Genomic DNA, 57,671 nt, shown 5'->3' with positions numbered 1-57,671 from the left:
CGCCAGCTGGGACGGATTGCCGACGCCGACCTCGAGGCGTTCCCCGCCCACCCGCCGCTTCAACTGCTCGGCGGTTCCCTCGGCGATGACCCGGCCGTCCGCGATGACGGCGATGCGATCGGCCAGCTCGTCCGCTTCCTCGAGGTACTGGGTGGTCAGCAGCACGGTGATGCCACCGGCGACGAGTTCCCGCACGATCGCCCAGAGACCGATCCGGCTGGCCGGATCGAGCCCGGTCGTCGGCTCGTCGAGAAACAGGACGGAGGGTTCGCCGACCAGGCAGGCGGCCAGGTCCAGGCGGCGGCGCATACCGCCCGAGTACGTGCGCGCCGGTCGGTCCGCCGCGTCGCTCAGGTTGAAGCGTTCCAGCAGTTCGGCGGCGCGGTCGCGGGCCCCGCGCCGGCCCAGGTGCAACAGGGTCCCGATCAGAACGAGGTTCTCGCGCCCGGTCAGTTGCTCGTCCACCGCGGCGTACTGGCCGGTGAGGCCGATCCGCCGGCGCGCCTGCCGGGCTTCGCGCACCACGTCGAAGCCGGCCACGGTCGCCGATCCCCCGTCGGGAGTCAGCAACGTCGACAGGATTCGGACGGTGGTGGTCTTACCGGCGCCGTTCGGGCCGAGCAGTCCGAGTACGGTGCCCTGGGGGACGCTCAAGTCGATGCCGCGAAGGGCCTCGTGATCGCGGTACCTCTTGCGAAGCCCCTTGACCTCGATCGCCGTCTCGTCTCGGATGCTCATGTGGTGGGCAGGCCCTGTCCGGCGATGCTGCGCGGCCGAAGGTCCGTCCAGTTGGCGTCGACGTACGCCGTTGCCGTCGACCGATCGGCTCCTTCGAGCCGCACCGACCAGCCGGCCGGCACCGCCGCGAAGCTCGGCCACAGGCTGTGCTGGCCCTCACCGTTGGCGAGGACGTGGAAGGTGCCGTCCGGGTCGTCGAAAGGGTTGGTCACGAAAGACTCCCTGGCTGTGATTTGCGGGTGCCGACGGTGAAAGTCTGAGCGGGCGGGCTGACCTGCGGCTGACGAAACACTGATCCATCAAGTGACACAGGTCCATCAGGTGGCACGGGCCGGCAGCACCGGCCCGTGCCACCCTTGGGTCACACGGTGACCAGAGCGGGGGACTCCGGGCCCGGTGACAGCGGATCGGCTTGCGGCGGGTCCTGCCGTCGCCGCAGGCCCGGCCACCAGTTCGACTTGCCGAGCAGCGACATCATGGCGGGCAGCACCACGATCCGAATGATCGTGGCGTCCAACACGATGGCGGCCGCCAGGCCGACACCGATCTGCTTGAGTTCGATGAAGCTGAGCGTGCCGAAGATGGAGAAGACCGCGACCATGACCACCGCGGCGCTCGTCACCACCCCGGCGGTGCGGGCGATCCCGGAGGCCACCGCGTTGCGGGTCGTCATTCCGGACATCGCCTCCTCGCGAATGCGGGTGACGACGAAGACGTGATAGTCGAGCGACAGCCCGGAGAGGACGACGAACAACAGCATCGGGACCCACGACACCACGTGCCCGGTCGACTTGAAGGACAGGATGTCCTCGGCCCAGGTGCCCTCGAACACCAGGCACAGCAGGCCGAACGAGGCAGCGCTGGACAGCAGGTTGAGCAGCACCGTGGTGAGGCCGATGACGACCGATCGGAACGCGATCAGCATCACCAGGAAGGTCAGCGCGAGAACCGCGCCGACGACCAGGGGCAGCTTGTCCTTCAGGTTGGCGGTGTAGTCCATATCGGAGGAAGCCTCGCCACCCACGGCGTACGAGGCGCCCGAGATGGTGCCCACCGTCGCCGGCACCAGGTCGTCGCGGAGTCGATGCACCGCCTGACGCGCCTGCTCGGAGTCCGACTCGTACGGGGTGCTGAGCACCAGAACCCCGGTCGTGTCGTCGGCGGAGAAGCGGGTCTCGGGATCGATGTCGCCGGCGAACAACGGGTCCTGCCTGGCGCGGTCGGCCAGTGCCGTCAGCTGTGATCGCAGCGCCCGCGTCTCTCCGCCCGGGACCTCGGTTGCCACCAGCACGGTGTTGCCGGAGGACGGGAAGTGCTCGTGCACCCGGTCGTAGCTCTGCATCGTCGTCAGCGACCGGGGGAAGTCGTCGATCTGCGTCGACTTGAGATCCATGCTCAGCGCCGGGTACGCCAGGGCCAGCAAAGCACCGACAGAGAGAATCAGCGAGATCACCGGGTGACGCAGGACGGGCCGCAGCATGGCGTTCCACAGTCGCGGGCTCGCGTTGGGGCGCTTCTTGCGCTTCAGGCGGCGCATGAAGCGCGAACCGGGACGGTCCAGGCGCGGCCCGATCTTGGCGAGGAGTGCCGGCAGAACCGTCACGGATGCCAGCACCGCGACGGCGACGACCAGGATCGCGCCGGTGCCGAGCGACCGGAAGACGATGTCGTCGGCCAGGTACAGCGCCGCCAGGGACAGGACCGCCGCGATACCGGACACGACGACCGCGTGGCCGGAGGTGGCCGCGGCGATCTCGACAGCGTCCACGTTGTCCCTGCCCGCCTGCTTTTCCTCTCGGTAGCGACGCAGGTAGAACAGCGAATAGTCGACGCCGACGGCCATGCCCATCAGGACGATGATGTCCGGAACCATGCCGGGATCCGGGACCAGGTGGGACACCAGCGTCCAGAGACCGAGAACCGAGCCGACCGCCGACAGAGCCAGGAGCACCGGCACGCCGGCCATCACGAACGAGCCGAAGGCGAGCACCAGGATGGCCAACGTCACCGGCACACTGATCGTGGTGGCCTTGGCGATGTCCTTGCCGATCCATTCCTGGAACTCGTTGGTGATGGAGGCCGAACCGGCCTGATCGAAGCGCAGGCCGGGGTGGGACCGTCGCGCCTCGGCGGTCACCGTCTCGATGGCCTCGACCCGAGTGTTGGCGGTGTCCGCGTCGCCCTTCATCCGTACCCGGAGCAGGAGAGCCTTGCCGTCGGCGGCCGGCAACGGCTCCGCCACCGTTTCGACCTCCGAGAGCGCGCCGAGGCGACTCTTCAGGTCGGTCACGGCCTTGGCCGCCGGCTCCTTCGCCAGCGCGCCGCCACCGGGCATCGTGATGAGGATGTTCTCGACGGCCGGATCCCGCAGCGAGCCCTCCTCGATGATCCGGGCCGCCGCGGCGGATTCGCCGACCAGCAGCTCCGCCTCCGTCGCCTGACGCTTCTGGGTGCCGGATCCGGCGGCGATCGTGACCGCCACGAAAAGCAACCACAAAAGCGTCGCCTTCCACGGATGTGCCGCACTCCATCCGGCGAGTCGCGCGGTCAGAGACACTTTCTTTTTCGGCATGACAAACCTTTCGCAGCGCAGCATCGACCCACCACGGATCCATGAATGCGGAAGATTGATTTCCGACCGCGGTCGGAAGAATAAGTCAGAGGAAACGAGAGGCGGCGTTCTCAGCCGACCTGTGCGGGTTCACACGGAACCTCGACGGAGATGGACGTCGGCCCGCCGATCGGGCTCAGGACCGTGATATATCCGTCGAAGGGCAGCAGCCGCCGTTCGACACCGCGAATTCCCGTTCCCTTGTCGGGATCCACGCCGCCGACGCCGTCGTCGTGAACGGTCACCCGCAGCCATCCGTCGGAATGCGCCATCGTGACGCTGATGGTCTGCGCCCCGGCGTATTTCACGGCGTTGTTCAGCAGCTCCGACACGACGAAGTAGACGGCCGACTCGACCGGCGGCGGGAGCCGTCGTGCCAGGGAGGCCTCGACCTCGGTCCGTACCGGAAGGTCCAGGGCAAGCGCCTTGACCGCGTCCGCGAGACCGCGGTCGGCCAGTACCGGCGGGTGGATGCCCCGCACCAGGTCGCGAATCTCGCGCAGTGCCGTCGCCGAGCTGTTCTTCGCCTCGGTGACCAGGGCCCGAGCCGCCTCCGGATTGCGGTCCAGCAGCGCCTCGGCCGCGGACAACGTCATGCCCATCGCGACCAGCCGGGACTGGGCGCCGTCATGCAGGTCACGCTCGATGCGGCTCAGCTCCACGGCACGCTGCTCGACCGCGTCCGACCGGGACGACGTGAGGCTCTCGACCCGGTACGTCAGCGCGGACCGCGACAACCCGCCCAGCATGCGGCGGACCCACCGACCGTGCACCCGCAGCAGCGCCCGGCCCAGAAGCAGGCCGATGACGATCTCGATGGCGCCGACGACGGCGGCCAGCCACGCGGTGCCCTGACTGACCAGCGGGATGAAGGTGAACCAGCTGTTCTCCCAGCCCCAGGTCTCGGTGACCGTACGCCACATGAACGGCATGAGCAGGCCCCAGACGCCCTCGACGATCGCCACCGCCGGCAGGAAGCCCAGCACCGGCCCCACGAACGGGTTGACGAGCAGCCAGCGCAGGTCCCGCCAGGTCTCGGGGTCACCGAGCATCCGGTACGAACGCCGGACCATGCCCGACGCGCCGGTGGTCCCCGACAGTGCCCGGTACTGTGCCGGTTCGACCCGGACCCCGGACCACCGCAGGGCCAGACGACGCTGCACGGCGGTCAGCCCACGGGCCCCCGCGAGCGCTCCCGGCAGCAGGAAGAGACCCAGACCGATCGGGGCCAGCACCACACACAAGCTCACCCACAGCACCAACAGCGCCTCGGTCAGCGCAAGTCCGGTCAGGGCGACTCCCCGAAGCACGCAGACGCCGGCGCTACCGGTCCTACCGTGTGTGTCTTCTCGACCCAAGCGCTCGTCCACTGCCTGCCCACTTTCTGTCGGAACCTTCGACCTGAATAAGTATGGTCAGGGGTGGATGCGCGCAGCAGTAGTCCTACTACCACAACTGCCACCCCCGGCCGTTCAGGAAGCCGAGCGGCGGAATCGGCGCAGGCTCGCCCACACAGCGGCGACGAGAAGAGTGCCGACAGCCACGAGAGCGACCAGTCCCGGATGCTGGGGGACGAAACCCTCACCGGACGGTTCGGACAGACCCCACAGCTGGCGGCACCAGGTCGCGGTGGCGCTCGTCGGATTCCATTCCACGAACGGCTGGATCCATTGCGGCATGGCCTGCGCCGGGAACACCGCGTTCGACAGGAACGAGAAGACCACGAGCACGAGCGCGCCGATGGAATCGATGGACTCCAGATTGCGGACGGTCTGCCCGAGGAGAATGCCGACCCAGACCATCGCGTGCACGAACACGATGACCGTCAGGAAACCGAGACCGATCTCCCAGGGGTCACCGTGGGGCCGCCAACCCAGGGCGAGTCCCACGAGGCTGACCAGCACCACCCCGACGATCCCGGTGACGGTGTCGCTGAGTGAGTGGCCGACCGTCACCGCCGCCCTAGAGATCGGCAGCGAGCGGAACCTGTCCATCATGCCGAGCTTGAGGTCCATGGCGACGCTGATCGCGGTGGGCCCGATGCTCGCGAGTCCCACCTGGAGGAGCACTCCGGCCATCAGATAGTCGATGTACCTGCCGGAGGAGGGCGTGGCGATGGCGTTCTCGAAGAGGTAGCCGACCGCCAGCAGCAGGACGAGCGGGTTCATCACCACCCCGACGAGCCGCCCCGGCGTCCGCCTCAGGTGGCTCAGCCGTCGCCTCGCCAGCGCGAAGGTCTCGACGAAGAACGCGCTCTGTTCGGCGGCCGCCACCGGACGGGTCTGGGTCTGTGTGCTCATCGATCCATGTCCTTCTGGCGGAGCTGGTCCAGCTCCGCGGCTAGTAGAGCACCGATCCGGGCCTGCGGGCCCGGGTGCATCATCGCCTCATGGGTGCAGGCGATGTCGAAGCGGCGGACCACGCCGTGCACATGTGGCTCCCACCGCTTCACTTTGGCCGAGACGTTCTCCGGCTCGTCGTCTCCGGTGGCCGCGAAGAGGTGCATCGTACCGACGAACTTCCGCGGCTCGAATGACGCGACCGTTCTGGCATGCGCGCTCATCAGTTCGACCAGTCGCGATGCCTGCTCGGCGCCGAGTTCGGCGAGCGGATTGGCGTCCTCGGCGAGCCGCCGCACCACCCGCGCCACGGTCACCTCGCCACCGGAAAACTCCGAACGCGCGTAACCGAGGTATTCGCCCATGCGGCCGGTCAACTCGACCTCGTCCGGCACCGGCCCGTCGACCTCGGCGTCATGGGGATAGCTGTCGAGGTTGGCCAGGAAACCGACCTGCTCGTCGTCCTGTTGCAGCCGGACCGCGATCTGGTGCGCGAGCAACCCGCCATAGGACCAACCCATCAGGTGGTACGGCCCCCTCGGCTGGATCCGCCGGATGTGGGCCAGGTATTCGTCCGCGAGGTCCGCCAGACTCTCCGGCAGCCCGGCCCCCGGAAGCTGGTAGGGCGACTGCAGGCCGTAGAGCGGCCGGTCCGGTCCGAGATGCGCGGCGAGCCCCAGGTAGGGCAGGCTCAATCCCATGCCGCCGTGCAGGCAGAACAGGGGTGCGAGCGTGCCCTGCGTCCGGATCGGCAGCAGCACCGCGAACGGGTCGGTGAGACGTCGCGTCGAAAGATCCTCGGCGATCCAGGTGGCCGGGCTCTGCGCGGACCGCTGGTCGGAGCCGACACTCTCGGCCAACTTCGCAGCGGTACGCGCGGTGAAGACATCCGCCACGGTGAAGCGCAGACCAGCTCGGCCGGCGCTCGCGACAAGCTGCACCGACCTGATGCTGTTGCCGCCGATGTCGAAGAAGTCATCCTCGGCGCCGACCGTCGGCACTCCCAGGACCTCCGCGAACACCTCGCACAGCACCTCTTCGTGGGGTGTGGCCGGCGGCCTGCTCCCGACGGCCGCGATCCGACGCGGAGCGGGCAGGGCGGCCTTGTCCACCTTCCCGTTGATGGTCATCGGCAGGGCCGCGAGGGTCACGAAGTCGTCGGGGACCATGTAGTCCGGCACGGACTGCCGCAACCGCCGGCGCAGCTCGGTCACGTCGGGATCGTCGTCGCCCGCCGCCACCAGGTATGCGACGAGTCGCTTGACGCCGGCCTCGTCCTCGCGGACGACCACCACCGCCGAGGAGAGCCCGGTCGCCGCCCGCACCGCGCTCTCGATCTCGCCCGGCTCGATCCGGTAGCCGCGGATCTTCACCTGATCGTCCGACCGGCCGAGGTAGTCGAGGCTGCCGTCCGGCAGCCAGCGCACCACATCGCCCGTGCGGTACATCCGCGATCCGGGCGGGCCGGCGGGATCCGCGACGAATCGTTGCGCGGTCAGCCCCGTGCGGTTGAGGTAGCCGTGGGCCAGGCCGCTGCCGCCCACGTAGAGCTCGCCCGGGACGCCGACCGGCACGGGCATGAGCATCTCGTCGAGCACCCGCACGTGGTGGCCGGCGACCGGGCGACCGATCGGCGGGCGGCCGTCACCGTGCAGCGGGTCGCTCACCGTCACGCAGACGGTCGCCTCCGTCGGCCCGTACGCGTTGACCATGCGGTGTTGTGCGGACCATCGCGCGACGACCTCGCCGGGGCAGGCCTCGCCGGCCACCGCCAGCACGAAGTCCTCCGGCAGCCGCACGCCCTCGGGCATGGCGGCGAGGACCGCGGGCGGCAGCACGGCGAGATTGACCCGGTGCCGGTGGATGAAGTCCGCCAGCGCCTCGCCCACCCTGCAGTCACTCGGCGCCAGCACCATCGTGCCGCCGCTGAACAGCGAGACGCACATCTCCCAGAAGGACGCGTCGAATCCGAACGAGGCGAACTGCAACGCCCGCGTCTGTGCGCCGACCTGGAACCGGGCCCGGTGGTCGGCGGCCAGCTCGACACCGCTGGCATGCGCGACGACGACGCCCTTCGGCCGTCCGGTGGAACCGGAGGTGTAGATGACATAGGCCGGATCGTCGGGCCGCAGCGGCCTCTGCCGCTCGTCGTCACCCAGGTCGACATCCGGATGCGCGGCGATGGCGGCCGCCACGGTCGCATCGTCGAGCAGCAGGATCGGCGGCAGATTCGGAGACCGGGGCATCGTCTCGTTCGTGGCGATCACCATCATCGGCCGGGCGTCGGCGAAGAGGAAGGCGATGCGCTCGTCGGGGTTGGCCGCGTCCACCGGCAGGTACGCCGCGCCGGCCTTCAGGACGGCCAGGCTCGCCACCACCACGTCCGCGGTGCGCGGCAACGCCAGCGCGATCAGCTGGTCGGGTCCGGCGCCCCGAGCGATCAGTTCCCGGGCGAGCCGGTTGGCCCGGCGATCCAGCTCGGCATAGCTGAGCCGCTCGTCGCCGGCGATCAGAGCGGGCAGCGCCTCGTGATCGTCGACCTGCCGGCGGAACAACGCGACCAGGTCCGGGGCCGGCGGCGAGGGACGTTCGGCGGCGGAGCTCCAGTCCCGGACGAGCCGGACTCTTTCGGCCGGCTCGAGAACCTCGAGGTCCGCGACCCGGGCCGCCGGGTTCGCGACCATGGCCTGCAGCACGCGTACGAACCGTTGGGCAAGCTGCTGAACGGAGGCGGGCCGCCACAGGTCCCGGCTGAACTCCACCACGCCGTCCATGCCGGCGGCCCCCGGCTGGTCCAGCCGTTCGTGCAGTTCGAAGGAGAGATCGAACTTCGCCGACGAGCTCTCCACGGCGTCGAGGTCGACCCGGACATCCGGGATCCGCACCGTGGGCCGGCGCATGTTCTGCAGGATCAGCATCACCTGACAGAGCGGCGCCCTGGACAGCGAGCGCACCGGTTTGACGGCTTCCACCACGCTTTCGAAGGGCACGTCGGCATGCGCGAACGCCGCGAGGTCGGTTTCCCGGACCCGGTGCAGAAGCTCGCGGACGGTCGGGTTTCCGCCGGTGTCCGTCCGAAGGACCAGGGTGTTGACGAAGAAGCCGACCAGTCCCTCCAGGGCCTGGTCATGCCGCCCGGCGACCGCGGTGCCCAGCGGGATGTCGCTGCCCGCGCCCAGCTTGCTCAGGGTCGTCGCGAGTGCGGCCTGCGTCAGCATGAACACCGTGACGCCGCACTCGCGAGCCACGGCGACCATGGCGGCGTGCAGCTCCGCCGGCACCTCGAAATGGACCTGACCGCCCGCGTACGTGGTGACGGCGGGCCGGGTCAGGTCTGTCGGCAGCTCCAGTTCCTCCGGCAGGCCCGCCAGGGTCCGCGTCCAGTAGGCCAACTGGGCGGCGGCGATGCTGTCCGGTGCGTCGGCGCGTCCGAGCAAGGTGTGTTGCCAGAGCGCGTAGTCGGCGTACTGCACCGGCAGTGGCGTGAACTCCGGGGACCGGTCGTCAAGGCGCGCCTCGTACGCCGCCGCGAGGTCGGCCATGAGCGGACCGACGGACCACCCGTCGCAGGCGATGTGGTGAAGGACCAGCGTCAGGACGTACCGATCCGCGTCCCGTACGTACAACCGGGCCCGGAAAGGCACTTCCGTGACGAGATCGAACCCTCGCTGGGCCTCGGCCGCGATGAGAGCCTCGCCGCGCTCGTCATCCGCGACCTCGATCACCTGTAGTGCCGGGCCGTCGCGCAGAATGCGCTGGAACGGCTCAGGTTCCGCTTCGGGGAAGAGCGTGCGGAGAATCTCGTGGCGTTCCGTCACGTCGGCGACAGCGGCGGTGAGTGCGGCTACGTCGAGCGCGCCTCGCAGTCGCACGACCATGGGCATGTTGTAGGTGCCGCCGGCGGGGTCCAGCCGATTCAGGAACCACAACCGTCGTTGCGCGGGAGACAACGGCACCGGGTCCGGACGGGATGCCGGGGCCAGTGACGGGCGGGCCGGGCCGTTGCCGCGCAGCTGGACGGCGAGCTGGCGGGCGGTCGGTTGCTCGAACAGCGCCCGCATCGGCAGCTCGACGCCGAAGGCGGAGCGGACCAGGCTGACCAGCCGGACCGCCGCCAGGGAGTGTCCGCCGATCGCGAAGAAGTCGTCGTCGACGCCCACCTCGTCGAGTTCCAGCACCTCCGCGACGAGCTGACAGACGATCTCCTCGGCCGGCGACCCCGGTGGACGTTCCTCGCTCGAGGTGACCACGGGGTCCGGTAGCACCTTGTAGTCGATCTTCCCGCTGGGAGTCAGCGAGAACGTGGGCACCGTCATGATCACCGTTGGCTGCATGTACTCCGGCAGCGCGGCCGCCAGCTGCGTCCGCAGCTCCCCCACGATCGATTCCTCGGCGGCGCCGGACGCCACCTCCACATAGGCCGCGAGCCACACATCGGTGGCCGCCCGGGTGCGTGCGACGACCGCCGCCCTCACCACGGCCGGGTGCTGGGTCAGCGCCGACTCGATCTCGCCCAGCTCGATCCGGTGGCCACGAATCTTCAGCTGGCGGTCCACCCGCCCGAGGCATTGCAGTTGGCCGTCGGCCGCCCAGTAGGCCAGGTCGCCGGTGCGGTACATCCTGCTGCCGGCGGGGCCGAACGGATTCGCGACGAAACGTTCGGCCGTCAGCCCGGGCCGCCTGACATAGCCGCGGGCCAGACCCGCACCGGCGAGGTAGAGCTCGCCGGCGATGCCGGGTGGTTGCGGGCGCAGCGATCCGTCCAGGACGTAGACCTGGGTGTTGGCGATCGGGACACCGATGGGCGGCTGGCCGGGACGGGCCGGGTCCAGCCGACCCACGGTGGAGTAGATGGTGGTCTCGGTGGGTCCGTAGAGGTTGACCACGTCGACGGCGCTGGCGGCGAGCTCGGCGCCCAGCGTGGCGCTCAGCGGCTCACCTCCCGACAACGCCCGCACACCGTTCAGGGCGGAGCTGTGCGTGGACACGATGCTCTGCCAGTGGCTCGGCGTCGCCTCCATCATGGTGGCCCCGCTGGCCACCAGCGCGTCGGTCAACGCGTCCGGATCCCTGGTCGTCGCCGAGCCGGCCAGCACGAGCGTCGCACCCGCGATGAGCGGCACGAAGATCTCCATCAACGCGATGTCGAACCCGAACGTCGTCACCGAGAACATCCGGTCCTCGGGTGTGACGTCCAGCCGGCGCCGGATGTCGAGCACGAAGTTGGTGACGGCGCCGTAGGTCACGACCACGCCCTTCGGCCTGCCGGTCGATCCGGAGGTGAAGATGACGTAGGCCGGACGGTCGGCGGCGTACGGGTCCGGTGGCAGCTCCGGCTCGGTGGCCGGCATTGTCTCCAGCGCCTGTGCGCACTCGGGTGTGTCCACCAGGATTCGCGGCGCTTCGGTCGTCGGCAGCCTCGCGGACACGTCGCCGGTCGTGACGAGGACGCTGATGTCGGCGTCTTCGAACATGACGTTCAGCCGCTCCGCCGGATGTCCGGGATCGAGCGCCACGAACGCCGCGCCGGCCTTGAGCACCGCCATCGCGGCGATGATGAGCTCCGAGCGGCGCGGAAGGGCGATCGCCACCATGGACTCCGGTCCGGCACCGTAGCCGCGCAGCAGGTGGCTGAAGCGGTTGACCCGCGCGTGCAGCTCCCGGCCGGTCAGCACCGCGTCGTCGCAGATCAGCGCCACGTCGTCGGGCCTGCCCAACGCCGCGACGGTCAACAGCCGGGGCAACAGTTCCTTCGGCCACGCCACCTCTGTGGCGTTCGCCTCGACCACGACGGCGTCGAACTCGCCGGGTAGGAGCAGGTCCAGCGCGGCGAGCGGCCGATCGGCCGCCGCCGGAAGCGCGCCGAGCAGGCGGCCGGTCAGCTCGAGGACCCGGCGCGCGGCGTCCGCGTCCAGCGCGTCCGGCCGGTACCGCACCTCCAGCTCCAACTCGCGTCCCGGGACGACGGTCAGCTGCAACGGGTACTCCGTCGCGTTACGGACCTCCATGCGTCGCAGCGTGAGCCCGGGGAGCGATCGGTCGACGGCGGTCGCGTCCAGCGGGTAGTTCTGGAACGCCAGCACCGTGTCGAACAGGCCGGTCACCCCGACGGCGCGTTGCACCTCCGCCAGTCCAAGATGGCGGTGCGCCAGCGTCGCGCTCTGCTCCCGCTGGATCTCGGTCAGGGCCTGGACGACGGTCAGCGCCGGATCCAGGCGGACCCGCACCGGCACCGTGTTGGCGAACATTCCGATCGTCCGCTCGATGCCCGGCAGCTCCGCGGGTCGGCCCGCGTCGATCGCGCCGAACACGACATCGGTCTGTCCGGACAGCTGCCCGAGGACGATCGCCCAGGCCAACTGCACGAGGTTGTTGAGCGTGACCTGCCGGCCGCGGGCGAACGCGAGCAGATTCTGGGTGTTCTCCGCCGACAGCGACGCACGCTCCACCAAGGGGACGGTCACCGGGGCCAGGTCCGCGGTCACCACCCGGGTCGGCTCGTCGACGCCGGCCAGTGACTCGCGCCATGCCCGCGCGGCGAGGTCCGGATCCTGGCGACCCAACCACCCGAGGTAGTCACGGTAGGTCGTCTCGACCGGGCCCGGCCTGTCGCCGCCCGCGTATCCGGAGAACAACTCGGTGAGCAGGATCGGCATGGACCAGCCGTCGACGAGGATGTGGTGCACCGTCAGCAGGAACCGGTAGCGGGCGTCGCCGGTGCGGATGAGCGTGGCACGCAGCAGCGGAGGCCGGGTCATGTCGAAACCGGCGGTGCGGTCGGCGTCGGTCAGTCGGGCCAGCTCAGCCGCCTGGATCTCGTCGGTGAGATCGCTGAGATCGGCGTCCACCCAGGGCACCCGCACCTGGGCGGGCACCACCTGAACCGGATCGCCGGACCGAGCCGTGCGGAAACACGCGCGGAGGTTGGCATGCCGGTCCAGCAGTTCGGCGAGCGAACCCCGCAGCTTGTCCCGGTCCACCGCGCCGACGAAATCGGCCACGAATTGCAGGACGTAGACGTCCGCGGCCTCGCCCACGCGCTGTGCGTGAAAGAGCAGACCCTGTTGCAGCGGCGACAGGGGAAGGAACTCACTCCGACGATTTCGGGTCTCGGTACTCATCAGATCTCCAGATCGAACTCGAGCTCGGCCATTTCGTCGGCGGAGAGCGTGACGAGCGTCGCGGGCGCCGTCACCGGCGCGGAGTCGGTCACCGCCGTGGCGATCGCGGCCAGACCCGCCGGGGTACGCGCGGTGAAGACGCACTGCGGGGTGATGACGATGCCGAGTAGCCGCGCCTGAGCGACAACCTGGATCGACGCGATGGAGTCACCGCCGAGCGCGAAGAAATTGTCGTGTGGTCCGGCTTCGGCCAGGCCCAGGACGGAGGCGAACACCGTGCACAGATCCCGCACCACGCGACCGGCCGGAGTCGCGACGTCGATCGCGGGCGACGGGTTCTCCCGCGTCGTCGGGGTCGCTCGGGACCACGGTGTCCCATCGACGATTTCGCTCACCGGCGTGGACGCGTGCGTCGCGGCGACCGCTGCCAACAGCTCGACGAAGCGAGCGCTGAGCGCCTCGACCCGGTCGCGGTCCAGCAGCTCGGCAGCGAAGTCGAAGCGCAGCTCCAGCCGCGGTCCCGGCTGGACGACGAGGCTCAGGGGGTAGTGGCGGGCGTCCCGGACGTCCGCGCCCTCGATGCGAAGCGTCGCTGACAGCGCTTCGCCGGTGTCGACCGTGGGCATGTTCTCGACGACCACGGCGGTGTCGAACGGTTCACCGAGACCGGCGAGCGCCGCGTTGCCGCGCACCATCTCCGTGATCCCCAGATAGTCGTGCGAACGCAGCGCCGACTGTTCCTCCTGGAGGCGAGCGAGGAAGGACCAGACGGTTTCGGCGGCTGTCAACGCGACCCGGACGGGCAGGGTGTTGAGGAACATGCCGACGATGTTCTCGGCGTCCACGAGCCCGGACGGCCGGGTGGAGACGGTGCAGCCGAACAGGACGTCGGAGCCGCCGACCTGCTCTGCCAGCAGCAGAGCCCAGCAGGCTTGAATCAGGGTGCCGAGGGTGAGGTCCCGGTTCGCCGCGAAGTCCGCGACGGCGGTGCTGACTTCCGCCGTCAGCTTTCGGCGTACCGTCTCGGGGAGCCCGGCCCCGCGCCGCGCGTCGACCGGCGTCAGGAAGGTCGGTCCGGCCACGCCGCTCAGTGCGGCGTCCCAGGCGGCGCGGGCGGCGTCGCGGTCCTGCTCGGCGAGGAACCGCAGGTAGTCGGAGAACGGGGGCGCGGCGGGCAGCGCGGACCCACCCCTGGCTCCGTCGTACAACGCCATCAACTCACGCACCAGGATCGGCATCGACCAGCCGTCCATCAGGATGTGGTGCAGTGTCCAGATGAGATGGTGACGGTCGTCGCCGAGGGCGGCCAGCGTCAAGCGCATCAGGCCCGGCTCGGAGAGGTCGAAGCGGGAGGTCCGATCGGCGCGGGCGAGCCCCGCCACCTCGGCGCGTTGCCCCTCGGGCCGCCACCCGCGAAGGTCAACGTCCCGCCACGCTACCGAGTCGAAGTCGTAGACCAAGGACACGGGCGATTCGGTGGCCCGGATCCGGAAGGTGCTCCGCAGCGCCGGATGCCGGCGTACCAGTTCACGGAGCGCCGCCGAGAGAGCCTTCCGGTTCAGCGGCCCGACGAGGTCTGCCTCGATCTGCAGCTGGTAGAAGTCCGGCTCATCGGTGGCGAACTCGGCCTGGAACAGCATGCCCCGCTGAATCGCGGTCAGCGACAGCACGTCGGACAGGGCGTCGCCGCGCTCCGCGCTTTCGGCCTCCCACCGCTCGATTTCCTCCTGGCCCACGGAAACCAGCGGAAAGTCGGACGGAGTGTGTCCGCCGAAGGCCTCGGCACGCCCGTGCTCGACCAACGCACCCAACACCCGGAACCACGCGGCGGCCAGGTCGGCGGCCTCGACATCGTCCATCGCGCCCGGCGCCCAGAGCCAGTCCGCGACCAGGTGCGGCCCGTCCGCACGGTCCTCGGTGACCGGAGTGACCGCGATGACATGTCGCAGCGGCATGTCATCGCGCACCCCGGTGCCGATCGCCGTGCCGAGACCCGGCGCCCAGTCGCCCATGCCCTCGACGGTGACGATGCGGCCGAGATAGTTGAATCCGATCTCGGGCACCGATCCGGCCAGCAGCGGAGCCGTACGCGGATTCGAATACCGCAACAGGCCGTAGCCCAGACCCCGGTCCGGTACGGCGTGCACCTGCTCCTTGACGCGCTTCACCACGCCCGCCAGGCTCGAACCTTCGTCGTGGTCGACCACGCCGGGGTCGAGACGAAGCGGGAACACACTGGTGAACCAGCCGACGGTTCGCGACAGGTCGAGCTCGCGGCGCAGGTACTCCCGACCGTGCCCCTCCAGCTCGACGACCATCTCACCGGCTCGTCCGGTGGCCCGCCGCCACTCGGCCACCGCCAGGGCGAGCCCGGCGAGCAGCACGTCGTTGATTTCCGCGTGGAAGCGGGTCGGCACCACGGTGAGCAGCGCCGCGGTCGACTCGCTGTCGAGCTCCAGTCGCAGCCGGCCCGCCGTGCCGTACGTGTCGATCCGCGGATCGAGGGGACGCCGGCCGATCCGCGAGTCGTCGCGCTGAGCTCGCCAGAACTCCAGCTCGCCGAGCCGATCGGCCGAGGTGGCGTCCACCGCCAGCGCCTGCGACCAGGCCCGGTACGACGTCGGCACGGCCTCGAGCCGGGGTGTCCGGCCAGCGGCCACGGCGTTCCAGGCCTGCTCGAGATCGGTGAGCAGAATGCGCCAGGAGACGCCGTCGACCGCCAGGTGGTGGACGACGAGCAGCAGCCAGCCGTTTGTGTCCGTACCCCCGTCAAGGAATACGCCCCGAAGCACCGTGCCGTTGCGCGGATCCAGTCGGGTCCGGGCCTGTTCCAGGTTCCGGTCGACGAGCTGCCGCAGCTCGGCGGGGTCCAGACCCGCGCCCAACTCCACCCGGGTGACGAGCGGGGTGGCTCCCGCAGGGGCGGCGCACAGGGTCCACAGGTCCGGCGCCGGCGTGTCGACCCGCAGCCGAAGCATGTCGTGCCGGTCCAGCAGCGCCCGCAACGCCACGGTGAGTCGCTCCAGATCGGCGCCGACCGGCGTGCGGACAACCACGTGCTGGCTGTATTCCTCGACCGACCCGGTGAACGCGGGATGGTCCTCCCACAGTTGAGCCGCGATGGGAAGCAGGCCGATCTCGCCGGATCCTTGCACCACGGCGGAGCTCGCGGGGGCGATGTCGACACCGGTCGCGATCGCGACCGCCGCGATGCGGGCCGGCGTCTTGGCGGCGAAGACGTCTCGCGCCGTGATGACGACGCCCCGCCGCCGCGCCCGACTGACCACCTGAATCGCGCTGATGGAGTCGCCGCCGAGGGCGAAGAAGCTGTCGTCGACCGCCACGCTGTCCAGCTGAAGGACCTGGGCGAACGCTTCGCACAGCAGCTCGCGCACCCGGGTTGTCCCGGCCCCGCCGGATTCCGCCGGCGCCGCGTCCCTGACCGGCGGATTCCCGGAGGCCGTGGAGAGGGCGCCCGCCGCGGGCGGGAGCGGCTTCAGCGCCGCCCGGTCCACCTTTCCGTGTGCCGTCAGCGGCAGGGCGGTGAGCGGCACCCAGGTGCTCGGCACCATGTAATCGGGAAGGACGGCGCTCAGCGCGGCGCGTACGCCGGCGAGGTCCACCTCGGCCGTCACCAGGTACGCCGCCAGCCGGGTCGCGCCCCGCTCAGTCACCGCGGTCACCGCCACATCGCTGACCTGCGGAAGCGCCCTGATCGCCGCCTCGATCTCCCCCAGTTCGATGCGGTGGCCCCGCACCTTGACCTGGTGGTCGCGTCGTTCGACAAACTCAAGCTGCCCGTCCTCGCGCCGCACCACCCGGTCCCCGGTCCGGTACATGCGCGTGCCCGGCGCGGCTCCCGGCTCCGCGTACGGGTCGGGAACGAACGAGAGCGCGGTCTTGACCGCGTCTCCGAGGTAGCCGTGCCCCACCCCGGCACCACCCACGTACAGCTCGCCGATGGTGTTGACCGGCATCGGTCGCAGGTCGTCGCCGAGCACGTACAGCCGGGTGTTGCGCACGGGATAGCCGATCGGCACTCGTCCGTCGAGCCGATCGCCCGCCCGGATCAGCGCGTGTGTCACGTCGTCGGAGCACTCGGTCGGCCCGTACGCGTTGATGATCGGCACTGACCGGTGATAGTCGAACCACCGTTCGCACAGGTCGGCCGGCATCGCCTCGCCGGTGACCATGAGGTATCGCAGCGGCGGGTCCACCTCGGGAACGGGCAGTCCCGCGTCCCACAGATCGAGCCCGGCACGCAGCAGTGACGGCACGACCTCCAGGACGGTGATGCGCTCCGCGCGCACCATCGCGAACAGCGCCTCGGGGTCGGCCGCCCGCCGGCGGGTGACGACCCGCACCCGGCCGCCGACGATGAGCGGCGCGAGCATCTGCCAGACGGAGACGTCGAAGGTCACCGGTGCGTTCTGCACCACGTGATCGGCGGCGTCCAGCGTCAGATCCTCCACCTTGGCCAGCAGGTGGTTGACCAGGCCGCCGCGATGCACCATCGCGCCCTTGGGGCGCCCGGTGGAGCCGGAAGTGAAGATGACATAGGCGACGTCCCGGGAGCGGCCGCGCACCGCGAAGAGCTCGGTCGGTCGATCGGCCGCTGCGACGAGGGACAGGACGCGCGGCGGTGCCTCGCACAGGTCCGCGACCTGCTCGGCGAGGGCGACGTACTCCGGACCGACCAGCAGGACATCGACCTGCGCGTCCGCGACCATCGCGGCCGTACGGGCAAGCGGCGCGTCGACGTCCAGAGGGATCCACGCGGCTCCCGCTCCCAGCGCGCCGAGCACACCCGCGACGAAGCCACAGCCGGGAGCGTCCAGGACCGCGGCCACCGATCCCGGCTCGAGACGCCGGGAGATCGCGCTCGCCGTGCCGACCAGTTCCTCATAGGTCAGGGTCCGGTCATCGTCGCTGACGGCCACCGACTCGGGTCGCTCTCGCGCGAAGCGTCGTACCCGCTCCACCACCCCGATGTACGGCTCGGCTTCGACGTGTCCCTGCCAGCGCTCGAGTTGCTCCGCCTCCGGCCGGGTCACCAGGTCGATCCGGCCGAGCGGTGTCGTCGGCTCGGCGCCGGCGAACGCCTCGAGGAAACCCGTGAACCGGGCCAGGTGGTCGGTCAGCTCCCGATCCGAGTACCGACCCGGATTGCCGTTGAGGTGGATCTCGACCGCCTCGTCGTCGCCGTCGAGCACGGTGACCATGAGGTCATCGACAACACCGGTGGAGAGGTTGTGCAGGGTGGCGGTGGCGTCGCCGAGCACCATCGCCGGACTCTGCGGCAGCACGTTGATGTACGGGCCGAACGACATGCGCTCGTCGCTGCGGACACCGAGGTCCTGACGGATCCGGTCGGCACGGTAACGCTGGTGTTTGAGGATCCGCAGCAGCGTCCGGGAAACCTGTTGCCGCAATTCCCCCACGCTCATGGAGGGCGTCGCGGTGATCCGCAGGGGAAGGTAGTTGGCGACCATCCCGGGCACCGACCGGGTCTGCGCCCCGACCCGCGCGGTGACCGGCAGGGTGAGCACGATGTCGGTGCGGCCGGCGACCCGACCCATGTACGCCGCCGTGGCGGCGATGACCAGCGCCGGCCAGGTCACGTTCGAGGACACCGCCGAGGCGCGCAGCCGTCGAGCGGCGGCACCGCTCACCGTGTGGCTGCGGCGCAGAAATCCGATGGCCGGCGTCGCCGGTCGCGCGGCGAGCGACAGCGGCTGCGGTGGTGGTGTGAGTTCCTTACGCCAGAATTCACGGTCGCGTTCCACCGCCGCTGACCGCGAGTACGACTCCTCCGCGTCCAGCAACACCCGCAGGGGCCGCAGCGGTTCGCCGACCGTCCCGGCGCCCGCGGACGCCGCGAAGAGCTCGGCGAGCCGCCGATACAGGGCGACCCGACTGAACCCGTCGCACACGAGGTGATGCATGGCCAGATAGCAGAGGTCGCGGGTCGCGTCGATCTTGAACAGGATCATGCGGAACAGCGGCGAGTCCGAGATGTCGAACCGCTGCAGCAGGTCGTCCCACATGGCCCGGATCGCCTCGTCGACCGCCCCGGCACGACCCCGCAGGTCGACGATCCGCAGGGGCAGGGTGGTCACCGGCTCGATCAGCACCACCGGCGCGTCGTCGGTGAGAACGAACCTGGACCGGGAACACTCCGCCTCCTCGAAGAGCCGGGTCATCGCCTGAACGAGGTGCCCCGGGTCGACGGATCCGCGGATGTCGAGATAGTCGGCCATGTTATGGGCGGGACCACGGTCGGAGAGCATCTCGTCGAACCAGATATCGGTCTGGCCGGCGGTCAGCGGCAGTGGTGCGGGCGAGGCAGAGGTCATGTCGTATCCAAGCCAGGTCAGCGGGACGGTCGAGGGGTCAGGAGAGCTCAGCTTCGCGAATGCCCTGCATCACTTCGCTGCCGTACAGATCGGTCACCCATTGCGGCTGGTAGACGGTGTCCAGGTAGCGGTCGCCCAGGTCCGGCGAGATCGCCACCGCGGTGCCGACCTCGATGCCGGGCCGGTCGGCGTACCACGCGGTGGCGCCGGCCAGGACGGTGCCGGTGGATCCTCCGAACAGGAAGCCGCGGCGGGAGAGGCTCCAGCACATCCGTACGGCTTCGGCCTCGGGCACCATCACGACGTCGTCGATGAACGACTCGTCGAGCTGCTGGGAGGGTGCCGCCGAGCCGAGTCCCGGGATCATCCGGGGCGCGGCCGGACCGCCGAACGTGACGGAGCCGACGGTGTCGATGGCCACGACCCGCACGGACGGCCGGTGTTCCCGGACGTACCGCGCGCAACCCATCAGGGTTCCGGTCGTTCCCGCCCCGACGAAGAGCACTTCCAGGTCGGGGAAGCTGGAGAGGATCTCCGGTCCGGTCAGCCGGTAGTGAGAACCCCAGTTGTTCGCGTTGACGTACTGGTTCGGCCAGAAATAGCCGTCGTTCTCGGCGCAGAGCCGCTTGACGTAGCGCACGCGAGCGCCGACGAGGCCATCCACGGGGTGTGGTTCGGTGATGAGGCGTACGTCGGCGCCGAGCGTTCGCATCAGTTGCCGGGCGCCGAGTGTGCATCGCGAATCGGTGATGCAGATGAAGCTGTAGCCCCGGCCCGCGGCAACCATGCTGAGCGCTACGCCCAGATTTCCGGAAGAACTCTCCACAATGGTCGAACCGGGCCGCAGGACGCCGGACCGCTCCGCGAAGTCGATCATTTCGACGGCGGCCTTGAGCTTGATGGAGCCGGCGAAGTTCAGCCCCTCGCACTTGAGGAACATCCTGTTGCCGGTCAACCAGCTCAGGTCCACGTACAGGTCCGACAGGTTGAACTGGTCGGGTGACGTGATGACGCGCATTGAAGGACTCCGAGTGGACTAAGCGGCGGAGCCCGCCTTCGATTCGTACCGGCTGAGCTCCGCGAAGAAGTTGTCGATGACGAGCAGGTCGCCGTTGCGGCGGAGCTCGTCGTAGACGAACCGGCCGACGGCGAGGTCGAGGACGCCGAGACCGAACGGCGAGAACACGACCGGCCGATCGGCGTCCACGCGGACCGTGCCGGTCAGCACGTCGAAAAGGGTTCCGTCGATGAAGTCGCGCCCGCCGGTGAGTTGCTCGGCGAGGTGAACGGACGTGTTCGCCTTGAGGCAGTGCTCGACGTCGTCGACGATGTTGACGGCGTCGAGAATGATGTTCGGCGCCAGGTCACGCAGCGACACGTGCAACACGAGCGGGTTGTGCTGGAACCACGCGGGCTCGTCGACGTGCGGCGTGGGCGCGGTGGTCGCGTAGACGATCAGGTCGCAGTCGCGGACCAGCGCCTCGGGCGACTCGTACGACATGATCTCGCCGTGGGGTTCCGACTCACGCAGGTAACCCAGGAAGCCCTCGGCGTAGGAGGGATCGAGGTCGTAGACGCCGACGCTTTCGAACTTCCATCCCGTTCCGACCAGGAAGGTGTGCAGGTACCGGGCGATCAGGCCGGTGCCAACGAAGCCCACCCGGCTGGGCCGCGACCGTCCCCGGCTGAGGTGGTCGGCGGCGAGCGCCGCCGACGCGGCCGTACGGGTCGCGCTGATGATCGAACTTTCCATGCAGCTGATCGGATATCCGGTGACCGGGTCGTTGAGGATCAACGTCGCGGAGGCTCGCGGCAGGTCCCGGGTCAGGTTGTCCGGGAAGCTGGAAATCCATTTGAGTCCGTCGACCGGCTCGTCTCCGCCGAGGGACGCCGGCAGGGCGATGATGCGCGCCGACGGGCGGTCCGGAAAGCGCAGGAAGTACGACGGAGGATTCACCGTCATGCCCTGCCCGTGCAGTCGGTACGCCTCCTCGATCAGCGAGACCACCTCCGTCTCACGGCCATGGAGCAGCGTGCGCACCTGGGCGCCGGGGACGACGGAGAATTGGGGTGTGGCTTCAGGCATGGAGGCTCCCGCGCGCCGTTGTTGCGTCTCATTCGGTCTCCACACAGGTTGTCGGACACCGCTGACGCTCAACTGACCGAGGACTGACCGCGCACTGACCGACCGGGAGCGCTCGGGTGGCGTTGCGCCACCGATTTCGCCTTCGTTATGGTGCGACCCGCCGTGGCATTCTCGGCGTCGTTCACGCGGCATCGTCCGCGCAGTGCTACCAGAGGACGGAATACGTGCGTCTGATTCTTGCGGAGGATCAGTTCCTGCTCCGCGACGGACTGGTCCGACTCCTCGAGTCGCACGGGTTCGAGGTCGTCGAGGCCGTGGCGAGCGGTCCGGACCTTCGCCGGGCGTTCTCCACACAGAAGCCGGATCTGGCTCTCGTCGACATCCGCCTACCTCCGACGTTCACCGACGAGGGGTTGCAGGCCGCACTGGAGGCGCGCCGCGAGCGGCCCGGCACCCGGGTCGTCCTGCTGTCGCAGTATGTCGAGCAGTTGTACGCCAAGGAGCTCCTCGCCGACGGCGCCGGCGGCATCGGCTACCTGCTGAAGGATCGCGTCTTCAACGACGCCCAGTTCGTCTCCGCGCTGCGCACCGTGGCGGCCGGCGGCACGGTGATGGACGAGGACGTCGTGGCCGGCCTGCTCCGCCGCAACGGGCGCGGCGCCCAGATATCGCTGCTGAGTCCCCGCGAGTTGGAGACCCTGAACCTCATGGCGCAGGGCCGGTCGAACGCGGCCATCGCCGCCAGCATGTTCGTCACCGAGAAAGCCGTCGCCAAGAACATCAACAGCATCCTCACCAAGCTTGAGCTGCCGCCGTCAACCGACGACAACCGGCGGGTGATGGCCGTGCTGGCCTACCTCAACCAGTAGCGTTGCCAGCCCGGCCTACCGCCGACGTCAGCGTCGGAAAGACGTTGAGACGCTGGATGTTCGTCGTCCCCTCCATGAACTCCAGGCCCCGCGCGTCACGGACCAGCTTGTCCAGCAGCGGAATTTCCAGCCGGGCACCCGGCCCGAGCAGGGCGGCCGCCCGCAGGGTCGTCTCCTCCGCGAGACGACAGGCGCTCATCTTCGCCACGGACGCGAGCTGGCCGTTCCCCGTCGCGTCCACCTCCCGCGCCGCCTGGTGCACCAGCGTCCTGGTCATGGCGATCCGATCGCCCATCACCTCGAGGGCGTCCCGCTGGGCACCGCCGGTCGTCCCAGCGTGCTCGCGAACGAGCTCATGGGCGGCGGCCGCCACTGCAACAGCCATCGCCGCCACCGTCGGCCGAAGCTGGTTGAACACCTTGATGAAGGCGAGCGTGCCGCGTCGGGTGACGGGCAGATGCCGGCCGAGCTGCCACTCGGCGCTCACTCGCACGTCGTCCAGCGCGATCGCGCTGATCTGTGCGCCTCGCAACCCGAGCATGTCCAGTGGCTCGGCGGTGAAGCCGGGGCTGCGGGTGTCGACCACCACAGCACTCATTCCGAACGGTCCCGGGGCGGTACGCGCGAACACCACCCCCAGCGAAGCCCGGGCGGCGTTGCCCACGTAACGCTTCGCTCCGCTGAGCGACAGTTCTCCCCCGGCCTCCTCGACCGGGCGCAAGGACGTCGCGATGGCCGTCGCGTCGGATCCGTGGTCCGGCTCGGTCAGGCCGAAGAAGGTCCAGGTTGCCGACGCGGTGATCCGCTCGTAGAACCGTGCCTTCTGCCGCTCGTCGGCGAGATGTTCCAGGAGCACGCCGCTCATCGACGGTCCCGGCGAGGCGAGGACCATCGCCGCGTCGCCGCGCGCCAGCTCCTCGATGATCACCACCCTTTCCAGCGCCGACATCCCGTCGTAGCGGAACCTGCCGACCCGCAGCCCCGGCCCACCGAAGTCGGCCGGCACCCCGAGCGTGCTGAGCAGGCGCACCCCTGGCAGGTCGAGCAGATTGGCGATGTGCGCGGGATTTCTGTCCAGCGCCATCGCGTGCTCACGGAAGTCGGTGGCCCATTCCCGCAGCTGGCCCCGCAGGGCGACGAGCCGTTCGTCGAGCATCACGCCGATGTCCCCGTTCCCGCGTACGCGTCCGCCAGGAGCTCGGAGACATGCTCTTCGAGGCCCGGCCCCGGCTGGACGAAACCGCTCGCTCCGAACAGGCGCAGCAGGGCCCGGTCGGCGGCGGTGATGTCGCCATGGACGTGGTGCCGGGTCGCCGGACCCGGGCCGTCCGCCTCCAGCGCGCGGAGCATCGCGGCGACCTCCAGGTGCTGCACCAGAACGTCCGCGAGCTGCCCCTTGACGAGTTGCTGGTGCAGGATCACGGAGTCGCCGGCGCGCCTGTCCGCGAGGTGCCGGACGCAGGCGCCGCGACGACCGACCGAGGCGCCGAGGCGCAGCCAGAGCAACCCGAGGTGCCAGGCGGGCGAGGCCGGATCGGCTCCGCTCGGCGGGCGCGCGAAGTGCACCGGTCCCTCCGGCAGCGTCACTGTTGCCAGCGGGCTCCAACCCGTCGGAAGCTCCCCGACGACGGCGGCGATCCCGGCCGGGCCGACCGGCGGCCGGGGCTCGTCCAGCAGCTGGAGCAGCAGCGGGATGGTCGACACCACCCCGCTGTGCTGTGCCGCCTGGTAGACCGGCTCGAAGAACCCCGCCTCGACCGGCAGAGCCGCCGTCATCCGTGCCCTCATGCCGCCGGATGTCCTCTGTGTACGCGGCACACGGAGAGGTCTCCGCACGCGGGGTCGTAGTCCATCAGCACGGCCGTCTGCGACTCCGACCGGTTCCAGTGGTCGCCGAGTGCCCTCCAGACACCCGTACCGGGGAAACCGGCCGCCAGGTGATGCACGCGCGCGGCGTCCACCGGCGGCGCCCAGTCGGCGTCGACGCCCGGCCCGAGGAACAACGCCGGCGTTCCCGCCGACAGCTCACGCCACGACTCGGTCAGGCGGGCCGCCACGTCATTGGCCGCCACCCCGGATTCCTGCCGAACCTCGAACCCGCCCGCGTCGCCCGGCCCCGGCCGCTCCAGCACGAGCGCCACCGCGGCGTCACCGTCCACCCGCTGCACCGGCGAGGCTTCGATGTCGAACGGTGACGAGGCCTGGTCGAAGAGGAACAGGACGATCCGGTGGAAGCCGCACCGGCGGGCGTACCGCTGCGCGAGAGCGAGCGCCGTGTAGGGCGCGGACAGGCCGTTGTCGGTGACCGCGAAGCTGGAGGGCTCGCCCGGCAGGGCCGCGGTGATGACCGGCCCGGCGACCTCACTCGGCACGGCATCCGGTGTCACGTGTGCCAGCAGCGCGAGGTCCACGCCACCGGCCAGCGTCCCGAGCTCGGGCACCAGCGCCTCGGTCATCGCCGCGAACGTGTTCCCCGGCCGGCGGATCACCTCCGGTCGGAAGCCGACGCCGGCCGCCCGCGCCACATCAGGCATGAAGTCCAGGCTGACGTCGTCATCCAGACGCGTCCTGCCGACCGGGAAGGTCATGCTGACCATCCGGGTGATGGCGAGGGTGGTGACGTGCTCGGCCGCGAACGGTCCGGTACGCGGTGCGACGGCCTGGAGCATGGCTACGCGCCCGTCTCGGTGGTGCTGATGAACGCCGCGAGCGCACCGACCGTCACGAAGTGCTCCATCTCGAGCTCCTCGGTGTAGAACTCGATGCCGAGCGCCTCTTCGAGGAACATCATCAGGTCCAGCACGCCGGTGGAGTCGAGGCCCACCTCGTCGAAGAGCCGGCTGTCCGCGGTGAGGGTGCCGAGGTCGCGCTCCAGAACGCTGCTCAGTCCCTCCGAGATCGTGCGGATGATGTGCTCCACGTCGGTCTGCTTGCCGGCTGGGGTGTCAATGGTCATCGGCTCGATGCCTTTCTCAATACGGATTCGGGTGCGGTCAGACCAGCGTCAACGGCGTTCGTGCCGGGGTCGGCAGGTGCTGGCGGGTCAGCAGGTCGGCGGGCGCGTCTGGTTCGCGGACGAGGTGTGCTCGCCCGTTCAGCACGAGCACTTCCGCCGGATAGCCGTGACTCAGGAAGAAGACGGGAGAGGCGCTCGGCCCGTACGCGCCCGAGCGCAGCACGCCGACCAGGTCGCCAGCTCGCAGCGGCGGCAACATCACCTTCTTGCCGAGCGTGTCGTTCGGGGTGCACAGCGGCCCGGTGACGTGCCAGCTCTCGGTTCTCGGCTCATCGATGCGGCTGAGCAGCGCCATGGGGAAGTTCCGCTTCACGAACGAGCCGACCCCGACCGCCGCCATGTGATGGTTGGTGCCGCCGTCCGCGACGGCGAACCGCTCGCCATGGGACATCTTGGTGTAGCGGACCCGGACCACATAGATGCCTGCGGGCGCGGTGAGGTAGCGGCCAAGTTCCATCAGGATCCGGGTCTGCGGATACTCGGTGGCGAAGGCGTCGAGAATCGGATTGAGCCGCTGCGCCAGCACTTCGGTGTCCAGGTCGTTCTCACCGTCGAAGTAGGCGACGCCCAGTCCACCGCCGACATCGACCATTTCGAGGTCGAAGCCGCAGGTCGCCGCCAACCGCGGGGCCAGGTCGAGGATCTGGGCGGTGTTCGTCGCGATGGATTCCTCGCTGAGGAACCTCGTGCCGAGATACACCTGCACGCCCATCAGCCGTACGTTCGGGTAGCGGGCGGCCAGGCCGGTGTCGGCGAGCAACTGGGTCTCGTCGATGCCGAACTGTCGGGGCTTGCCGCCCATGGTGAGGCCGGAGCCCTTCGCCTCGAAGTCCGGATTGACGCGCAGGGCGACCGGCGCCCGGACACCACGCTCGGCGGCGAGCGCCTGGATGATGTCGAGCTCGGGCAGGGATTCACAGATGATCGCGTAGATGCCCCGGTCGAGGCAGGCGCGCAGTTCCGTCAGGCTCTTACCCGGGCCGAGAAACACCGTGTTCTCGGGCTCGACGCCCGCCCGCTCCGCGGTGAGCAACTCCGCCATCGACGAGACTTCGGCGCCGGCGCCCGCCGCGTGCAGTTGGTCGCAGACCGCCACGTTGGGGTTCGCCTTGAGCGAGTAGACGATGTCGAGCCGTGGATGCAGCCGTTCGCGCAGTTCGGTCAGGCGGGCGCGCAGCAGGTCGCCGTCGTAGACGTACAGCGGTGTGCCGAACTGCTCGGCCAGGCTGTTGATGCCGATGCCCTGGATCTCGTACTCACTTGTCATCGCACGTCTCCGTCGAGTCGTTCACTGATGCTCCTGTCCAGCTCCGCGAGCCGGTCGTCGGTGTCCGCGACGAGGAAGGCGTACAGGCGGCCGTCGAACGGGCCGGAGCCCACGGAACCGGCGTTCACCGTCGCGAAGTTGGTGACGACGAGGCCCTCTCCGGTGGGCGCCGGAAGCAGGACACCGTCGAGGCGCCGTTCGACAGCGGCGAAGTCGATCCGTTCGGTCAGCCGCACCGGGTAGTGCCGTGCGAGGGCGACATGGCCGTCGCCCATCAACCGTTCCTGCAGCGCGGTCTGATAGGTGGACATGTTGTTCCGCGCGTTGATCTCGAGCATCGGGAAGAGTCCGCCGTCGCCCTCGACGATCGCGTCCACCCCGACCACGCCGTGGTAACCGTCGGCGGCCAACCGCCGGCCGAGCAGTTCGGCCGTCTGGCGAATCGTCTCGACGTGTTCCGCCGGCAGATCCGCCGGAAGCCGGTGGCCCTTGTGCACGCCCTGCTCCGTCAGCGCCGTCTTGACGAAGTCGAAGTGGACGTCGCCATCGCGGGACACCGTGAACTGGTAGTTCAGGTCGGCCAGCTTGGTGACCCATTCCTCGATGACGAAGGACACCGCGGCGCCCGACTTGGCCGCCTGCGCCGCGACCATGCGTTCCAGCCTGCGCAAACGGCTCGACCGGTCGATGACGGCGATGCCCTTGCCGGAGACGCCGTACGCCTCCTTCAACACGACGGTACGGCCGTCGTCGACGAGCCTTTCCGCCGCGGCTACCGCGTCCGCCAGCTCCGCCACCGTGGTGCTGGACCACCCGATGGGCTGGCGGATGCCGAGTTCGTCGGCGATCCGGCGGCTGTAGACCTTTCCGTTCACCGCCTTGCAGGTGGCGGCGTCCGGCGCGGCGAGCGGTATGCCGGCGGCGGCGCCCAGATTCTCCTCGACCGTGGAGACCCCGTGCGCGGACAGGTACGCCCCCTCGGCCGCAAGCTCCGCCAGGCGCTTCAGCAGCCGCTCGTCCGCCAGCGCGTCCTGCGTCACAGTGCGCTGCGGGTTCTGGGCTGCCACGGCATGAACGGTGGGCAGCGAGAAGCCGACGGCCCGCAGATGGTCCAGATAGCCGGCGTCGGGAGCGGCCTTCAGAATGACGTGGTCGTCGGCACCGCCGAGCAGCAGCGCGAACTCGTCCATCCGGTTGACCACCGCGGTGCTGCCCGGCGAGGTGAGGCGCGGCAGCGTGCACTCACCGTGCGCCCACTGCTCCTCCACCTCGAAGTTGCCCAGGAACACCAGCGCCCGGTCGCCGCGGTCCAGAATCGCCCGCTTGAGGCGGGTGGTGAAACCAATGTCGTGCAGGGTCATGCTCTGGTTCCAGATTCTCTAGTGCTCGAAGACCATCGCCGAGAAGGTGGCGCCCAGCCCCACGGAGGTCATGAGGTATCGGTCACCGGGCCGCAGCAGGCCCTCGTCCGCCACGGTGCGGTAGTTGAGGAACGGGTCGGCACCGAAGCAATGCCCGGTGCGCGGGACGTTGTCGAGGAACAGCCGCTCGGCGGGCAGGCCGAGCTCCTCCGCCAGCTTGATCCAGGCCAGCCGGTTCACGTTGTGTGGCAGCAGCATCGCCAGCTCGTCGACGCGCATCTCCGCGGCGGCCAGCGCGGCGTGAACCACCTTGGTCAGCGTCGGCGCGTACACCTTGCGGAACTGGTGGTAGTCCTCGTCGTTCATGACGAGCCCGGCCTTCGGCATCGGGCAGGTCTGCGTGGCGTACGCCAGCAGCCGGTCCCGGGTGCCGCCGGCCGAGACCAGCACGGCTGTCGTCGCTTCGCCGGTCACCGCCACACCGGGCACGATCTGCGTACGCCGGCTGAACGCCTTCTCACCCGCGAGGACCAGCGCCAGGGCACTCGGATCCGGGTCCGAGTCCAGCAACATCGCCGCGAGGTCGAGCGCGAGCAGCCCCGAGGCGCACGCGTGCTCGGTGACCGCGAAGGTCTGCGCGTGTGGCAGGCCCAGCGCCTGACGAACGTCCTGCAACGGGCTCAGCGGGTACGGCGAGGGAGAGCGCACGGTCCGCCCTCGGATGACGTAGTGCACCCGGTCCTCCTGCCCGGCGAGCGCCGACAGGCGTCGCGCCGCCGCGAGCATGAGGTCCGTCTCGGACAGGCTGGGATCCCAGCGCACCTCGGAAAGACCGAACGCTCGCCGGTAGCGGCGCACCTCGACATCAGTCAGCCCCAGGGCTTCCTGGTGGTCGTCGATTGTTATCTCCGATGGCCAGAAGGTGGCCACCTCCACCAATGACGTCACGATTAATCAGGCCGATCTCATGGATGCGGTCAGAAACGGTCCGCGACACTTCCCAAGGTCGCGACCGGACTCCGTGACGGTATTGACCGGCGATGACGAACGACTGACCAACGGCTGACTGCCGCAGGCCGCCGCCCCGATCGGATGGGGACGCGGTGGTGCGGGATGCAGAAGTGATCAAGAAGGATCCGAGGAACAGTTGATCACATCGATGAGTCGTGCGTAGGCTGACGGCGCATCCACTAGCGACATCACCCACTTGCCTGGGGTCGGCGCGCTGTCACGGGGTCTTGGAAAGGCGAGAGCTCACATCGGACCGAGAGGTCACGATGGCGTGCGCCCTCGCGTCCCTCAGGGCGCCGCCCGCGAATGCCGGACCATGGCTCAAGCAGTCATTCCACCATTGGTAGGGCAACCTCCACGTCCGACCCGTTCGCCGCCGGATCCGCCTGCGAGGTGTGCACATCGTGATTGACGTCTCCCGCATCGACCCGAGACTGCCCTGGTTCGCGGCAGTCCCGGACAGCGAGGCGGGCGCCGCGGTCGTGGATCGCCTACGGCGGGTCCGAGGACTCCGGTTCGTGACGCATCCGTCCGGCCGACCCTGGCTTGCCGGTCGCTGGTCGGCGGAAGAAGCGGTGCTCGACCGGCGGGAGCCGGGCGACCTGATCTCCCGCGTCACCTCGGACAGCGCCCTGTTGCGCGACGTCGTCGACGTGTCGGTGGTCGGCGGCGGGTCCGGCGTGCTGCTCCTGATCGGTGTCGTCACCCTGATGGGAGTGGCGGACCTCGCGGTCGGCGGCGCGCAGGTGGCCGCCGGCGCACTCGACCTGGCCGGCGTGGTCGCGTTCCTGCTCTCCGTCCTCATGTTGATCCAGGCGATGCCCCCGCCCTGTTGCTGCTCGATGAAGCCACCTCCCAGCTCGACACGACCGTGCTGGTGATCGCACATCGGATCTCCACAGTGGCGCCGGCGGATCGCATCGTCGTGCTCGAGTCGGGTCGCGTTCGCGCCACCGGCAAGCAAGACAAGCTTCTACTCAATGACGATTTCTATGCGCGGCTCGCGGCCACCCAACTATCTCTTTGTTCAGAACCCCTTCATACGTGAGACGTCTTCCTATTTGAGACGCGAGCCATTATTCTTGAGCCGGCTGAAGAGGGGGGTTCGGCCAAAACCCAGCATCGTCTCGCGCGATGGGTCGCGCCCCCCTCCACGACCAGAACCTGCCGAACAACTGTGGCCTGGGGGGGGACTCACGAGTTGAAGACGATGGCGACCTGAGGCGAACTTTCGCACGAACGCCGGCACTTTACCGCCACCGACGCCCCGCTCGGCGAGGCGCCGGCAGCGGTCAATGCACTCGACGAGCGACACGGGGATCATCACCGTGCGAAATTGAGCTTAGGAAATATAAACTCATGCAAGTCAATATACTCGGCACGATGACCATACATCACCGCGTCCAAGACATATCCGTTCAGCCCAATCGGGTACGCACCATTCTCGCACTTCTCGCCCTGTCCTGCGGGAAAGTTGTTTCCACCGAACAATTCGTGGACGAGCTGTGGGCCGAACGCCCGCCGACCAATACCCGCAACGCGCTCCAGGCCAGCATGACGCGGCTACGGCGGCTGCTCCAGTCCATCACCGGCCCCAACGTAGAGGTCATCCGCACCTCCACGAACGGCTACCTGCTCGACCTCCCGCCGGAATCCGTGGACAGCAAGCGGTTCGACGGCCTCGCGTCCCGCGGCGCCGCGCTGCTGTCCACCGAACCCGCCAGGGCATACGAGGTTCTCGAATCCGCACTACGCATCTGGCGGGGCACCGCGTTACTCGACGTCAACAGCGGCGCCCTCTGCCGCAGCGAGGCGGTACGGCTCACCGAACGACGCCTCGACGTCCGCAAACAGATCGTCGAGGCCCGACTCGCGATCGACTCCCACCACGGCCTGGTCAGCGAGCTGAAGCAACTCGTCGCCGAGCACCCCTCCGACGAACGACTCAGCGAACTGCTCATGGTCGCGCTGTACCGCAGCGGCCGCCAGAGCGACGCACTCGCGGCATTCCATGCCGTCCGCTCCTGGCTCGCCTCGGAGTTCGGACTCGAACCGGGTCCCCGCCTGCGCCAGATGCAGCAGGCGATCCTCAACCAGGACAACGACCTGGAACGGATGCCCGACCCGAGATACGCGATAGCGGGCGGCTGACGCGGCCGTCACGCAGCAACACGGCAGAGCGGGTGCCCTCTGTGGAGAGGGCGCCCGCGCCCGACGGGTTCGACCACCGCCGGCCTCACCGTGACGCTGGCCGGCGGTGCCGGCTCGACCCTGTCCCTTTCAGCGCATGTTGGGAAGCCAGTCGTTCACGGTGTCGACGAGCACCCTCGCTGATACGGCCTCCTGAGGGATGCGAACGCCGCCGCAGAGCAGTCTTTCCACCGCGGCGGCGGAATCGCCCAGCCATCTTGCCAGCGTGCGGGCTCGCTCCGGCTCGACAGGCGTCTGTCCGGGCTGAGAGATGCCCCGCTCCAGTAGCAGGCGGTATAGGCCATCGGCGGGGCGTACCGGCGGAAGGCCCTCGGCGACGGCCAATGAGGCAGCCGACGCGGGGATGCGCAGACCGTCGGCGTCGAGATCACCGAAGTAGGCGATGCCACGCACTTCGGGCATCTCCGAGACGCTGAGTACAGAGGCCTCGAAAGCGGCTCCGGCGCCCCAGGCTATGTACCCGACGGCGCTGGGTGCGGTGGCCAACACCCGCCGCAGGGAGTCGAAGGTGTCCGCGTTCTCGACGACCAGCAGGATCGGACCGGCGCCAAGGCGGCGGACCGGCAACGGCGGCCGTGTCCGAAATGTGCGCAGTAGCGGAAGGGTGAGACGGTCAGGCCCGAACAGAGAGGTCCACAGCAGTGTGTCGAGGCGCTTCTCGTGTCCGAAGAGTTCCAGGGATCGTTCGCGTAGCGGGAGGATGTCAGTGTCGCGTCCTCTGTCGCGGAACCAGGCGTTGACGGCCTGCAGCACGCCTACTTGACCGGCGGTCAACCGCGCGGTGGCGGCCCAGGCCAGTTCCGGTCGCCAGGGCACTGCCCGCGCAAGGACTCCGGCGGACGTGGTCGCGGTCGGCGGCGCCAGGTTCAGCCGGGCCGGCAGCGCTGGCCGCGCCGTACGGTCGAGGTTCCTGGAGGTTGTCACCACGCCGGCGTCGACCAGCGTGGCGATGGCGCTGGCGAGGTCGGCACGGCGGGTTGCCAGAGTGGCCGATGCCGGGTCGGCGCGGGCGAACAGCGGCCACAGCTCCGCGAGGGTGATCGTGCGCCTTTCCCAGGCTTCGAGTTCGGCTGCCAGGCGGGCAGCGCGCGGTGTCAGCGACGTCATTCGGGCCTGCGGTAGACACGCGTGGCGGTGACCGTTCCCGGAGCAGTCCCAGTCGAGGCGGCGTCGTCGGCCGTGAACGGTTCGGGCAGTTGTTTGCGGACGACCTCGGCGACGCGGATATGTTTCAGTCCGGCGCGTAGGTCGGCATCGTTACGCATCCGCACCCATAAGGGGAACGCGGCCAACGCCCGGTCGTCCGACAGGCCGGTCGTGTAGACGAGCTGCACGCCAAGGGCCGCCGCGACACCCTGCTGCAATTCCAGAAGGTATTCAGCGCTGGCTTTGCCGATGGGGTTGTCCAGGAAGAGCACTCCGGAGTGGCGGGCACGTACCTGTCCTCGCTCGTTGGCGCGAAGCGCAGCCATTGTGCAATAGAGCACGATCGCGGCGGTGAGTTCCTGGCCGCCGGAGAACACCTCGTTCATGTTCTCGATGGGTACGCGCTCATCGCGCAGGACCGCGTCGGGCTTGAGGAGGTCGACATGGAAGCCCTTCGGTACGGCTGTCTCGATGCTGCGCAGCAGGAGCGCGACGCCGTCACGTTTCGGTGCGGTGCCTCCGGTCCCGGTGCGGGCGCTGAACGAGGTGGACAGCTCGTCGACTACTTCGCCGATGCGGGCGGCGAGCAGGCTCGGGTCCGGTTCGGTGAAACGGATGCGCAGGAACTCCTTGCCCTCCCATTCGCCGAGCCCAGCCGGCAGCTTCGAGAGCCGGGCGGCGGTGCGCAGGGTCTTGAGTGCGCCGTCGACGAGTGCCGACAGCCGGTCGACGATCAGCTTGCGGTGTCGGCTGGCTGAGTCCAGATCGGAGGTCAAGGTTGCCAGGCGCTGGTCGAGTTGTCCCGCGAACTCGTTCGCGCGGATCGCCAACTGCTCTCGGTCGAGGCCGACGAGTGCCCGTCTGGCGACGTTGTTCATCGTCTCGAACCGGGGTTGGTTGGCCAGGCGTACGGCGATGTCGACGAGCCGGATGACTTCCAGCCCGCTATCGCGCTCCTCCTCCCCCGTGCTGCGCAGCACCTCCTGGATCCTGGCAGTCGATGTACGGGCGTCTTCCGCGGTGCCCGCATAGGGTTCAGGGATACCGGAGCTGTCGGCATCGTGCTGTTCGAGCAGCACGGTCAGCGGGCCCAGGACTTCACGGAAAGCTCGAGCTGCTTCACCCGCCTCGGTAGTCCGGCGAATCAGCTCCGTCGCGTGCGCGACCGCCTCTTCGTGGTGCTGCTGAGCTTCACGTTGGTCGGCGGCGGCCGCGCTCAACAGGGTCCGGCCATGGTCAACGCTCGTCGGGCGACGTTCATCGGTCAGCTGGATCCACACGTTGCGGTTGTCCGAGGGTGTGGCTGCTTTCAGTTCGCTGCCGAGTTCCCCGACCCTGGTGTTCGCGGCGTTGATGGCCGCGTCGTAGCGACCACGTTCTCGCTTTGTCCGGGCAACGGCTGCTTGCCGGCTTGCCGCGTCGCCGCCTTCAGGGGTCGCCAGAAGTTGCGTCCCGCGCGCGACGTCTTCGGCGTCGCGGCCGTTGACATCCGCTCGGACCCGGGCTGCCTCGTTTTCAGCTGCGGTCGCCGCGGCGCGGAGGTCCTGGCCCACTTCCACCGCGGCATACGTGGCGGCGGCCGCCAGGTAGGTGGCTCGGAGCACGGGGATGCTTTCGGCTGGCACCGCTTCGGAATGTCTCCCGGTGGAGGTGACGATGTCGCCCATGTCGGTGCGGTGACGTTCCGCGCGGCCGGATGCGTTCTCCGCGGCCCGGGCGGATTCGGTCGCCAACGCCTGCTGGCGGAGGCGTTCCCGGGCGAGATCCTCCGCGGTTCGTTCGGCGAGCTCTATCGACTCCTCGAGCTCGGGAAGTCTCCTGCGTAACCGTTCAACGGCTTTCACCGACTCTGCCAAGCGGTCGAGTTTCCCCGCCCGGTCGTCGGCGGCGCGTTCAACGTGGCGGAGCTCGGCAAGCTCGGCCTCGATGCGCTGATGTGCGGCGTCCGCTTCTTGCGCGGCCTCACTCGCCACACGGTCGGTTTCGATGGCGGTGGCCAGCGCCTCGTCGAGAGCGTCCATGGCTTCGCGTAGTTCCGCCAGGCGACCGGGCGGGCACGCCCGCGTCCATGCCGTCAACGTCGCTTGGACTGCTCGAAGTTGGCGCAGTGTTTCGGTCTCCGCCTCGATCTCCGCGCCGCGCGTCGCCATGGCCTCCCGGAGTCGCTCACGGCGTAGTTCGGCCGCGTGGGTGTCGAACAGTGCCGGATTTGGCTCGACGACGAATTGGTCGGCCGGGTCCGCCTCGACATGCGGCTCCGGCTCGGCACTGTTCGCCGGATACAGCATCCGGGCGCCGGTCCCGACCGTGACCGCGGCGGCGGGGAGAAGCCGCGCGGCAGTCAGCGCCTTGCGTGCGTCGGGCATCGACCGCGGGTCGACGACGATCACCCCGTCAGCCAGCTCGGGATGGGCCGCGATGACCGTTCCACGTTCGTCGGACGCGACGCTCTCGGCCAGATATCGCCAGCCGGCGTGCGCGCCGACGCCTGCGGCGCGCAGCACGCTCAGGCTGGCCTCGACCTCGGCGCGAGGCGGCAGGAAGCCGCCGTCACCCAGCCCGTCGAGCAACCGCTGATCGTCGTTCTGTGCTGCGCGCACAGTGTCCAAGCGTTCCTCGCGCAGCATCTCCTCGGCCCGCAAACCGGCGGTCAGCGCGTCGATGCTGGCGTCGAGCATGTCGACGTCGACCTCATCGGTGGACAGAGCGACCTGGACGAAATCATCTGCCGTCAACCGCGCGGCTTGATCAAGAACCGCCTGAAGGGCGCGGTCTGCTTCCTGGTGCTCTCCACGAACCTTGCTCAACGCGGCGTGCGCTCGCTTTTCGGCGCTCGCCGTGTTCCGGACAGCGCCTTGCGCATCTTTTAGTCCTTGTTCGAGCTGCTTGAGCTGCCGACCGGTGGACTCGGCCGCTTCCTTAGCTTCAGCTGCGGCCCGCGCCACGTCCTGACCGGCCGTCAACAGGCCGTCCGCAACGGCTGCCTCCGTCTGTGCCCGGGATTCGGTGGTCTTGGCCAGGATCGCGTCTTGCTCGGTCCGCCAGTTCCCGGCGTCGAGCAGCACTCGCGTGCGTTCGTCGTTCAGTTCGTTCGCACGTTGATCGTGCGCCTCCGCCGCCTTGTTGAGGCGGTCGCGTTCCTGACGCTCGGCAGCCGCTTCGGCGTTCAGCTTGCTCAGCAGAGCACCGGCGGCGCGGTCTCGCTTCTCAAGCGCCGGCCTCGCCTCTCGTTCGGCCTCCGTGATCTGCTGCGCCAGCTGCTCGGACTCCTGCTCCGCCCTGGTCTTGCGTTCTAGCAGCTCGGCAAGTGCCCAGCCGCGCAGGTCGGCATCGGCGGTATCCCGGCCAACCGTCGCTGCCATCTGTTCGGTCTCAGCCTGGGCATGCTCCAGTACGAGCGTCTGGCGACGGATCTCATTGACGACGTCGCGTGCCCGGTCACGATCGGCTTCACGCGCGTTTGCGGTTTTCGTCGCCTCCTCCGCCAGTACACGCAGCCGCTGCGTTGCTGCGGTCTCGGCCGCCTCGCGTGCCCGGATCCGGCGCAGCAACATGACACCCTGGGACTCGGCCGCTTCCCGAGCAGCCCGGGCCGCGCTGTGCCGCTCGTGGGCGGCGGCCACCGGTCTGAGCGCCGAGACCGCGCCTTCGGCGAAGTCGCGCTCCAGCAGCATCGCCTGACGGTCACCGACTGTTCGGGCATAGCTGTCGAAGTTCTCAGCGACGCTGACCGCGTCCTCGGAGTCGAGAACGATCTTTAGGAGCCACTCCACGAATTCTCTGCTGGACTTGAATTTGAACGCGCTCGCGGCATCCCCCTCGTCTGCGTTCATCCGCCGCTGGATACCGAACATGTCCGGTTCGATGCCGGTCTTGCGCAGGTGATCCGCCCAGGCTCCGACCTCCGGGCCGATCCAGGTCAACTGCGTGACCGGTGCCGCGCGGTCGATCTCCTGAAGTGCCTCACGGAAGCCCTCCAGTCGCAGTTTGCGGCCATCGGCGGTGAACGGCAGCTCATCCATCTCCGCGCCCTGGTGGGGACGCAGCGACCACCAATGCTCTGCCAGCCGGTCGGCTGCCACACCGCCGCGCCGTCGCTGAAGCACCTTGCCGGTGATGACACGGTCGCCGGTACGCACATGCATCCATTCCAGGACGATGTGCGCGGCGTCATCGCCGATGACGAACTTCTCCATCACCGCCGCCGAACCACCGACAGCGTTGCGTTTCCCCGGCAGGACGACCGAGAACAGCAACTTGAGCAGCACACTCTTGCCGCCGCCGTTCTCCAGGAGCAGAAGGCTGTACGGACTCGGGCGCCGGGTAGGGGCGTCGAACAGGTTGCCCTGATTTCCGACGATCTTCCCGACCCCGGACAGGTCGAGGGTGACGTCGGTGTAGCGCGCGCCGCGCGGGCCCACTCCGAACAACCGGACGCGGTTGAGTTCGTACATGCCTGCCCTTCTCTACAGCTCGGTCAACGACTCGGCCGTCCAGCCAACCGTGATAGTGGCGCTGCCGTCGCTGATCTCGGTGATGCCGAGACGAAGCAGTTCGTCGAACATGACCACCCCAGCCTCCCGGACGTGGACCCGGTAACGCGGGGTGGTTCGGAAGGTGCCACGGCGGTCGTTGCCGGTGCGTACGAGAAGCCCTTGGTCGGCGAGAAACGTCAGCGCCTTACCGACGATTCCGGTGGTGCTGCTGGCCAGAGCACGCCCGTCGCCAGTGCTGCCGGTCCGGGCACGGCGGGTGTAGACGTGCCAGGCACTCTCCAGCCCAGGCTGGTCCACGGCGGTGTCACCCTCGTCGGAATCGGCTGCCTTTTCGGCCAGCCGGCTGGCCGCCTCGCGCACGAACGCATCCACCCCGTCGACCGAGATGCGCCCCAGGTACGTCTCGTTGGCCAGGTCGGCCGGCCGGGGAAAGGCAAGGGTCGCCGCTCCCAGATGCGCCAAGGCGTGCAGAACCCGTTCTGAGGCCTTTCCCTCGCCACCGGTCCGCCGTGCGTAGTCGGTCATCTTGACGGCGAACACGCTGTCCTCGACCGACCCGACCACGATGCCACTGCGTTCGCTGATCTCCAGCACGACGAGATCGAGCCCCGAGGCCACGGCCTGTACCGCTGCGATGAACTCGTCATCCGTGCGGGCGCGCAGCACCAGACTGCGATACACATCGTCGCGAGCGGGCACCAGCTTGGGACGCAGTCCGTAGCCGATGAGGCGGGCGGCGTCGGCGGTGACCTGGGCTGTCGTGGTCACGCGGCTTCGGCCTCTTGGTAGGAATCGGCGGAAGCGGGCTCGATAGCGGCCCGAGCCACGATGAGATCCGCACCGCCGTACTCGGGATCACGCAACGGAATGCCGTCATCGACGGCGATGAACACGCTGGGCGCACCGTGCCGCATCGCCGGGTTGATTTCCTGCGCGGCGAGCGCCACGACCCTGACGACGACGAGCCCGGCAAGCTCCGGATGCAGGCCACGCGCCTCATCCAGCAGCCCGGACAGTCGTCGGGGTGCTTCGACGTCCAAGTCGAGCAGGTCGTCGAGTAGCTCGTAGCACTCCGGAGGGAAGGCCGGCTCCTCCTCCATCTCGTCGAGGTCGGGTTCCTCGATCTCACCGCCGAGCAGCTCACGCTCGGCCACAGGGGTCACCAGTGCGAGAAACAAGTCGATCAGCCGCAATGCCGGCGGCACTGTCACTCCGGCACCTCGTCCGAAATACGCGGCAAGAACGTCATCGGCCTGCACCACCGGGAGGGACAGCGCCGGCACGAGGAGTTGAGCATGCAGGTCCAGCGATGCCGCGACACTGCCCGGGGCGAACGTCTGCCGATCTTGTTGAGCACGGAAGCGCCGGCCCGCACCCTGCAATGCCGCCTGCAACTGCTCGTGGCGGCGCAGACAATCCCGGACGACCTCGACGAGCCGCGCGGCCTGGAGTTTGCGGGTCGGGATGTCGGCGGTGTCGCGCACCTGAGTGATGTTGACGAGGATGGCGTTCTCCGCCTTGTAGCGAGCCTCTATGTGTTCGACCGCCTCGGCGATGAACTGCGGCATCTCGTGCAACCAGTCCACGGTACGGACGTCGCGCTCGGTCGCTTCAAGGCGCTGGCGCAGCTTCTCGCCGTACTGGATGGTGCGATAGCGGGCGGCCTGGGCAGCGGCTTGAGCGTCCGAGAGCCGGCCCCGTTTGATGAGCGTCTCCAGGCGCAGGTCCGCGGCAATCTGCGCGGACTCGATGTCTATCTCCAACGCGCCGACAAGGACGTTCACCGCCTCGTTCGTGGCACGGAGAAAGATGCCACCGTCCGGCCCGGACACCTCCTCGATCAGCTTGAAATCAAACGCGTAACGGCTATAGCTGCCGTCGCCCGCGGTCATGCCGTAGACCGCGCGAAAGCCCCGGTCGGCCGAGCCGACGTTCAGCAGATTCTCCAGCACCCACCGCGCCACCCGGGAGTGCTCGGCGTCATCGCGTCCGGGCATCTGCCGGGCCGCGAAGGCAGCCAGGTCGGTCAGGATCCGCTCGGGAGGAGCTCCGGCGTCAAAGTCCATCGCCAAGGTGACCAAGTCGATGGCGTTGAGCGCCAGCTCACTCATCTGGTAGGCGGCGAAGTCCGCCGACTGAACCTGCGCCTTGCGGCTGTCCAGGTCGTGCAAAGGCGCGGTGCAGGCCAGCGCCTTGACCCGCTGGGCGAACCCGACATCACTCCCTGTTTGCGGCACAGCCCGGACAGTAGTGCGTGGGTGCGACAGAGAACATAGCTCGATGTCCGTCGTCACGAAAGAATGCCTGACAGGGCAGGCGGCAGGGTTCTGTTCCCTGGGCGCGGAGGTCGACGTGTCCTTCAACGGGCACCCGTAGCGAGCAGAACGGGGCTGACTACGGAAGTCAACCCCGCTCTGAACTGCGAAACTTGCCTTGTCAGCCCTTCAGGAGCTGCCGTGCCATGACGATGCGCTGCACCTGGTTCGTGCCCTCGTAGATCTGGGTGATCTTGGCGTCGCGCATCATGCGCTCGACCGGGTAGTCGCGGGTGTAGCCGTAGCCGCCGAGGATCTGCACCGCGTCCGTGGTGATCTCCATGGCCGCGTCCGAGGCGAAGCACTTCGCCGCGGCGCCGAAGTAGGTCAGGTCCGCGTCGCCGCGCTCGCTCTTGCCCGCCGCGACGTAGGTCAGCTGGCGGGCGGCCTCGAGCTTCATGCCCATGTCGGCGAGCATGAACTGCAGGCCCTGGAAGTCGGCGATCGGCTTGCCGAACTGGCGGCGCTCCTTGGCGTAGCCGAGGGCGAAGTCGAGGGCGCCCTGGGCGATGCCGATGGCCTGGGCGGCGATCGTCACGCGGGTGTGGTCGAGGGTCTTCATCGCCGTGGCGAAGCCGGTGCCCTCGGCGCCGATCATGCGGTCCAGCGGGATGCGGACGTTGTCGAAGTAGACCTCTCGGGTGGGGCTGCCCTTGATGCCCAGTTTCTTCTCCGGCGCGCCGAAGCTGACGCCTTCGTCCGACTTCTCCACCACGAAGGCCGAGATGCCACGGGAGCGGGCCGTCGGGTCGGTGACCGCGAAGACCGTGTAGTACTCGGACACGCCCGCGTTGGTGATCCAGCGCTTGACGCCGTTGAGGACCCAGTAGTCGCCCTCGCGGACCGCCCGGGTGGTCATCGACGCCGCGTCGCTGCCGGCCTCCGGCTCCGAGAGGCAGTACGAGAACATCGCCTCGCCCGCGGCGACCGGGGTCAGGTACTTGCGCTTGAGCTCCTCCGAGGCCGACAGAAGCAGCGGCATCGTGCCGAGCTTGTTGACGGCCGGGATCAGCGACGAGCTGGCGCAGGCGCGGGCCACTTCCTCGATGACGATGGCCGTGGCCAGGGCGTCAGCGCCGGCGCCGCCGTACTCGGTGGGGATGTGCGGCGCGTGGAAGTCCGACGAGCGCAGGGCGTCGTAGGACGCCTTCGGGAACTCTCCGCTCTCGTCCGCTTCGGCCGCGTTCGGGGCCACCCGCGCGTCGCAGACGTCGCGAACCGCCGCACGGATGGTCTCGTGGTCCTCCGGCAGCTGATAGACGTCGAAATCAGACATGTGCTGTGGCTCCTTCTCTGCGGCTCCCGGCCTCATGTTACCGACGCGTAGGTTACGCGAACTATTGTCGCCCGGAACGGTCGTCGGATGGAAATTGCGCGACGACATGAGAAGGTGTGTGCCACGTCCGGCGTCAGCCCCCACCCCGGCGCCCCGTGTTAGGAGTTCGCAGCGTGACCATCCCGTACCCGAACAACCAGACCGTGCCCGCGTTTCCCGAGGTCACGGCGCCTTCTGGCGCCTCAAGGCCGCGGGTGGCGTTCCTCGGCACGGGCTATCTCGGCGCGACCTACGCGATCTGTTTCGCCGAGCTGGGCTACGAGGTCCTGGGCTTCGACGTCGACGAGGCGAAGATCGCCAAGCTGACCGCCGGCCAGGTTCCCTTCCACGAGCCCGGCCTCGACGAGCTGCTGCGTACCAATCTGGCATCGGGACGGCTACGGTTCACGACCTCCTACGAAACGGTCGCGGACTTCGCCGACGTGCACTTCATCTGCGTGGGCACGCCGCAGCGCGCGGACGGCATGGGTGCCGACCTCGCCTACGTCGAGGCGTCCGTGACGAACCTCTCCCGGCACCTGAAGCGTCGCGCCCTGATCGTGGGCAAGTCGACGGTTCCGGTCGGCACGGCCGAATGGGTCGAGCAGTTGGTCGCCAAGCACACCGACCCGGAGCTGGGCGTCGAGGTGGCGTGGTCGCCGGAGTTCCTGCAGGAGGGGTTCGCGGTCGAGGACGTGCTGCGGCCCAACCGCCTCGTGGTCGGCGTGAAGTCCGACTGGGCCAACGGCATGCTGTACGCCGTACACAAGGGCGTTTTCGACCTGGCCGCCACCGAGGACCGCGAGGTGCCGCTGGTGGTGACCGATTTCGCCACGGCGGAGCTGGTGAAGGTGGCGGCGAACGCGTTCCTGGCCACCAAGATCAGTTTCATCAACGCGATGGCCGAGGTGTGCGAGGTCGCCGGCGGTGACGTGACCCAGCTGGCCAAGGCGATCGGCTACGACCCGCGCATCGGCAACCGCTTCCTGCAGGCCGGCGTCGGCTTCGGCGGCGGCTGCCTGCCCAAGGACATCCGGGCGTTCCAGGCCCGGGCGCAGGAGCTCGGCGCGGGCGAGGCGCTGCGCTTCCTGCACGAGGTCGACCTGATCAACCAGCGGCGGCGCACCAAGGTGCTCACCCTCGCCGCCGAACTGCTCGGCCGCCGGCCCGGCCCGGCCGGCCCGGACCTGTCCGGGGCCCGGATCGCCGTCCTCGGCGCGTCCTTCAAACCCAATTCCGACGACGTACGCGACGCGCCCGCCCTCGCCGTCGCGGCGGCCCTGGCCAACGCCGGCGCGGACGTTCACGTGTACGACCCGCAGGGCATGGAGCGGGCGCGCATGGTGCAGCCCGGGCTCGTGTACGAGACCTCCATGTCCGAGGCGGTCACCGGCGCCGAGCTGGTGTGCGTGCTCACCGAGTGGGCGGAGTTCCGCCACGCGGACCCGAACACGCTCGGCGACCTTGTCGCCGGCAAGCGGGTCATCGACGGCCGGAACTGCCTGGACCCGGCGCTGTGGGCGCGGGCCGGCTGGCAGTACCGCGGCATGGGTCGACCCACGCCCGCCCTCTAGAAGAGTGACCGTTTCGCCTCCACGGCCGCGAACCTGCCGGGTTCGCGGCCGTTTCCATTGATCTCGACCCGCTTGGGACTGTTCTAATGAGGTGTCGGAAGGGCATGCTTCGGGTGGGGCGGGTCTAGGAGGTGCCGTGGCGCAGGCTGAAGAGCCGGACAGCTACGACGATGAGCTGGCCCGCATCGACGCGTCGATCGCGGAACTGAAGATCCGCGACATGGCCGCGGCCAAGGAACGCACGACCATCGCCGGCAAGATCCAGGCGGCGCAGTTCCAGCGGGACATCCTCGCGCACGCCAACCAGCAGCGGAAGCGCGCCGCGGCGGCGAAGACCGCCCGCCGGGTGCGGCGGCGCCCCGCCGAGGGGTCCGCGCCCGCCGAGAACCGCCCGTCGTGGTCGCCGCCGGGCACGCCGCACACCGGTCCGCCCGGGCGGGCCACCGACGGCGTGACCATGCTGGTGGACGAGCCGCCGCCGACCGAGGAACCCGCGCCCCCGCCGCCGCGCCGCCGGGTCGCGCCCCCGCCGGAGCATCCGCCGCCGCACCCGCCCGAGACGTCCTCGCAGTCGGTGCAGAACATCCTGCTCGGCCTCAGCGCCCTGGTGCTCGGCGTCGCGGCGGTGGTGTTCGCCGGCGCGACCAGCAATGCGATCGGGCGCGCCTTCATCCTCGCCATCGCCACCGGCGTCGCCCTGGCCGCCGCGCCGATGATCTCCCGCCGGGGCCTGACCTCCACCGGTGAGACCCTGGCCGCGGTCGGCCTGGTCCTGCTGCCGATGAGCCTGTACGCCCTGCACGGCAGCCCCGCGCTCGGCGGCACCTCCGTCCCGCCCCCGGTGTTCCTCGGCGTCGCGCTGCTGATCACGACAGCGGCGGCCTTCGCGTACGCCGGTGCCACGCGGCTGGCCGCGCCGCGTTACGCCACCGTGGTGGCCGTGCAGCCGGTGCCGCCGCTGCTCGCGTACCCGGTGATCGAGAGCCCGGCCGGCTGGGCGGTCGCGCTGACCGTCACGGCCGTGATCGACCTGCTGCTGCTCACCACCGTGATCCGCAGCGGCCGGCTGGTGCCGCGCTGGCCCATCGGGCGCCCGGTGGCCGCCGACCGCGAGTCGCTGGCCGCGGCGGACGCCCGCGACCTCGGCGCCCGCGATTTCGAGACCCGGCTGGATCCGGCCGATCCGGGTTCCTACGATGCCGCGGTGCTCGCCGCCGGCGCCGACCCGGCCGCCGCCGACGCCGGGTACGGCACTCCGGACCGTCCCGAGTCGCGCCCCGAGGAACCCGATCTGATCATCGGCGGGCTCACCGGCCGTCGGCGCCGCCGCTGGCTGCCGACCCGGATCTTTCCCGGCTCACGCCCCGCGGGCGCGCCAGCGGCGGGCTCAGTGCCCCTCGCGCCGCCCGCGACTCCGCCGTCCGCGGGATGGCTTCGGCAGCTGACGTTCGGCCTGCTGTGCCTCGCCGCGGCCGGCGCTCTCCTGTACGCGGGCGCCGGGCTGATCGGCGCGGACGCGGTTGCTGACGCCGTACGCTCCGGATTGATCTTGATCTTCGCCGCGGTCATCGTGTCGGCGGCGGCCCGGCTGGTCGACCAGATCCCGGCCAGCAACATCGCCGGGGCGGTGCTGACGCTCGCTGTCATCGCGGCCTGCGCGCGCATCGCCGACGTGGCGTCGCCGGCCTGGACCCTCGCCGCGGCGGCGGCCGCCGTCGCGGCCACCGGTGCGGCCGTCCGCATGCTCCCCGACGAGGTGCGCCGCGGCCCGCAGTACGCGTCGGCCGGCGCACTCACCCTGATCGGACTGTTCGTGGCCGTCGACGCCCTCCGCGCCGCGCTGGCACCGGTCCAGGCCGCGCGGCCGGTCTGGGACGCGGACACGGCCGCGTACGCGAACCGGATCGCCGACGCCGCCGGCGAGTCGGGCTGGCTGCTCGCGCTGAGCGCCCTGCTGGCGACCATCGCCGCCGCGCTCGCCCTGCCGGCGGAATACCGCCGCGAGGGCGCCGTCACCGGGGTCGCCCTGACCGCCCTGTCCGTGCCCGCGTCGCTCGGTCTGCCCTGGTCGGAGGCCCCCTGGCCGCTGGTGGTCGCCGCGATCGGGATCGGCGCCGCCGGTCTGCTGGCGCCGACCCGCCGGGTCGCCATCGCGCACATCGCCGGCGCCGGGGTGGTCGGAATGTTCGGCGCCGGCGCCGCTCTGAGCGCCTCGTGGCTCACCGCCGCCGTCCTGACCGCGCTGGCCGGCGCCGGCGTGATGGTCGCGGTCGCGGCCCGCCAGATGCCCGTACGCCTGTACGCGTGGCTGGTCGGCGACTGGGCCTCCGGTGCGGCCGCCCTCGCGATCCCGGGTGCCGTGGTTACCGGGGTCCTCGCCGTCCACGACCGTGGCGGCGGCCCCCCGCCCAACGAGGCCGTCACGGTGCCGGCGCTCGCGCTGGGCTTCCTCGCCGTGGCCGGGACGCTCACCTACGCGGCGGTGTTCCAGGTCGCGCGCCGCGAGGTCAGCCTTCCGATGACCGCCGGGGCGGGCCTCGGCGCGGTCGCCCTGGCGCTGGCCGCGCTGTTCTCCCCCGGCGCCACCGCGGCCGACATCTGGGTCGGCGCGCTCCTGCTCGTCGCCGCCTGCCTGCTCTTCTTCGCCAAGTCGCTGGACAACGGCCGCCGCGCCGACCGGATGCTCGACGGCCCCGACATCGCCGCCGCCGCGGCGACCGTGGCGGTCTGCGGCGCCCTCGCGCGGGTCGCGGCCCTCGCCTTCCCGCACGCGCCGCTGGCCGTCGGCGCCGTCGTGGTCCTGATCGTCGCCTTCGGGGTGCACGCCCTCCCGGACGACTGGCGCCGCGGGCCGGTCCGCGGCGTAGGCCTGGCCGGCCTGGTCGTCGGCGCGATCGCCGGCTGGCAGGCGCTGGCCGACGGCCTGCGGATCATCGCCGCGCCCGGCCCGATCTGGTCCTCCGACGTCAGCGGCTACCCCGCGAGTGCCGAGCCCGGCGCCTGGCAGTCGCCGGTGGCCCTGGTGATCATCGCGATCGCCGCGACCGCCGCACTGCCCCGCCCCGCCAGGTACGACGTCAGCGCCGTGACCGTCGCGCTGGCCACTATCGGCGCGCCGGCGGCCTTCGGCCTGCCCTGGTGGTCACCGCTGCTGATCGGCGGCGCCGTCGCCGTCGGGTACGGGATCGCGTCGGTGGCCGCCACCGACCCCCGGGCCGCGCTGAGCCGCGTCGGCGTCGCCGCCGTGGTGGCCCTGCACGCGGCCGGCGCCGGCCTGATCCGGCCCTGGTCGACGGCCCTCGCCCTCGGCCTCATCGTGCTCACCGGCACCGTGGTGGCCTGGCTGTCCCGCGCCGACCTCACCCCGGCCGCCCGGCGCCGCTGGGCCGAACGCGCCGAAGTCGACGAGGTCGTGGCCTACACACTCGACGACACCGGCATGCCGAGGCACCGCGCCCAGATCGGCGGCGCGGCCACCATGGGCGCACTGCTCGCGGCCCCCGGCGTGCTGGCGGCGATCGCCGCCGACCAGCACCGCTCGGCGCAGGTGGTGCTGACCGCCGCCCTGGCCGGGTCCAGCCTGATGCTCTCGCTGCTGGCGGTCGCCGGCCGCTGGGTGCCGCAGTACCTGCCGTGGGCGACGATCGGCCTGGTCGGCGGCGCCACCATCACCGCCGTCGCCTCCGTGCCGAGCGACTACCCCACGGCCCTGTACGCGGCCGCCGCCGCGCTGCTCGGCGTCGTCGCGGAGCTGCTGCGCGGCTCGGTGCCGGCACCGGGGCTGACCCTGGCCCCGCCGCACACCTGGCGGGAACAGCGCCTCGCGCGCCCACGCCGGGCCGGCCTGCGCCCGAGCGGCCTGCGCGGCCGCTGGCTCGTCGGCCCGGCCACCGGCGCGGTGATCGTCGCGGCGCTGCCCACGGTCCTCGCCCTGTTCTCGATCGCACCGGCCCTGCGCGCGGCACTGCTCGACCCGATGCGGCAACTCAGCGCGATCTGGCAGGGCCCGGTGACGGCACTCACCGATCCGGCGCAGGGCAGCGTCGACGGCACCAGCGTGCTCGCCACCGTGCTGCTGACGGTGGCCGCCGCGCTCGCCGCCCTCGGCTTCGGAGGCAAGCCGGCCGAGGCCGTACCGGTGATCCTTCCGGGCCTGGCGATCACCCTGCTGATCGCGCCCATCGCGCTGAACGCCCCCTGGCCGGGGTCGACCGCGGCGGCGCTGGTGGTCTTCACGATCGTCATGCTCGGCCTGGCCCTGACCCCGCCGCCGGTCGCGACCCATGCCGCGCTGCTGCGCTCGACCCGCAACCTCGTCTTCGTCATCGGCCTGATCGCCGGCGGCGCCGGCCTCGCCGGCAGCCTGGCGACCCGGCAGCTGACGCTGTTCACCCTGGGCTGCGCCATCGGCGTCGGCCTGATCGCCGCGGTGGCCGGCCGGAGCCGTCACGCCCGGGTGCTGGGCTGGCTGTTCGCCGCCGGCATGGGCCAGTTCTTCGTCCTCGCCGTGGCCCTCGTCGCCGGCCTCACCCACGAATGGGCGGCCTTCGGCGTCCTGGCGGTCGGCGCGGCCCTGCTGATCCTCGAGGCCGCTCTCCCCCGGCTCGGCCTGCCCGAATACCGCCTCGAAGCGGCCACCGTGGAATGGAGCGGGTACGCCTCGGCCCTGCTCGCGGGGGCGCTCGCCTTCGACTCCCCGTCCCACCTGGCGGCCCTCCTCGCCGCCTGGGGCGCGGTCCTCGGCCTCGCCGCGACCCGCCCGGGCCGCACACCCCAGCAGCGCCGCAACCTGTTCTGGCTGGCGGTGGGCTTCGAGATCATCGGCATCTGGCTGTTCGTGGCCCTCGCCGACGTGGCCCTCCCGGAGGCCTACACCCTGCCGTTCGCCGCGCTGGCGCTGCTGGTCGGCATCCTGGAGGCCCGCCAGCGGCCGGAGCTGAGCAGCTGGGCCGCGTACGGGCCGGCCCTGCTCGCGGCCTTCGTCCCGACCACCGGCCTGGTGATCGCCACGGACGCGGGCGACCTGCGCGAAATGCTGCTCCTGCTCGGCGCCGTGGCAACCCTCATCGTCGGCTCCCGCCTCCAGCAACAGGCCCCGGTGGTCATCGGCGCGACGGCGACGGCGATCGCGACCCTGCACTTCGCGACAACGCTGGTCGGGCCGTGGCTGGTGCTGGTGCCGGTCGGCGTAGTGCTGCTCTTCCTGGGAGCGACCAACGAGAACCGGCGACGAACCCAGGAACGGCTGCGGGGAGCACTCGTCCGGATGCGCTGACGAGGCTAGCCCAGAAGTTTGGCCCGCAACGCCGCGTCCTTCTCCGCGACAACCTGCTCAAGATTCGTCTGGAAGTCCCGCATCTTCTTCAGCAGCCCCGGATCGGAGGCCGCCAGAATGCGCACCGCCAGCAGCCCGGCGTTCCGAGCGCCGCCGATCGACACCGTGGCAACCGGCACGCCGGCCGGCATCTGCACGATCGACAGCAGCGAATCCATCCCGTCGAGGTACTTGAGCGGCACCGGCACCCCGATCACCGGCAGCGGCGTCAGGGCCGCGACCATCCCCGGCAGATGCGCCGCGCCGCCCGCGCCGGTGATGATGACCTTCAGCCCACGATCGGCGGCCGACGTCGCGTAGTCGACCATCTTCTGCACCGTACGGTGCGCCGACACCACGCCGACCTCGAACGGCACCTCGAACTCGGCCAGCGCCAGCGCCGCCGCCTCCATCGTGGACCAGTCCGAATCACTACCCATGATCACGCCGACGCTGGGTGCCATCACTCGCCCTTCTCCAACCACCGGGCGGCCCGAACAGCCCTGGCGCGAACCGATGTCATGTCGTCACCGAGCACGGTGACGTGCCCGATCTTGCGTCCGGGACGCACCTGCTTGCCGTACAGATGAACCCGCACCCCGGGATCCGCGGCAAACAGATGATGCAGCCGCTCGTCCAGCGTCATCCCCCCGGGCGCCCCACCGAGCACGTTCGCCATGACCACGGCGGGAGCGGTCAGCGACGTCTCACCCATCGGATAATCGAGCACGGCCCGCAGATGCTGCTCGAACTGCGAGGTCCGAGCCCCCTCAATGGTCCAATGCCCCGAATTGTGCGGCCGCATGGCAAGCTCGTTGACGACGATCCCGTCCGCCGTCTCGAACAACTCGACGGCGAGCAACCCGACAACCCCGAGCGCATGGGCAAGATCGATCGCCAGCTGCTGGGCCGCGACAGCAAGCTTTTCGGGAAGCTCCGGAGCGGGCGCGAGCACCTCGACACAGATCCCGTCCCGCTGCACGGTCTCCACCACGGGATAGGCGGCAACCTGCCCGAACGGAGACCGAGCGACAAGAGCGGCAATCTCCCGCCGAAGAGGCACCCGCTCCTCGACGATCAGATCCACCCCGGTAGCGACAAGCTCCTCGGCGGCCGCGAGGTCAGCGAGCATCCACACGCCACGACCGTCGTAACCACCACGCACAGCCTTGGCGACAACGGGCCACCCCCCGCTCCGTGAACCTCCGGCCACAGCGACTCCGCCGGCGCTCACCTCGGCAGCGAAGTCGGCGATGTCACCAGCGGTCGACACGGGCCGCCACCGCGGCACAGGCGCCCCAAGCTCCGACAACCGCTCCCGCATCCGGCGCTTGTCCTGAGCGAAGACGATCGCCTCCGCACCCGGATAGATCTTCACGCCCTCGGCAGCCAGCGCGGCAATATGCCCGGTCGGCACATGCTCATGATCAAACGTAACGGCGTCGCACCCCTTGGCGAACTCCCGCAGCGCCGATAGGTCGGTATGCGTCCCACCCCGCACATCGGCAGCAACGAGGGCGGCACTGTCGTCGGGAGCTTCGGAAAGCACCCGCAACGACTGCCCGAGGGCGATCGCGGCCTGGTGGGTCATCCGGGCCAACTGCCCGCCGCCCACCATGCCGACAACGGGAAGACCGGTTCGAGTATCCATCGCTGACCAAGCCTAACGACCGCGGCTCCGGGCCGCGGAGGGGGCTGCTGGTCAGTCAAGACCTAGTTCATTGGATACGCCCACCGTGGCCGACAGAAGCAGCACCGACCGACCCCGCCTCCGGCGGCTACCGCACCCGGCACCGTCGACCTCCAGGCCGTCCGCCCCCGCCGGCTACGAGATCCGGACCGACCGCCACCCAGGCTGTCCTCCCCCGCCCGGCGACGGCGTCCGGACCGCCACCCAGGGACGGCGTCCGGACCGCCACCCCAGGCTGTCTTCCTCCGCCGGCGACGGGCCCACCCCCCGCCGGTCCGCCGGCCCAGGCCGTCGCCCCACGATCCCGGGCCGCTCGCTGGTCAGATGCGAGTTTCCGCTGGGGCGTACAGCGTCAGGTGTGCGGACAGGGCGTCAAGGAAGTCGGGGGAGTCGAAGACCGCGCCGGCGGAGACGACGCCGGTCGCCCGGATCCGGCCGGTGAGGATGCGGTCGACGGCTTCCACCGCGAGCAGCGCGCTGATGGCGTAGATGTCCTGACCGGCGGCGGCCACGCGGCGTTCCGTGTCACCGGAACGGACGAGGGCGTCGACGACAAACGTCTGTGCGGAGCGGCCGCGCTCGTCGACCGCGGTCGGTGCCGTGGGATCAGGGGAAAGGAGGTCCGAGGCCGCCTTGGCGGTCATGTAGGTGCGGACCTCCGGCACGGCGAGGTGGCTGGGGATGGTGACGACGTCGGCCATGGTGAACTCGCCGATGACGCTCTGCGGGCCGAGCGGGGCTGGGAAGGACCACTCCAGGGTCGGCAGCGCGTCGTCGTGGTACCGCAGTTGTCCGCCGGTGAAGCGGACCCGGCGGCCACCGCGCCGCTGCGCCGAGACCACGCCAGAGGCGAGCGTGCCGCCGGTCGGATGCCAGTTACTCAGGCCGTAGGCGACACGCACCTCGTCTGCGGCCGTCCAGTCGCCCATCGCGGTGGTGACCAGCAGGTCGCCGAGGCCGCCGTAGAAGGCCATCGCTGGGACCACCACGGTGCCGGCGGCGCGGGCGGGTTCGGCGAAGTGCGCGAACGTGTCGACGTTCGCCTCGATCTCAGCCGCCACATCGACATACGGGATGCCGGCGCGCAGTGCCGCCTTGACCACCGCGCCGGTGGTCGAGGCGAACGGCCCGGCGGTGTTGATCACCGCGTACGCGCCGTTCAGCGCCCGGTCGAGCGAGGCCGGATCGTCGACCGACGCCTGCCGTGCCTCGACGTTCGGGTGGTCCCGCACCAGCGCCCGCAGCTTGTCCCGGTCGCGACCGAGTAACAACGGGAGGTATCCCCGCTTCCGCAGTTCGGCGACCACGAACCGCCCGGTGTGCCCATAAGCGCCGTAGACCGCGACGTTTCCCACCGTTGCCATGTCCCGCTCTCCCTGTGGCTTGAATTGATCAGCTGCTGGAAAGCCTGGCCGCGTCGACCGATCCCCGCCAGTGTCCGGAACGACATGACCCGTACAATTTCCGACATGGCTGCCGTCTCACGTTCCGTCGCCGTCGCGGCCACCGACGGGATGCTGCACTTCGAGCTGGCCCTGGCCTACGAGGTCCTCGGCTCGGCCCCCGACGCCGTGCGAAGCCCTTGGTACGACGTGAGCGTGTGCGGCACGCGGCCCGTGCGGGTCGGCAGGTTCCTGCTGGAGCCGGACTACGGGCTCGACCGGCTGGCCCGCGCGGGCACGGTGATCGTCCCCGCCCTGGCGGACGTCACCGAGGACCCGCCGACCGCCCTCGTCGAGGCGGTGCGCGCTGCCCACGAGGCGGGCGCGCGGATCGTCTCCCTGTGCACGGGCGTGTTCGTCCTCGCCGCCGCCGGCCTGCTGGACGGGCTGCGAGCGACAACGCACTGGGCACACACCGAGCAACTGGCCGCGCGCTATCCCCGGGTGACGGTCGACCCGGATGTGCTCTACGTCGACAACGGCAGCGTGCTCACCTCCGCGGGCAAAGCCGCGGCGATGGACCTGTGCCTGCACCTGATCCGCCGTGACTACGGCTCGGCGATCGCCAACATCGCCGCCCGCCGCCTGGTCGTGCCGCCGCACCGGGCCGGCGGCCAGGCCCAGTTCGTCACCACACCGGTGCCCGCCCAGGACGACCACCCACTGGCCGACCTGCTCCCATGGGTGATGCTGCGGCTGGACCAGCCACTCACCGTAGAGGACCTGGCCCACCAGGCGAACATGAGCTCGCGCCACCTGACCCGCCACTTCCGCGCGATCACCGGTACCACCCCGCTGCAGTGGCTGCTGACCCAGCGGATCCGCCGCGCCCAGGAGATGCTGGAAACCACTGACCACAGCGTCGACACCATCGCCGCGGCCGCCGGGATGGGCACGGCGACAACCCTGCGCCGCCACTTCCACCGCACGGTCGGCGTGCCACCGGACAGCTACCGCCAGACGTTCCGGGCGTGAGGCCGCGGTTCTCGCTCTGACCGGACCCGCCTCGGCCGGGTGCGAGGCGTTGATGCCGTGCGGCCCATTCTCGATGACGACCGTCAATAGCCGACGGGTCGACAGCTTTCCGGACCAACTCGGGCTCGGCCGCACAGTGCAGCGCTACAACTATGCGCGGAGTCACCGTCCCCACCTCAGGTCGCAAGTGCGCTGCTGATGGCTCGGACCTGATCCGGTGCGGCGTACGTCCAGAACCGGTGGTCGTGACATCCGGTCGCGATCCGCACAACACCGGGGTCGGGCAGCCGGTCTCGAAATGCCCGTACGGCCGGGGCGAACGGATCAGCCGCTCCAATGGCGATCCGCACCGACAACCCAGCGAACCGGTCGGCGCGGGCAGTCACGTCGTAGCGTGCCCACTCGTCGCTCGAGTCGTACGCGCCCGGGTTGACGTTGTGGGCGTCAGCGTACGAATGGAAGATCGCGGGTGATGTCGCGACGATCAGCCGGAACTCTTCGCGGTAGGTCAACCCGCAGAGCAACGCCCCGTAGCCACCCATCGACCAGCCGGCCACCGCAACCCGGTCGGTGCGTAAACCCCGGGATGCGAGCATCGGCAGAAACTCGTCAACGAGCATGCCGAGCGGATCGTCGCTGGCATGCGGGTGCCAGTAGCCGTTACCGCCGTCGGGTGCCGCGAGTGCGAACGGTGCGGCGCCGTCGCGCACGGCCCCGGCGATGAACTGCGGGTAATCCCCAGCCCCGATGGCGGCCCTGGCGTCGCCGCCGTACCCGTGCAGGGCCAGGCAGACCGGCAGGTCGGCGCCGTCGGCGTACCCGGGCGGGTAGGAGATGACGAAGCCCACCTCGCGGCGGCGCACCGCCGACCGGAAGCTGCCGACGACCGGCGGCTGCGCGTCACCACGCAGCCGGTCTGGCGGAAGTCCATCCGGGAACAGCCTTTACAGCAGCTCGATTCGCGACATCGGGGCGCGACGAACAGCCGCGATCCGCGCGGCCGACGGCCCGCGTTCGGTCCGTCACCGAAGGCGCTGTGGCCTACTCGCCAGGCTCAGGTTTGTAGTCGCTCACCGGGCCTCGGCGAGCCCGGCCCGCCAGCCCATCCGCCACCAAGCCCCGCTGATCCGCCCGCCGCCCGCCGCCGAACTCAACTCAGACCGACAGCACGGCACGCCACCACGCCCGCCCGACCAACCGACCGCCCGCCGCCGAGCCCAGGCCTGGCCCGGCCAGCACACCGACCACCAAGCCCCGCTGATCCGCCCGCCACCGAGCTCAGCTCAGACCGACAGCACGGCACGCCACCGCGCCCCACCGACCGCCCGACCGACCGACCCACCGCCCGACGCCCCATCGTTTCCGTCACCTGGGCGAGCTTGAGCCCAATGCTTCGGCGGCTTTGGATTAGCTTGTCAGGCGCGCCTCCAGTTCTGCGGGGGTTGTCGCCGGACGATCGCAGACGAAGCCTCGGCACACATAGGCGCTCGAACGGCCGTCGATGAGAGGGCGTTGCGCGAGGAGTGGAACGCCCGGCTTGTCCGGTGGGCCCGCGACGATCACCGTTCCGGGCGGAGCGTGGCGGTACGCCGTGGCAAGGAGGGGGTCGTTGGGGTTGTCCGTGGCGATGGCGATCTCGTAGGGGCCGGCCAACACCGCCTCGGCCACCGTGGCTGAGTAGCCGGCGAAGCGGGGGTGGCTGCCGATCAGGGGTCCGACCGTCTCGAGCGCCGCGTCGGCCGCCTCGCGGTAGCGGGTGTCGCCCGTCAACGCCGCGTATGCCACGAGGCCCGCGCAGATGGCCGCGAGGCCCGACGGGGTGGCGTTGTCCGTGGGGTCGGCCGGGCGGGTCACCAGGCGTTCCGCGTCGTCGGCCGTGTCGTAGAAGCCGCCCTGGCCGGTGCCGAAGTGGGCCAGCGCCACGTCGAGAATCTGGCCGGCGGCGGTGAGCCAACGGCCGTCGCCGGTGAGCTGGTGCACCGCGCAGAATGCCTCCGCGACAGCGCCGTAGTCCTCGAGCACACCGACCGGGTCTCCGACGGTGCCGTCGCGGGAAACGCGGCGTAGGCGACCGTCCACGATGTGCCGGTCGGCCAGCACCTCGGCGATGCCCACTGCCGCCGCGCGGGAGGCGGGCGAGTCGAGGAGCGCGGCATGCTCGACCAGTGCCGTGATCGCGAGGCCGTTCCACGAGGCCACGACCTTGTCGTCCCGGGCCGGTTGGGGCCGCTCGGCCCGTGCGGCAAGGAGCCGGCCGCGCACGTTCCGCCAACGAGCCACGGTCTGCGCGGCAACGCTGTCGGCCTCACGACCAGCGTCGGCTTTCAAGCCTGGGCGGGCGGGTGCCTCGCTCAGGTCGTCGAGGTCGCGGGCCAGGATCAGGACGCTGCTGCCGTGCTCGAACGTGCCCTCGGCGGTGACGCGGAAGAGGTCGGCGGCCCAGGCCCCGTCCTCCTCGCCGAGCGCGGCGGTCAGCTGCGCGGGCGTCCACGCATATGTCAGCCCCTCGGCGCCCTCGGTGTCCGCGTCCAGCGCCGAGGCCAGGCCACCGGTGGGCGTGGCGAGGTCTCGCAGCAGGAACTCGGCGGTCTCGTCGGCGATGCGGCGGGCGAGCGGGTCGCCCGTCAGCCGCCACAGCTGGGTGTAGACGCGGAGCAGGAGCGCGTTGTCATACAGCATCTTCTCGAAGTGCGGCACGGTCCACGTGGTGTCGACGGCGTAGCGGGCGAACCCTCCCGCGAGCTGGTCGTAGATGCCGCCGCGCGCCATCCGCTCGGCCGTGTGGCGCACGATCTCCAGGCCCTCGGCGGCACCGGTGCGCTGGTGGCGGCGCAGCAGGAACAGCAGGTTCATGTGCGGTGGGAACTTGGGGGCGCCGCCAAATCCGCCATAGGTCTGGTCGTGGTCCTTGGCGAGGTGGAGCGCCGCGGCGTCGAGCAGAGAGGCCGAGATCGGGGTGGTGGGACCGCCGACCAGCTGAGCGCCGCCGACGGCCTCGACCACCGCGGCGCCCTGCTCGACGATGTCGTCGCGCTGGTCGCGCCACACGGTGGCCACCGAGTCGAGCAGGCGGGCGAAGTTGGCCTTGGGGTAGTAGGTGCCGCAGAAGAACGGCTCGCCCTCCGGCGTGGCGAACACGGTCATCGGCCAGCCGCCCTGCCCGGTCATGGCCTGTGTCGCGGTCATGTAGACGGCGTCGACGTCGGGCCGCTCCTCACGGTCCACCTTGATCGCCACGAACGCGGCGTTGACCTGGCGGGCGATGCTCTCGTCCTCGAAGGACTCGTGCGCCATCACATGGCACCAGTGGCAGGCGGCGTAGCCGACGGAGATGAGCACCGGCACGTCACGCCGGCGCGCCTCCTCGAACGCCTCGTCCGACCAGGGCCACCAGTCGACGGGGTTGCCGGCGTGCTGGAGCAGGTATGGCGAGGTCGCGGTCGCTAGACGGTTGGCCATGGTTCCAACCTAGTCCGGGCGTACGCGGGAGAACCTTACGAAGCGCCGTCGGCTCGCAGCGGCACGATCTTGGCGGGCGCGGCGTCCGCCAGGTGGATCAGCGCCGGCACGATCTTGTCGACGGGCAGCGGGCGGCTGAAGTGGTAGCCCTGCGCCGCCGTACATCCGAGGGCGAGCAGGGCCGCACGCTGCTCGGCGGTCTCCACGCCCTCGGCGACGACCCGCGCACCCAGGCGGGCACCCAGCTCCACCGCTCCGCGGACGACGGCCGCGGCGGCGGGCGAATCCGTCATCTCGGTGACGAAGGAGCGGTCCACCTTGAGTTCGTCGACCTGGACCCGGGTGACGAAGGCGAGCGAGGAGAAGCCGGTGCCGAAGTCGTCGACGGAGATCTGCACCTGCATCTCCCGCAGCGCGGCCAGCACCTCGTCCACGACACCCTGGTCGTTGACCGCGACCGACTCGGTGATCTCGAGAACCAGTCGCGCCGGTGCCAGCCGGTGCCGGCGCAGGGCGTCGGCCACCTGCGCCGGGAAGGTCGCGTCGAGCAGGCTGCGGGCCGAGATGTTGACGGAGACGGGTACGTCGACGCCCGCCGCCGTCCACGCCGAGGCGGCCTCGAGGGCCCGGTCGAGGACATAGCGCGTGAACGGCGCCAACAGCTCGCCGAGTTCGACGATCTCGACGAAGAGGGCGGGCGTCAGCAGGCCGCGACGCGGATGGTTCCAGCGGATCAGCGCTTCCACCCCGGTGGGCGCACCGGTGTCGAGGTCGACCTCGGGCTGCAGCACCAAGATGAGCTGGTCCTCCGCGGTGAGCGCCTCGTGCAGCTCGGCGGGCAGGGCCAGATGGTCGGTGCTACTGGCATCGCGGGCACTGTCGTACGCGGCGACGCCCACGTGCAGCTCCTTCGCCTGCTCCAGCGCGATGCCCGCCCGGCGGATCAGCTCACTGACATCGGCGTGGCCGGCTCGCTCCACCACAACACCGACGGCAACCTCGACGACCAGCCGCACTCCCCCGATCTCGGTGGGCCGTCCGAGGCTCTCGACGATCTCCCGGGCCCGGCGCACGGCCTGCGGCAGTGGACTGGGCGCCTCATGCAGGGGCGTCGCGGAGTCGGTGAGGGTGGCGACCGTGGGCAACAGCACGGCGAACTCGTCGTCACCGAGCCGCGCCACGAGCTCCCGTTCGCGGGCGAGGTCGGTCAGGCGGGCTGCGACCGTACGCAAAACGTCGTCGCCGGCCCGATGACCGAGCGTGCCGTTGATCTCCCGGAAGTTGTTGAGGTCGAGCAGCAGAACCGCGACGGCCTGGTCGCGGTGCAGCGACCGGAGCAGCGTCTCGCCGTCGGTGAGCAACGCGAGGCGGTTGGCGAGACCGGTCAGTTGATCGTGGGCACCGTCGTGCGCGACCCGGGCGTCGAGCAGAGCGAGCCGCTCATGCGCCGCCGCATCATGCAGCGAGCCGGCAAGCACGTCGGCGTAGGCGGAAACAGCCAGCTCGTCACGGGCGGCCGGCATGGTCGGCTGGGCCAGCCAGACGGTGATCTCGCCAACCTCCGTGTCCCCGACGGCCATGGTCCGCGTGATGACCGGCCCGGGGGCCGCACCGGGCGCCGAGACGGGTAGGGCATCGCCGACATACCGCCGCCGGTGGCCGCGCCCGGAATCGATCTCCACGAGCGGAGGCCGCACGGCCTCCGACGAATGCGGCGGCGAATGGGTCGCATCGGACGCGAGCGGCAGCGAGACCTCGATCTCGACGCGCCGGGCACCGAAGACGTCCAGCGCACCCCGCAGCCCGGCGGCGGCGACCACGGCCTCCGTCGGACCACCGAGCGTACGGGTGGCTCGCGCGAACGCCTCCCACACCCGCCGCTCCTCTTCCGCGCGAAGGTGATAGCGATACGTCCGCTGCAGCAGCCACAGCACGGGCGGGAACGCGACGAGCCACAAAGGCTCATTCACCAGGGCATACAGCGCGGAAAGTCCGACCAGGACATTGCCGACGAACATCGGCAGCTTGGCGTGCAGCGCCCGCGCGGCGATCTGGGCCAGCGTGGCATCCCGATGCACCGACAGCGTCAACAGGGCAAGACCGAGGGTGATGGCAAGGTAGGTCGCGGCGCCGGCTATCAACCCGATTTGGGTACGGGTGCTGCCCACCGACGCGCCAGGACCGATGATCGCGTACGCGACCGAGATCGCGCCGCACGTCCCCAGGGCGAGGGAGGCCGCGAGATGAAGCACGTCGGCGATCGCTCGATGGCCGTTGAGCCAGGTGATGAGCAACCAAGCCGCGGCGGCCCCGACGAGGGTGGCGGCGGGCAGCCATCCGGGCGGTGCCAGCGCGAACCCGAGCACGAAGGCGGTCTCGCCCCAGGAAACGCTGACGGTTCCACGCCCGACCCGCACCCGCAGTTGGGCCAGCTGGGCGAGAGCGACGAGAAGCAGGGCGACCGCGACGCCGGCCGCCGGCGAAGGCGTCAAGGCATGGGGCGGCTCCCACGGAAGCACCACCGCGACAGCAGCGAGAATCACCGCGGCGCCAACCACAAGACCCGTCAGCACACGTACGCCGACAGCACGCCGAACAACCGAGGAAATGCCGTCACCGGCGTCCCGGCGGACCGAGGGGGAAGCGGCCGAGGGTGAGGTCATGCCACCACCCGCCCGATCCGGACCCCGGAAGCGTTCGGCGTCCGCACGCCCCCTCGCCTCGCGTGCCCATGGCGCGACGCGGCATTTCCAGTTCCCGCGGTTCCGGTTCCGGCGGATTCACCTGCCGCAGATCCGCTCCCCGCAGCTCCACTCGCCGCAGGTCCACTTGCCGCAGGTCCACCGGCGGCTCCACTTCCGGCGGCTCCACTCGCCGCAGGTCCACTTGCCGCAGGTCCACCGGCGGCTCCACTTCCGGCGGCTCCACTCGCCGCAGGTCCACTTGCCGCAGGTCCACC

At 70.1% G+C, this 57,671-nt stretch carries 35 protein-coding genes (1 of these 35 only partly in view); 7 read left to right on the top strand and 28 right to left on the bottom strand.

Annotated elements, in window-relative coordinates; translation table 11 throughout:
* The 9 genes from AB0M36_RS14770 to sbnB form a co-directional block, all read right to left on the bottom strand.
* Positions 1–738, bottom strand: partial view of an ATP-binding cassette domain-containing protein gene (locus AB0M36_RS14770; protein ID WP_364156973.1) — the 5' portion only. 240 nt of this gene lie to the left of the window's left edge; 738 of the gene's 978 nt are visible here — the first part of the coding sequence; its start codon is at positions 736–738; the stop codon falls past the left edge of the window.
* Positions 735–950, bottom strand: coding sequence for an MbtH family protein (locus AB0M36_RS14765; RefSeq protein WP_364156970.1), 216 nt, complete (start codon positions 948–950; stop codon positions 735–737). The genes AB0M36_RS14770 and AB0M36_RS14765 overlap by 4 nt, the downstream gene beginning before the upstream one ends.
* 149 nt (positions 951–1,099) lie before the next feature.
* Positions 1,100–3,310, bottom strand: a complete 2,211-nt coding sequence (locus tag AB0M36_RS14760) for an MMPL family transporter (protein WP_364156967.1) — start codon at positions 3,308–3,310, stop codon at positions 1,100–1,102.
* 110 nt (positions 3,311–3,420) lie between these two features.
* The gene (locus AB0M36_RS14755) at positions 3,421–4,659 is read right to left on the bottom strand and encodes a sensor domain-containing protein (RefSeq protein ID WP_364156964.1); all 1,239 of its coding nucleotides are present in this window, start codon (positions 4,657–4,659) and stop codon (positions 3,421–3,423) included.
* A gap of 162 nt (positions 4,660–4,821) precedes the next feature.
* Positions 4,822–5,649, bottom strand: coding sequence for an ABC transporter permease (locus AB0M36_RS14750; protein WP_364156961.1), 828 nt, complete (start codon positions 5,647–5,649; stop codon positions 4,822–4,824).
* Positions 5,646–12,809 carry an amino acid adenylation domain-containing protein gene (locus AB0M36_RS14745; protein ID WP_364156958.1) on the bottom strand — a complete coding sequence of 2,388 codons (7,164 nt, stop codon included), beginning with the start codon at positions 12,807–12,809 and terminating at the stop codon, positions 5,646–5,648. The genes AB0M36_RS14750 and AB0M36_RS14745 overlap by 4 nt, the downstream gene beginning before the upstream one ends.
* Positions 12,809–19,165, bottom strand: coding sequence for an amino acid adenylation domain-containing protein (locus tag AB0M36_RS14740; protein ID WP_364156955.1), 6,357 nt, complete (start codon positions 19,163–19,165; stop codon positions 12,809–12,811). Before AB0M36_RS14740 ends, AB0M36_RS14745 begins: the two co-directional genes overlap by 1 nt.
* Positions 19,166–19,202: 37 nt before the next feature.
* Complete coding sequence (sbnA, locus tag AB0M36_RS14735; RefSeq protein WP_364156952.1) at positions 19,203–20,183, bottom strand: 2,3-diaminopropionate biosynthesis protein SbnA; 981 nt, start codon at positions 20,181–20,183, stop codon at positions 19,203–19,205.
* A gap of 18 nt (positions 20,184–20,201) precedes the next feature.
* The gene (sbnB, locus tag AB0M36_RS14730) at positions 20,202–21,251 is read right to left on the bottom strand and encodes a 2,3-diaminopropionate biosynthesis protein SbnB (RefSeq protein ID WP_364156949.1); all 1,050 of its coding nucleotides are present in this window, start codon (positions 21,249–21,251) and stop codon (positions 20,202–20,204) included.
* 224 nt (positions 21,252–21,475) lie between these two features.
* Here sbnB and AB0M36_RS14725 point away from each other — a divergent pair, with 224 nt between their 5' ends.
* Entirely contained in the window at positions 21,476–22,120 is a 645-nt protein-coding gene (locus AB0M36_RS14725; RefSeq protein WP_364156946.1) for a response regulator transcription factor, read from the top strand.
* On the opposite strand, the gene AB0M36_RS14720 is transcribed toward AB0M36_RS14725, so the two are convergent.
* Genes AB0M36_RS14720 through AB0M36_RS14690 form a run of 7 tightly spaced genes read right to left on the bottom strand, consistent with a single transcriptional unit; the run spans position 22,110 to position 28,712 of the window.
* On the bottom strand, positions 22,110–23,276 hold the full coding sequence (locus AB0M36_RS14720) for an acyl-CoA dehydrogenase family protein (RefSeq protein WP_364157755.1): 1,167 nt from the start codon (positions 23,274–23,276) through the stop codon (positions 22,110–22,112). The genes AB0M36_RS14725 and AB0M36_RS14720 overlap by 11 nt on opposite strands.
* A complete protein-coding gene (locus AB0M36_RS14715; protein WP_364156943.1) occupies positions 23,276–23,896 on the bottom strand; it encodes a hypothetical protein in 621 nt (206 codons plus the stop codon). The genes AB0M36_RS14720 and AB0M36_RS14715 overlap by 1 nt, the downstream gene beginning before the upstream one ends.
* Positions 23,897–23,904: 8 nt before the next feature.
* Complete coding sequence (locus AB0M36_RS14710; protein ID WP_364156940.1) at positions 23,905–24,789, bottom strand: hypothetical protein; 885 nt, start codon at positions 24,787–24,789, stop codon at positions 23,905–23,907.
* A 2-nt stretch (positions 24,790–24,791) separates the two neighbouring features.
* Positions 24,792–25,076 (bottom strand): acyl carrier protein, encoded by a 285-nt coding sequence (locus tag AB0M36_RS14705; RefSeq protein WP_364156937.1) that lies wholly within the window; start codon positions 25,074–25,076, stop codon positions 24,792–24,794.
* 37 nt (positions 25,077–25,113) lie between these two features.
* Positions 25,114–26,403, bottom strand: a complete 1,290-nt coding sequence (locus AB0M36_RS14700) for a type III PLP-dependent enzyme (protein WP_364156933.1) — start codon at positions 26,401–26,403, stop codon at positions 25,114–25,116.
* Entirely contained in the window at positions 26,400–27,764 is a 1,365-nt protein-coding gene (locus AB0M36_RS14695; RefSeq protein ID WP_364156930.1) for an ATP-grasp domain-containing protein, read from the bottom strand. Before AB0M36_RS14695 ends, AB0M36_RS14700 begins: the two co-directional genes overlap by 4 nt.
* A gap of 18 nt (positions 27,765–27,782) precedes the next feature.
* A complete protein-coding gene (locus AB0M36_RS14690) occupies positions 27,783–28,712 on the bottom strand; it encodes a 3-oxoacyl-[acyl-carrier-protein] synthase III C-terminal domain-containing protein (protein WP_364156928.1) in 930 nt (309 codons plus the stop codon).
* Between the two features lie 467 nt (positions 28,713–29,179).
* Between AB0M36_RS14690 and AB0M36_RS14685 the strand changes: the two genes are divergently transcribed.
* From AB0M36_RS14685 to AB0M36_RS14675, 3 genes are all read left to right on the top strand, one after another.
* Positions 29,180–29,656: a hypothetical protein gene (locus AB0M36_RS14685; protein ID WP_364156925.1), complete on the top strand. Its 477-nt coding sequence runs from the start codon at positions 29,180–29,182 to the stop codon at positions 29,654–29,656.
* Positions 29,608–29,823 (top strand): ABC transporter ATP-binding protein, encoded by a 216-nt coding sequence (locus AB0M36_RS14680; protein WP_364156922.1) that lies wholly within the window; start codon positions 29,608–29,610, stop codon positions 29,821–29,823. The genes AB0M36_RS14685 and AB0M36_RS14680 overlap by 49 nt, the downstream gene beginning before the upstream one ends.
* A 335-nt stretch (positions 29,824–30,158) precedes the next feature.
* The gene (locus AB0M36_RS14675; RefSeq protein ID WP_364156919.1) at positions 30,159–30,926 is read left to right on the top strand and encodes an AfsR/SARP family transcriptional regulator; all 768 of its coding nucleotides are present in this window, start codon (positions 30,159–30,161) and stop codon (positions 30,924–30,926) included.
* A 129-nt stretch (positions 30,927–31,055) separates the two neighbouring features.
* Here AB0M36_RS14675 and AB0M36_RS14670 read toward each other — a convergent pair whose 3' ends face one another.
* The 5 genes from AB0M36_RS14670 to AB0M36_RS14650 all read right to left on the bottom strand — a co-directional run bounded on the left by AB0M36_RS14670 (position 31,056) and on the right by AB0M36_RS14650 (position 40,219).
* Positions 31,056–32,093, bottom strand: a complete 1,038-nt coding sequence (locus AB0M36_RS14670; RefSeq protein WP_364156917.1) for a Wadjet anti-phage system protein JetD domain-containing protein — start codon at positions 32,091–32,093, stop codon at positions 31,056–31,058.
* Positions 32,090–36,586, bottom strand: a complete 4,497-nt coding sequence (locus AB0M36_RS14665; RefSeq protein WP_364156915.1) for a hypothetical protein — start codon at positions 36,584–36,586, stop codon at positions 32,090–32,092. Before AB0M36_RS14665 ends, AB0M36_RS14670 begins: the two co-directional genes overlap by 4 nt.
* A 12-nt stretch (positions 36,587–36,598) precedes the next feature.
* Positions 36,599–37,396 (bottom strand): hypothetical protein, encoded by a 798-nt coding sequence (locus tag AB0M36_RS14660; protein WP_364156912.1) that lies wholly within the window; start codon positions 37,394–37,396, stop codon positions 36,599–36,601.
* Complete coding sequence (locus AB0M36_RS14655; protein WP_364156910.1) at positions 37,393–38,865, bottom strand: hypothetical protein; 1,473 nt, start codon at positions 38,863–38,865, stop codon at positions 37,393–37,395. Before AB0M36_RS14655 ends, AB0M36_RS14660 begins: the two co-directional genes overlap by 4 nt.
* Before the next feature lie 199 nt (positions 38,866–39,064).
* Entirely contained in the window at positions 39,065–40,219 is a 1,155-nt protein-coding gene (locus AB0M36_RS14650) for an acyl-CoA dehydrogenase family protein (protein ID WP_364156908.1), read from the bottom strand.
* A gap of 173 nt (positions 40,220–40,392) precedes the next feature.
* Here AB0M36_RS14650 and AB0M36_RS14645 point away from each other — a divergent pair, with 173 nt between their 5' ends.
* Positions 40,393–41,832 (top strand): UDP-glucose/GDP-mannose dehydrogenase family protein, encoded by a 1,440-nt coding sequence (locus AB0M36_RS14645; RefSeq protein ID WP_364156905.1) that lies wholly within the window; start codon positions 40,393–40,395, stop codon positions 41,830–41,832.
* Between the two features lie 136 nt (positions 41,833–41,968).
* Positions 41,969–47,107, top strand: a complete 5,139-nt coding sequence (locus AB0M36_RS14640) for a hypothetical protein (protein WP_364156902.1) — start codon at positions 41,969–41,971, stop codon at positions 47,105–47,107.
* Between the two features lie 5 nt (positions 47,108–47,112).
* On the opposite strand, the gene purE is transcribed toward AB0M36_RS14640, so the two are convergent.
* From purE to AB0M36_RS14625, 3 genes are all read right to left on the bottom strand, one after another.
* Positions 47,113–47,610, bottom strand: a complete 498-nt coding sequence (gene purE / locus AB0M36_RS14635) for a 5-(carboxyamino)imidazole ribonucleotide mutase (protein WP_364156899.1) — start codon at positions 47,608–47,610, stop codon at positions 47,113–47,115.
* Positions 47,610–48,797 carry a 5-(carboxyamino)imidazole ribonucleotide synthase gene (locus tag AB0M36_RS14630; protein ID WP_364156896.1) on the bottom strand — a complete coding sequence of 396 codons (1,188 nt, stop codon included), beginning with the start codon at positions 48,795–48,797 and terminating at the stop codon, positions 47,610–47,612. Before AB0M36_RS14630 ends, purE begins: the two co-directional genes overlap by 1 nt.
* A 359-nt stretch (positions 48,798–49,156) precedes the next feature.
* Positions 49,157–50,200, bottom strand: a complete 1,044-nt coding sequence (locus tag AB0M36_RS14625) for a saccharopine dehydrogenase NADP-binding domain-containing protein (protein WP_364156894.1) — start codon at positions 50,198–50,200, stop codon at positions 49,157–49,159.
* Positions 50,201–50,305: 105 nt separating this feature from the next.
* On the opposite strand from AB0M36_RS14625, the gene AB0M36_RS14620 reads away from it, so the two are divergent.
* Positions 50,306–51,253: a helix-turn-helix domain-containing protein gene (locus AB0M36_RS14620; RefSeq protein ID WP_364156892.1), complete on the top strand. Its 948-nt coding sequence runs from the start codon at positions 50,306–50,308 to the stop codon at positions 51,251–51,253.
* 176 nt (positions 51,254–51,429) lie between these two features.
* Here the strand turns inward: AB0M36_RS14620 and AB0M36_RS14615 are convergent, their stop codons facing one another.
* From AB0M36_RS14615 to AB0M36_RS14600, 4 genes are all read right to left on the bottom strand, one after another.
* Positions 51,430–52,116: an alpha/beta hydrolase-fold protein gene (locus tag AB0M36_RS14615; protein ID WP_364156889.1), complete on the bottom strand. Its 687-nt coding sequence runs from the start codon at positions 52,114–52,116 to the stop codon at positions 51,430–51,432.
* A 544-nt stretch (positions 52,117–52,660) separates the two neighbouring features.
* On the bottom strand, positions 52,661–54,712 hold the full coding sequence (locus AB0M36_RS14610; RefSeq protein WP_364156887.1) for a thioredoxin domain-containing protein: 2,052 nt from the start codon (positions 54,710–54,712) through the stop codon (positions 52,661–52,663).
* Positions 54,713–54,747: 35 nt separating this feature from the next.
* Positions 54,748–57,321, bottom strand: coding sequence for a GGDEF domain-containing phosphodiesterase (locus tag AB0M36_RS14605; RefSeq protein ID WP_364157752.1), 2,574 nt, complete (start codon positions 57,319–57,321; stop codon positions 54,748–54,750).
* A 4-nt stretch (positions 57,322–57,325) separates the two neighbouring features.
* The gene (locus AB0M36_RS14600; RefSeq protein ID WP_364157749.1) at positions 57,326–57,556 is read right to left on the bottom strand and encodes a hypothetical protein; all 231 of its coding nucleotides are present in this window, start codon (positions 57,554–57,556) and stop codon (positions 57,326–57,328) included.
* Positions 57,557–57,671: the final 115 nt, after the last annotated feature.

The organism is Actinoplanes sp. NPDC051346, from assembly GCF_040682215.1.
GTDB lineage: Bacteria > Actinomycetota > Actinomycetes > Mycobacteriales > Micromonosporaceae > Actinoplanes.
The sequence above is the reverse complement of the archived record's forward strand: the minus strand, read 5'-3'. Positions and strand labels throughout refer to the sequence as shown.

Coding starts and splice junctions, on each gene's coding strand:
- AB0M36_RS14720 (WP_364157755.1), bottom strand. CDS start 23,276: ATGCTCGACGAACGGCTCGTCGCCCTGCGGGGCCAGCTGCGGGAATGG.
- AB0M36_RS14715 (WP_364156943.1), bottom strand. CDS start 23,896: ATGACGGCGGCTCTGCCGGTCGAGGCGGGGTTCTTCGAGCCGGTCTAC.
- AB0M36_RS14665 (WP_364156915.1), bottom strand. CDS start 36,586: ATGTACGAACTCAACCGCGTCCGGTTGTTCGGAGTGGGCCCGCGCGGC.
- sbnB (WP_364156949.1), bottom strand. CDS start 21,251: ATGCCTGAAGCCACACCCCAATTCTCCGTCGTCCCCGGCGCCCAGGTG.
- AB0M36_RS14745 (WP_364156958.1), bottom strand. CDS start 12,809: ATGAGTACCGAGACCCGAAATCGTCGGAGTGAGTTCCTTCCCCTGTCG.
- AB0M36_RS14700 (WP_364156933.1), bottom strand. CDS start 26,403: ATGACAAGTGAGTACGAGATCCAGGGCATCGGCATCAACAGCCTGGCC.
- AB0M36_RS14695 (WP_364156930.1), bottom strand. CDS start 27,764: ATGACCCTGCACGACATTGGTTTCACCACCCGCCTCAAGCGGGCGATT.
- AB0M36_RS14760 (WP_364156967.1), bottom strand. CDS start 3,310: ATGCCGAAAAAGAAAGTGTCTCTGACCGCGCGACTCGCCGGATGGAGT.
- AB0M36_RS14630 (WP_364156896.1), bottom strand. CDS start 48,797: ATGGATACTCGAACCGGTCTTCCCGTTGTCGGCATGGTGGGCGGCGGG.
- AB0M36_RS14740 (WP_364156955.1), bottom strand. CDS start 19,165: ATGACCTCTGCCTCGCCCGCACCACTGCCGCTGACCGCCGGCCAGACC.
- AB0M36_RS14650 (WP_364156908.1), bottom strand. CDS start 40,219: ATGTCTGATTTCGACGTCTATCAGCTGCCGGAGGACCACGAGACCATC.
- AB0M36_RS14670 (WP_364156917.1), bottom strand. CDS start 32,093: ATGACGTCGCTGACACCGCGCGCTGCCCGCCTGGCAGCCGAACTCGAA.
- AB0M36_RS14620 (WP_364156892.1), top strand. CDS start 50,306: ATGGCTGCCGTCTCACGTTCCGTCGCCGTCGCGGCCACCGACGGGATG.
- AB0M36_RS14710 (WP_364156940.1), bottom strand. CDS start 24,789: ATGCTCCAGGCCGTCGCACCGCGTACCGGACCGTTCGCGGCCGAGCAC.
- AB0M36_RS14750 (WP_364156961.1), bottom strand. CDS start 5,649: ATGAGCACACAGACCCAGACCCGTCCGGTGGCGGCCGCCGAACAGAGC.
- AB0M36_RS14610 (WP_364156887.1), bottom strand. CDS start 54,712: ATGGCCAACCGTCTAGCGACCGCGACCTCGCCATACCTGCTCCAGCAC.
- sbnA (WP_364156952.1), bottom strand. CDS start 20,183: ATGCGCGTCATCACGTCACCCGACCAGTTCAACCTGTCGGACCTGTAC.
- AB0M36_RS14705 (WP_364156937.1), bottom strand. CDS start 25,076: ATGACCATTGACACCCCAGCCGGCAAGCAGACCGACGTGGAGCACATC.
- AB0M36_RS14675 (WP_364156919.1), top strand. CDS start 30,159: ATGACCATACATCACCGCGTCCAAGACATATCCGTTCAGCCCAATCGG.
- purE (WP_364156899.1), bottom strand. CDS start 47,610: ATGGCACCCAGCGTCGGCGTGATCATGGGTAGTGATTCGGACTGGTCC.
- AB0M36_RS14625 (WP_364156894.1), bottom strand. CDS start 50,200: ATGGCAACGGTGGGAAACGTCGCGGTCTACGGCGCTTATGGGCACACC.